The 57,671-nt window shown below is 40.7% G+C and carries 48 protein-coding genes and 1 tRNA gene (1 of these 49 running past the window's edge); 31 read left to right on the forward strand and 18 right to left on the reverse strand.

The annotated features are described in order from the left end of the window. Positions 1-231 precede the first annotated feature (231 nt). The 8 genes from Q0E08_RS07775 to trpS all read left to right on the forward strand — a co-directional run bounded on the left by Q0E08_RS07775 (position 232) and on the right by trpS (position 10,679). Positions 232-1,521 (forward strand): LCP family protein, encoded by a 1,290-nt coding sequence (locus tag Q0E08_RS07775; RefSeq protein ID WP_294778559.1) that lies wholly within the window; start codon positions 232-234, stop codon positions 1,519-1,521. Positions 1,522-1,883: 362 nt separating this feature from the next. Continuing rightward, positions 1,884-3,482, forward strand: coding sequence for a beta-N-acetylhexosaminidase (locus tag Q0E08_RS07780; protein WP_294778560.1), 1,599 nt, complete (start codon positions 1,884-1,886; stop codon positions 3,480-3,482). A gap of 1 nt (position 3,483) precedes the next feature. Continuing rightward, entirely contained in the window at positions 3,484-4,779 is a 1,296-nt protein-coding gene (locus tag Q0E08_RS07785; RefSeq protein ID WP_294778561.1) for a M28 family metallopeptidase, read from the forward strand. Positions 4,780-4,893: 114 nt separating this feature from the next. Continuing rightward, positions 4,894-6,147, forward strand: coding sequence for a serine hydroxymethyltransferase (gene glyA / locus Q0E08_RS07790; RefSeq protein ID WP_294778562.1), 1,254 nt, complete (start codon positions 4,894-4,896; stop codon positions 6,145-6,147). Between the two features lie 12 nt (positions 6,148-6,159). Beyond that, positions 6,160-7,347 (forward strand): CDP-glycerol glycerophosphotransferase family protein, encoded by a 1,188-nt coding sequence (locus Q0E08_RS07795; RefSeq protein WP_294778563.1) that lies wholly within the window; start codon positions 6,160-6,162, stop codon positions 7,345-7,347. Between the two features lies 1 nt (position 7,348). Further along, positions 7,349-8,467: a CDP-glycerol glycerophosphotransferase family protein gene (locus Q0E08_RS07800; protein ID WP_294778564.1), complete on the forward strand. Its 1,119-nt coding sequence runs from the start codon at positions 7,349-7,351 to the stop codon at positions 8,465-8,467. Position 8,468: 1 nt separating this feature from the next. Beyond that, positions 8,469-9,647 carry a PLP-dependent aminotransferase family protein gene (locus tag Q0E08_RS07805; RefSeq protein ID WP_294778565.1) on the forward strand — a complete coding sequence of 393 codons (1,179 nt, stop codon included), beginning with the start codon at positions 8,469-8,471 and terminating at the stop codon, positions 9,645-9,647. A gap of 18 nt (positions 9,648-9,665) precedes the next feature. Continuing rightward, entirely contained in the window at positions 9,666-10,679 is a 1,014-nt protein-coding gene (gene trpS, locus Q0E08_RS07810) for a tryptophan--tRNA ligase (protein WP_294778566.1), read from the forward strand. Between the two features lie 54 nt (positions 10,680-10,733). Here the strand turns inward: trpS and alr are convergent, their stop codons facing one another. From alr to feoB, 3 genes are all read right to left on the reverse strand, one after another. After that, on the reverse strand, positions 10,734-11,807 hold the full coding sequence (gene alr / locus Q0E08_RS07815) for an alanine racemase (RefSeq protein ID WP_294778567.1): 1,074 nt from the start codon (positions 11,805-11,807) through the stop codon (positions 10,734-10,736). Then, a complete protein-coding gene (locus tag Q0E08_RS07820) occupies positions 11,804-12,844 on the reverse strand; it encodes a peptidoglycan bridge formation glycyltransferase FemA/FemB family protein (protein ID WP_294778568.1) in 1,041 nt (346 codons plus the stop codon). Before Q0E08_RS07820 ends, alr begins: the two co-directional genes overlap by 4 nt. Before the next feature lie 173 nt (positions 12,845-13,017). Continuing rightward, positions 13,018-15,363: a ferrous iron transport protein B gene (gene feoB, locus Q0E08_RS07825; protein WP_294778569.1), complete on the reverse strand. Its 2,346-nt coding sequence runs from the start codon at positions 15,361-15,363 to the stop codon at positions 13,018-13,020. 233 nt (positions 15,364-15,596) lie between these two features. Here feoB and Q0E08_RS07830 point away from each other — a divergent pair, with 233 nt between their 5' ends. The 4 genes from Q0E08_RS07830 to Q0E08_RS07845 are packed head-to-tail and all read left to right on the forward strand — an operon-like array spanning position 15,597 to position 20,132. Then, entirely contained in the window at positions 15,597-17,534 is a 1,938-nt protein-coding gene (locus tag Q0E08_RS07830) for an aconitate hydratase (RefSeq protein ID WP_294778570.1), read from the forward strand. A 30-nt stretch (positions 17,535-17,564) separates the two neighbouring features. Then, positions 17,565-18,743 (forward strand): isocitrate/isopropylmalate family dehydrogenase, encoded by a 1,179-nt coding sequence (locus tag Q0E08_RS07835; RefSeq protein ID WP_290911919.1) that lies wholly within the window; start codon positions 17,565-17,567, stop codon positions 18,741-18,743. A gap of 27 nt (positions 18,744-18,770) precedes the next feature. Then, the gene (locus Q0E08_RS07840) at positions 18,771-19,430 is read left to right on the forward strand and encodes a redox-sensing transcriptional repressor Rex (protein WP_177665425.1); all 660 of its coding nucleotides are present in this window, start codon (positions 18,771-18,773) and stop codon (positions 19,428-19,430) included. Between the two features lie 21 nt (positions 19,431-19,451). Next, complete coding sequence (locus Q0E08_RS07845) at positions 19,452-20,132, forward strand: hypothetical protein (RefSeq protein WP_294778571.1); 681 nt, start codon at positions 19,452-19,454, stop codon at positions 20,130-20,132. Between the two features lie 47 nt (positions 20,133-20,179). Here the strand turns inward: Q0E08_RS07845 and Q0E08_RS07850 are convergent, their stop codons facing one another. From Q0E08_RS07850 to Q0E08_RS07890, 9 genes are all read right to left on the reverse strand, one after another. Next, positions 20,180-21,514 carry an MATE family efflux transporter gene (locus Q0E08_RS07850; protein WP_294778572.1) on the reverse strand — a complete coding sequence of 445 codons (1,335 nt, stop codon included), beginning with the start codon at positions 21,512-21,514 and terminating at the stop codon, positions 20,180-20,182. 123 nt (positions 21,515-21,637) lie between these two features. Then, positions 21,638-22,813 carry a glycosyltransferase 87 family protein gene (locus Q0E08_RS07855; protein WP_294778573.1) on the reverse strand — a complete coding sequence of 392 codons (1,176 nt, stop codon included), beginning with the start codon at positions 22,811-22,813 and terminating at the stop codon, positions 21,638-21,640. Between the two features lie 49 nt (positions 22,814-22,862). Further along, on the reverse strand, positions 22,863-24,194 hold the full coding sequence (locus Q0E08_RS07860) for an MATE family efflux transporter (protein ID WP_294778605.1): 1,332 nt from the start codon (positions 24,192-24,194) through the stop codon (positions 22,863-22,865). A gap of 150 nt (positions 24,195-24,344) precedes the next feature. Continuing rightward, entirely contained in the window at positions 24,345-26,279 is a 1,935-nt protein-coding gene (locus Q0E08_RS07865) for a DUF5054 domain-containing protein (RefSeq protein WP_294778574.1), read from the reverse strand. 61 nt (positions 26,280-26,340) lie between these two features. Next, complete coding sequence (locus tag Q0E08_RS07870) at positions 26,341-27,786, reverse strand: MFS transporter (protein WP_294778575.1); 1,446 nt, start codon at positions 27,784-27,786, stop codon at positions 26,341-26,343. Between the two features lie 31 nt (positions 27,787-27,817). After that, on the reverse strand, positions 27,818-29,131 hold the full coding sequence (locus Q0E08_RS07875) for a metallophosphoesterase (RefSeq protein ID WP_294778576.1): 1,314 nt from the start codon (positions 29,129-29,131) through the stop codon (positions 27,818-27,820). 207 nt (positions 29,132-29,338) lie between these two features. Beyond that, positions 29,339-29,424, reverse strand: a tRNA-Leu gene (locus Q0E08_RS07880). A 29-nt stretch (positions 29,425-29,453) separates the two neighbouring features. Next, positions 29,454-29,720 (reverse strand): PqqD family protein, encoded by a 267-nt coding sequence (locus Q0E08_RS07885; protein WP_294778577.1) that lies wholly within the window; start codon positions 29,718-29,720, stop codon positions 29,454-29,456. A gap of 9 nt (positions 29,721-29,729) precedes the next feature. Then, positions 29,730-31,040, reverse strand: coding sequence for a Gfo/Idh/MocA family protein (locus Q0E08_RS07890; protein WP_294778578.1), 1,311 nt, complete (start codon positions 31,038-31,040; stop codon positions 29,730-29,732). 154 nt (positions 31,041-31,194) lie between these two features. On the opposite strand from Q0E08_RS07890, the gene Q0E08_RS07895 reads away from it, so the two are divergent. From Q0E08_RS07895 to Q0E08_RS07915, 5 genes are all read left to right on the forward strand, one after another. Beyond that, a complete protein-coding gene (locus Q0E08_RS07895; protein WP_294778579.1) occupies positions 31,195-32,922 on the forward strand; it encodes an ABC transporter ATP-binding protein in 1,728 nt (575 codons plus the stop codon). A gap of 49 nt (positions 32,923-32,971) precedes the next feature. Then, the gene (locus Q0E08_RS07900; protein WP_294778606.1) at positions 32,972-34,666 is read left to right on the forward strand and encodes an ABC transporter ATP-binding protein; all 1,695 of its coding nucleotides are present in this window, start codon (positions 32,972-32,974) and stop codon (positions 34,664-34,666) included. Between the two features lie 18 nt (positions 34,667-34,684). After that, complete coding sequence (locus Q0E08_RS07905; RefSeq protein ID WP_294778580.1) at positions 34,685-36,121, forward strand: glycoside hydrolase family 18 protein; 1,437 nt, start codon at positions 34,685-34,687, stop codon at positions 36,119-36,121. A 165-nt stretch (positions 36,122-36,286) separates the two neighbouring features. After that, entirely contained in the window at positions 36,287-37,621 is a 1,335-nt protein-coding gene (locus Q0E08_RS07910) for a fucose isomerase (RefSeq protein ID WP_294778581.1), read from the forward strand. Positions 37,622-37,657: 36 nt separating this feature from the next. After that, positions 37,658-39,073 carry an MFS transporter gene (locus Q0E08_RS07915; protein WP_294778582.1) on the forward strand — a complete coding sequence of 472 codons (1,416 nt, stop codon included), beginning with the start codon at positions 37,658-37,660 and terminating at the stop codon, positions 39,071-39,073. A 60-nt stretch (positions 39,074-39,133) separates the two neighbouring features. Here the strand turns inward: Q0E08_RS07915 and Q0E08_RS07920 are convergent, their stop codons facing one another. Further along, on the reverse strand, positions 39,134-41,092 hold the full coding sequence (locus tag Q0E08_RS07920; RefSeq protein ID WP_294778583.1) for an NAD(+) synthase: 1,959 nt from the start codon (positions 41,090-41,092) through the stop codon (positions 39,134-39,136). Positions 41,093-41,105: 13 nt separating this feature from the next. After that, positions 41,106-41,981 (reverse strand): aldose 1-epimerase family protein, encoded by an 876-nt coding sequence (locus tag Q0E08_RS07925; protein WP_294778584.1) that lies wholly within the window; start codon positions 41,979-41,981, stop codon positions 41,106-41,108. Positions 41,982-42,112: 131 nt separating this feature from the next. On the opposite strand from Q0E08_RS07925, the gene Q0E08_RS07930 reads away from it, so the two are divergent. Further along, positions 42,113-42,688 (forward strand): hypothetical protein, encoded by a 576-nt coding sequence (locus Q0E08_RS07930; RefSeq protein ID WP_294778585.1) that lies wholly within the window; start codon positions 42,113-42,115, stop codon positions 42,686-42,688. Between the two features lie 60 nt (positions 42,689-42,748). Here the strand turns inward: Q0E08_RS07930 and Q0E08_RS07935 are convergent, their stop codons facing one another. Then, complete coding sequence (locus tag Q0E08_RS07935) at positions 42,749-42,961, reverse strand: helix-turn-helix domain-containing protein (protein WP_294778586.1); 213 nt, start codon at positions 42,959-42,961, stop codon at positions 42,749-42,751. A 103-nt stretch (positions 42,962-43,064) separates the two neighbouring features. On the opposite strand from Q0E08_RS07935, the gene Q0E08_RS07940 reads away from it, so the two are divergent. From Q0E08_RS07940 to Q0E08_RS07975, 8 genes are all read left to right on the forward strand, one after another. Beyond that, positions 43,065-43,742, forward strand: a complete 678-nt coding sequence (locus Q0E08_RS07940) for a hypothetical protein (protein ID WP_294778587.1) — start codon at positions 43,065-43,067, stop codon at positions 43,740-43,742. A 3-nt stretch (positions 43,743-43,745) separates the two neighbouring features. After that, complete coding sequence (locus Q0E08_RS07945) at positions 43,746-44,162, forward strand: hypothetical protein (RefSeq protein WP_294778588.1); 417 nt, start codon at positions 43,746-43,748, stop codon at positions 44,160-44,162. A gap of 247 nt (positions 44,163-44,409) precedes the next feature. After that, positions 44,410-44,628 (forward strand): putative Se/S carrier-like protein, encoded by a 219-nt coding sequence (locus tag Q0E08_RS07950; RefSeq protein WP_294778589.1) that lies wholly within the window; start codon positions 44,410-44,412, stop codon positions 44,626-44,628. Beyond that, complete coding sequence (locus Q0E08_RS07955) at positions 44,625-45,755, forward strand: aminotransferase class V-fold PLP-dependent enzyme (protein WP_294778590.1); 1,131 nt, start codon at positions 44,625-44,627, stop codon at positions 45,753-45,755. The genes Q0E08_RS07950 and Q0E08_RS07955 overlap by 4 nt, the downstream gene beginning before the upstream one ends. Positions 45,756-45,832: 77 nt before the next feature. Continuing rightward, positions 45,833-46,753 (forward strand): diadenylate cyclase CdaA, encoded by a 921-nt coding sequence (gene cdaA, locus Q0E08_RS07960; protein ID WP_294778591.1) that lies wholly within the window; start codon positions 45,833-45,835, stop codon positions 46,751-46,753. Beyond that, a complete protein-coding gene (locus Q0E08_RS07965) occupies positions 46,753-48,030 on the forward strand; it encodes a YbbR-like domain-containing protein (protein ID WP_294778592.1) in 1,278 nt (425 codons plus the stop codon). The genes cdaA and Q0E08_RS07965 overlap by 1 nt, the downstream gene beginning before the upstream one ends. 83 nt (positions 48,031-48,113) lie before the next feature. Beyond that, positions 48,114-49,022 (forward strand): glycoside hydrolase family 43 protein, encoded by a 909-nt coding sequence (locus Q0E08_RS07970; RefSeq protein WP_294778593.1) that lies wholly within the window; start codon positions 48,114-48,116, stop codon positions 49,020-49,022. Between the two features lie 9 nt (positions 49,023-49,031). Beyond that, on the forward strand, positions 49,032-50,522 hold the full coding sequence (locus Q0E08_RS07975; RefSeq protein ID WP_294778594.1) for an alpha-N-arabinofuranosidase: 1,491 nt from the start codon (positions 49,032-49,034) through the stop codon (positions 50,520-50,522). A gap of 281 nt (positions 50,523-50,803) precedes the next feature. Here the strand turns inward: Q0E08_RS07975 and Q0E08_RS07980 are convergent, their stop codons facing one another. Beyond that, entirely contained in the window at positions 50,804-51,145 is a 342-nt protein-coding gene (locus Q0E08_RS07980; RefSeq protein WP_177665383.1) for a type II toxin-antitoxin system PemK/MazF family toxin, read from the reverse strand. Positions 51,146-51,268: 123 nt separating this feature from the next. On the opposite strand from Q0E08_RS07980, the gene Q0E08_RS07985 reads away from it, so the two are divergent. Continuing rightward, positions 51,269-52,480: a hypothetical protein gene (locus tag Q0E08_RS07985; protein ID WP_294778595.1), complete on the forward strand. Its 1,212-nt coding sequence runs from the start codon at positions 51,269-51,271 to the stop codon at positions 52,478-52,480. Positions 52,481-52,522: 42 nt separating this feature from the next. Here the strand turns inward: Q0E08_RS07985 and Q0E08_RS07990 are convergent, their stop codons facing one another. Beyond that, on the reverse strand, positions 52,523-52,951 hold the full coding sequence (locus tag Q0E08_RS07990) for a GNAT family N-acetyltransferase (RefSeq protein WP_294778596.1): 429 nt from the start codon (positions 52,949-52,951) through the stop codon (positions 52,523-52,525). Further along, positions 52,944-54,338, reverse strand: coding sequence for a UDP-N-acetylmuramate--L-alanine ligase (gene murC, locus Q0E08_RS07995; RefSeq protein ID WP_294778597.1), 1,395 nt, complete (start codon positions 54,336-54,338; stop codon positions 52,944-52,946). The genes Q0E08_RS07990 and murC overlap by 8 nt, the downstream gene beginning before the upstream one ends. A gap of 110 nt (positions 54,339-54,448) precedes the next feature. Between murC and Q0E08_RS08000 the strand changes: the two genes are divergently transcribed. The 4 genes from Q0E08_RS08000 to Q0E08_RS08015 all read left to right on the forward strand — a co-directional run. Further along, positions 54,449-55,162, forward strand: a complete 714-nt coding sequence (locus Q0E08_RS08000; protein ID WP_294778598.1) for an NAD(P)-dependent oxidoreductase — start codon at positions 54,449-54,451, stop codon at positions 55,160-55,162. Then, positions 55,159-55,719, forward strand: a complete 561-nt coding sequence (locus tag Q0E08_RS08005) for a dipicolinate synthase subunit B (RefSeq protein WP_294778599.1) — start codon at positions 55,159-55,161, stop codon at positions 55,717-55,719. The genes Q0E08_RS08000 and Q0E08_RS08005 overlap by 4 nt, the downstream gene beginning before the upstream one ends. 191 nt (positions 55,720-55,910) lie before the next feature. Next, a complete protein-coding gene (locus Q0E08_RS08010) occupies positions 55,911-57,050 on the forward strand; it encodes an ABC transporter ATP-binding protein (RefSeq protein ID WP_294778600.1) in 1,140 nt (379 codons plus the stop codon). Next, positions 57,037-57,671, forward strand: partial view of an ABC transporter permease gene (locus tag Q0E08_RS08015; RefSeq protein ID WP_294778601.1) — the 5' portion only. It continues 193 nt past the right edge of the window; 635 of the gene's 828 nt are visible here — the first part of the coding sequence; the start codon lies at positions 57,037-57,039; its stop codon lies off the right edge, out of view. Before Q0E08_RS08010 ends, Q0E08_RS08015 begins: the two co-directional genes overlap by 14 nt.

The raw sequence follows: 57,671 nt of genomic DNA on the forward strand, positions 1-57,671 counted from the left end.
TGTTGCACTTTCCCTAAGGTCACCCTCGGCGGCCGTTAGCCGTTATCCTGCTCTGTGCTGCTCGGACTTTCCTCATAATCAAAGATTACGCAACCGTCTGGACAACTCTATCTTATATAATAAATTATTCCGCTTCAAATTGCAATATTAAATAAAAAAAGTTGAAAATAAATTCCATATGGTGTAAACTTACTTTGGTATATGATTTTAAAATAAAGGAAAGGTGTTATTATGCCTCGTTTTGACGAAGAGGGCTTTAACCCTAAAAAGAGAATAGACAATGACAGCAGGGACAGAAGCGTTCCCGTTGACGAAGATTACTTTAACCAAAATGATTTTAACAGCGATGATGTTATAGATAATCAAAATACCTCGGATATTGACCTTGATGCGTTTATGAAAGAGTTTGACGAGCCGAAACGCTCAGCCCGTCAAAGTGCAAATGATTTTGTGCCGCAGGTTTATGTTGACCGTGACGCCGAAAAACGCCGAGAAAACGAAGAGCGTGCACGCAAAAGGAGAGAATCATCGCCTCCGCCTCGCCGCAAAAGAAAAAAGAATTCCGCAGCGAACAAGGCAAAAAATATTTTCAGAGCGGTTATTGCCGTTATCCTTGTTGCGGTTATCGGAGCAGGCTGTTTTGTAGGCAACGCAATGGGCAAGGTGACCTATGACGATAAGCGTAAAAATCAATATGTCAGCAGGTCGGATTTGGCTCATTCGTCAAGCGTAACCAATATTTTGCTTTTGGGTGTAGACGCCCGTAATCCAAAAGACGATACCGCTTCACGCTCCGACTCTATGATGCTTATATCTATTGATAAGGCACATAATTGTGTCAAGATGGTGTCGTTTTTGCGTGACACTTGGGTTTATATTCCTTGCGTTGATAAAAAGCAGCGACTCAATGCCGCATGTCAGTATGACGGATATAACGGCGTTGTTGATACAATAGAATATAATTTCGGCATAGATATTGACGGATATGTTGTTGCCGATTTTGAGATGTTCAAGGTTCTTGTTGACAGTATCGGCGGCGTAGAGGTTGAAGTAAGTGAAAAGGAAGCAAAAGAAGTAACTTCGCATAAAGGCAGATACGGCAATGTTAAACTTGATGCAGGTAAGTACAAATTAACAGGCGAACAGGCACTTGCTTATTGCAGAATCAGAAAGATAGACACCGACTTTATGCGTGCGTACCGTCAAAGAACCGTTATGCAGGCTATTCTTAAAAGCGTAAAATCGGCAAATCCGATTAAGCTTGTTTCAATGGCAAGCAAAGCCGCCCCGTATATCGAAACAAATCTTTCAAAGGCAAAAATTATTTCCTCCGGCTTAAAGGCTCTCCCTTGTATCGGTGATATGGCAGAAGTCCGTGTTCCGTTTGACGGTACATGGCAGTATGCAACAATCGGCGGTGCAAGCGTTATCACAATAGATGTTGATAAGAATAAAGAACAGCTCAAAGATTTGATTTATAACAAAACCGCCGCAGAGATAAAGGCAGAACAAAATAAATAAATTTTCAGACTGTCGATAAAGTTCCTGAACCACGCCAAAATTATTTCAGCGTGATTTTGTAGGGAATAGGCTTGCCTATCCCGAAACATTATTGTTTCAATAATACTATTTAAAGAAAAGTGCCGCAAACATCGAGTTTGCACCACTTTTGGCGTTTTTCGTTTTTTGCTCAGTCGAGGTACCATTGTACATCTTCCTTCGCAAGAAAACGAAATTCAGAAACTTTCTCAACAGCCTACAGCGTGTTTTAGGAACTGTATATACAGCCTGAATTGTTCATAGTTTGTAAATTGACTTTATATATTCGGTTTGGTATAATAGTATAAGTCGTTTTGTGCGGCAATAATAAGTGGAGAAAAAATATGTTATCAGTTATTCCTGCCCCTAAAAAGGCGAAAGAACTTGGCGGAATTTTTGTCCTGCCCGAAAAAGTAAAAGTAAAATCCGATTTTGAACTTCCGCTTTTGGAGGGTAAAGTTGAATTTTGTGACAATGAAGAGGAAGCAACCGTCATTGTCGTAAAAGATGGCAAAATTGCCGAAGAGGGCTATACTCTCGGCGTAACAAGAGAGCATATTGTCATTTTGGCAAGCAAAAAAATCGGCGTTTATTACGCACTTCAAACCGTTCGCCAACTTGCACATCTCGATACAGGCGGCAGGGAAGTACCTTGCTGTGACATTGAAGATGAGCCTCGTTTTGATTTCAGAGGCCTTTCCCTTGATGTTTCCCGCCATTTTTATGATGTTGATTATGTAAAAAAATATCTCGATTGGATGTTTATGCAAAAACTCAATGTTTTTCATTGGCACTTGACCGATGATGCGGGATGGCGAGTTGAAATTAAAAAGTATCCTCTTTTGACTGAAATCGGCTCAACGCGTACTTGTACACAACTTGACGGTTGGCAGTCAATTAAGATGGAACAAAAGCCGTATTCGGGTTATTATACGCAGGAACAGATTAAGGAAATAGTTGCTTATGCAAAAGAGCGTGGCATTACCGTTATCCCGGAAGTAGACTTTCCGGCTCATTGTGCTGCTGTTTTTGCGGCATACAGTGACCTTGCGTGCCGTGATTTGAAGCGAGATGTTCCCGGCTATTTCGGCGGCAAAATTCCTACAAAGATTTACAATCAAAAGGATTGGAACAGAACGCTTTGTATGGGCAAAGAAAAGAGTTTGCAGTTCGTTTATGATGTCCTTGACGAAATCTGTGATATGTTCGATTCACCGTATGTTCACGTAGGCGGTGACGAAGCCCCTAAAGACGAGTGGAAAAAATGCCCTAATTGCCAAAGAGTGATTAAAGAGAATAATCTCAAAAATGAAGAAGCACTTCAAGGCTGGTTTGAAAATAAGCTTTCGCAGTATCTCAAGTCTAAAGGCAGACAGATGATAGGCTGGAACGAAGTCCTTGAAGGTAAAAATATTGATACAAGTGACAAAAATATCGTTGTACAGTATTGGACACCGAAACGCGATAAAAATGCGGAAGCGTATGTCAACAGCGGCGGAAAGATGATTATGAGTAATCATCAATCGTTTTATTTTGATATGCCTTACGCTCAATATTCGCTTAAAAAAACATATGAGTATAAGCCTGAAAACTTTGGTGTAACCAAGGATAATATAAAAAATGTTCTCGGTGTAGAGGGCGAAGTATGGACAGAATGGATTAGAGGCAGAGAAAGACTCGAAATGCTTGTTTTCCCGCGTATGCAGGCACTTTCAGAGGTTGCATGGTCACCTGAAGAAAAGCGTAATTTTGCGGACTTCAAGGTAAGACTTGATGATTTCAAGCCTACTTTTTACGCTATGGGTATTAACTATGCGGTTGATAAAATTTCTATGCCTACAAATCTGTTTAAGCGTTCAAAGATTTTGAAAAAGTTTGCAAATGGAAATACCGAACTTGAAAATCAGTTGAATGCACAATATAAAACTAAAGGAGAACGATAAAATGAAATTTAAAGATTTTCCGCAGGCGGTTATTGATGAAAATGTTGATTATACCGTTCACGAGATAACCAATGTTATCAAAAGATACGGACCTCGTGAGTCCGGCAACAAAAACTGCCTTGCAACACAAAAGCACATTGATAAAGAGATGAAGCCGTTTTGCGACGAAACAGGATTTGAATCTTACAAAATGGCACCAAAGGCATTCTTGCACTTTACCAAGACGGTTTCCGCCGCAATTATTTTGGCTGTGGTTGTTTGTCTCGGATTGGTTTATACAGGCGTCATCAGCGGTATAGGCGGTTCGGATTTCTTCCTCCCGCAGTGTATCGTAGGTGGTGTTATTGCAATAGGTCTTTTCATCACGGTTATGGAATTCCTTATGTACAAGCAATTCTGCGATGTGTTCTATAAGAAAATCGAAGGACATAATTATTATGCCGTTCGTAAGCCGCAGGGCGAGGTTAAGAGAAGAATTATAATCTCCGGTCACTGCGACGCCGCTTATCAATGGCGTCATCTTTACTATGCAAATGGCAAATTCCCGCTTATGACCATTTGTATGGGCGGAACCATCGGCGGTGCGGTTATTTCTGTTATAATTGCAATTATCGCAATTATTGCTAACTTTGTTGATATGGGTGCATTCGGAGATTTTATGGTAAATTACAGCTTCTATTTCCATATTCTTACCGCACTCTTTATGGTAACTCTTTATCTCTTTGTTGACTTTGACACTATTTCACCGGGTGCAAATGATAATCTTACAGGTACTTATTCTGCCGTATGTGCACTTCGTATGCTCGATATGGCAGGTGTTGAATTTGAAAATACCGAGGTTGTTGCAATGATTACCGACGGTGAAGAAGCAGGCCTCAGAGGCTGTAAAGATTGGGCAAAGAAGCATAAGGACGAATACACAAATTCAGGTGTAGAAACCGCTGTTCTTTGCGTTGACACTCTTACCGACCTTGAATACCTTAATGTTTATTCCCGTGATATGACAGGCACAGTAAAACACTCACAGCCTTTCAGTCAGCTTGTTATGGATTCCGCCAAGGAATCCGGTCACAATGATTTGAAGTTTGCAAATGTGTTCTTCGGTTCATCGGATGCCGCTGCATTTACTCAAGAGGGAATTACAGCTACCTGTCTTGCCGCTATGGACCCGGCTCCTGCCGATTACTACCACAATGTTCGTGACAGCTATGACCGACTTGTTCCGGAAGCCATCAAAACAGGCTATGAGGTTATCCTTTCAACTATCTTTAACTTTGATGAAAAAGGACTTAACTAACATATAATTATTAAAGAAATCCTGCTTTTAACGGGATTTCTTTTATTTTATATTGTATCTTATTGTATTTTATGGTAGAATGGTTACATATATTAAATCATCGGAGGAATAAATATGTACAACGATTATTACGATTCAATCGCAAAGGTTGCCGAAACCGACAGCGAGGTAGCAGACGCAATGGCACTTGAACTTAAGCGTCAGAGAGAAAACATTGAACTTATCGCATCGGAGAACCTTGTATCTCCTCAGGTTATGGCTGCTATGGGCTCCGTGCTTACAAATAAGTACGCAGAGGGCTTGCCGTCAAAGAGATATTACGGCGGTTGTCAGTATGTTGATATTGTGGAAGAAATAGCTATCAAGCGTGCTTGCGAACTTTTCGGTTGCAAGTTTGCCAATGTTCAGCCGCATTCGGGTGCACAGGCAAACACAGCGGTTTATCTTGCACTTCTTAAACCGGGCGACACCGTTATGGGTATGAGCCTTGATAACGGCGGACACCTCACTCACGGCTCTCCTGCAAACATTTCGGGCAAGTATTTCAACTTTATTCCTTACGGTGTAAATGAGGAGGGATATATCGACCTTGCCGCTTTTGCAAAGCAGGTAAATAAGGTTAAGCCAAAGCTTATTGTAGCAGGTGCTTCCGCTTATCCGAGAGAAATTGACTTTGCAACAATGGCAGACATTGCTCATGCAAACGGTGCAATGTTTATGGTTGATATGGCTCATATTGCAGGCCTTGTTGCCGCAGGACTTCATCAGTCACCGATTCCGTATGCAGATGTTGTTACAACAACCACACATAAAACACTTCGCGGTCCTCGCGGCGGTCTTATCCTTTGCAACAATCCTTATCTTGCAAAGAAACTTAATTCCGCTGTGTTCCCGGGTACACAGGGCGGTCCTTTGATGCATGTTATCGCAGGTAAGGCAGTATGCTTCGGCGAAGCTCTCAAACCTGAATTTAAGGAATATCAACAGCGTGTAATCGACAATGCACAGGCTCTTGCCAACGGACTTATTTCAAGAGGTCAAAACCTTGTTTCGGGCGGTACCGATAACCACCTTTGCCTCCTTGATTTGAGAGGTACCGGCGTAACCGGTAAGGAACTTGAAGCAAGACTTGACGAAGTTCATATCACACTTAATAAGAATACCGTTCCAAACGAACCGCTTTCACCGTTTGTTACTTCAGGTGTTCGTATCGGTACTCCTGCCGCTACAACCCGTGGACTCAATGCAGATGATTTTGACAAAATCGCAGAGTATATCGCTCTTGCCGTTACAGATTATGACGCAAAGAAGCAGTACATCCTTGACGGCGTTGCTCAAATCTGTGCAAAATATCCTCTTTACGAGTAAAAAATTCGTATTATGATTAACTTGCTTGGCAGAATATTCGGAGTTCTTATGAACTTCGTTTATTCGTTCTTTAAGCTTAATAAAACAAAAAATCAAGTTGCTTTTATTTCTCGTCAAAGCGAAACTCCTTCACTTGATTTTCGCTATTTGATTGATGAAATACAAAACAATTACCCGCAGTATGAGGTTGTTGTATTATGCAAGATGATACCTGCCTCACTGAGCGGAAAAATCAAATACTTGGCCGAAATTTTTAAGCAGATGAAAGCACTTTCACAATCAAAAGTTGTTGTACTTGACGGCTATTGCATTTTGGCTTCAATTCTTAATCATAAAAAAGATTTGAAGATTATACAAATTTGGCACGCACTCGGAGCGTTCAAACGCTTTGGCAAATCTGTTCTTGATATGCCGGGCGGCAAATCTTCCGCAACTGCCAATGCTTTCAAAATGCACAGAAATTATGATTTGATTGCCGCATCGGGCGACAAATGCGTTCCGTTTTTTGCCGAGGCATTCGGTCAGCCCGAAGAAAAGTTTATTCCAATCGGAATTCCCCGTATGGATTATCTTACCGACAGCGGCAAAACCGCCGAGGTAAAAAACAATGTTTATTCCGTATATTCAGAACTTGACAACGGCAAAAAAACAATCCTTTATGTTCCTACTTTCAGGGACAGACCCGAGGATATAGAAGCACTTCATTTTGCAACTGCAGACCTTGTTTCAAAGGTTGATTATTCAAAATATAACCTTGTTGTAAAGCACCATGTTGTTGATACAAACCTTGAAGAAATTTATGTCAATTCGGCTGAAAATCCTGTTTGCGGCGAGCATTTTTCGGGTATGGATTTTATGTGCGTTTCCGATTTTGTCGTGACGGATTACAGCTCCGTTATTTATGAAGCCGTGCTTAAAAATTTGCCTATATATATCTATTGCTTTGACAGTGAAAAGTATCTTGACGAGCGTGGGTTTTACATTGATTTTTGGCATGATATTCCTGCCGTGTACGGTAAAACAAGCGAGGATATTTTGGCTTCAATCAATGATAACAAAACAGTTGAAAATGAAAAAATCGAACGCTTTAAAACCGATTATGTAAATAAAAAGTTTGACAGTATCACGCATATTTACGGCGAAATTATCGATTTGCTTATGCGTGACAAATACAATAATAAATATAATTACAAGGCATAGTATGGGAAAAATTAAATCCGCACTTTATCCTCATCTTCAAAAAATGAGATATAAAAACTTAATATCCGCCTTTGAAAAAGGGAAGAAGTGCAAAATGGTTGATAATCAAATTCTTATGCTTTGCACATCAAAAGGCAAACTCGGCGGCAATCTTGCGGCTGTTAAAAGTTATATTGAACAAAACGGACTTGATTATAACATCAATACCGTAACTTCAAAAGAGCAGATGACGCTCGACGAACTCGGCAAAACCATGGCTCAAAGTAAGTATATTATGGTTGATGATTTTGAGCCGATGGTGTATGTTCTCACTCTTCGTGACGGTCAGCATCTTGTTCAGCTTTGGCACGCAATGGGTGCGTTCAAACGATTTGGCTATTGTCGAGGCACTGCGGAATCAGGCTCGCTCACCCATAAAAATTACACCGAGGCTATTGTTTCGTCACCCGAACTTTGCCAAATATATGCCGAGTCGTTCGGCATATCGGTTGACAAAATTAAGCCTGTCGGCACTCCGAGAACCGATTTGTTCTTCAATTCCGATTATGTTGCTTCGGCAAAGAAACGGCTTTATGACCGTGCACCGAGCCTTGTCGGTAAAAAGATTTGCCTTTTTGCTCCGACCTTTAGAGGTCAAAATGTAAACGATGCTTATTATCCCGAAGATTTCATCGACCTTCAGGGTCTGTCAAATTCTCTCGGTGATGATTGGGCGATTATCGTCAAACTTCACCCGTTTGTTAAGGGTAAGTTTAATATCCCCGATTGCGAAAGAATTTTTGATTTCAGCGATGAAAGGGAAATTAACGACATTCTTTTTATTACGAATGTCCTTGTCACGGATTATTCGTCCGTGATATTTGAAAATGCCATTATCGGCAATTCGGCTGTTCTGTATGCTCCCGATTATGAGGAGTATAACAGCAACCGTGGCTTCTATTTTGATTATAAGGATTATTCTTGCGGTAGTATTGTATCCAATCAAAACAAACTTGCCGATGCCATAAAATCTATAACAAACAATAATGATGATTACATTGCGTTCAAAAAACGATTTGTGTCCCTTTGTGACGGTCATTCGTGCGAACGCTTTGTTAAAGAAATATTGGAGGAAGGTTAAAATGTTACAGTTGTCAAACAAGTACAAAAATATGAAACCTTCGGCTACAAGAGAAATATTAAAAGCTACCTCCGACCCGTCCGTCATCGCATTTGCAGGCGGTTCACCGGCTGTTGAGGCTTTCCCTTGCGAAGAAGTTAAAAAAATCAGTGCAGAGATTTTGGAAGAAAATCCTGTTTCTGCTCTTGTTTACGGCGTTTCCGAAGGTTATGACCCGCTTCGTGATACCGTTAAGGCTTGGCTTAAAAAGAGAAATAATATCGGCACTGATGACGACACCGTTATTATCACTGCCGGCGGAACGCAGGTTATGGATATTACCACAAGAATTCTCACTTCCGAGGGTGACACTATTATTTGCGAAGAACCGTCATTTATCGGTTCGCTCAACGCATTTCGTTCTCACGGTTGCAAACTTGTCGGCGTTCCTATCGACAGCGACGGTATGAATATTGAAGCACTTGAAAAAGCAATTAAGCAAAATCCGAACGCTAAGTTTATTTATACAATTCCAAACTTCCAAAATCCCGGCGGCACAACCCTTTCTTGGGAAAAGCGAAAAGCGATGTATGCACTTGCAAAGAAGTACGGCATTGCTATTTTGGAGGATGACCCTTACGGCAATCTTCGCACAGAGGGCGAGGATGTTCCGGCAATCAAAACCCTTGACGAGGACGGAATTGTAATATATGCCGGTTCATTTTCAAAGATTTTGGCACCCGGTATTCGTGTTGCCTATACCGTTGTACCTAATTCTGTTGCCGGTGCATTCACAATCGGCAAGCAGGTGTCCGATGTGCACACAGGCGTGCTCAATCAAATGATTGTTTACCGCTGGTTTAAGGAATATGATGTTGATGCTCATATTGACGAAATAAGAAAGATTTATCGCAAAAAAATCAACCTTATGTGTGAAAAACTCGATGAGTATTGCCCTCAAATCGAATATGTCAGACCGCAGGGCGGCTTGTTCCTGTGGGCAAAGCTCCCCGACAATGTGGATATGCTTGATTATTGCAAACGCCTTGTAGAACGCAAAGTTGCCGTTGTTCCGGGCAATGCTTTCATTGTAGACGAGTCAAAACCTTGTAACTATATCCGCCTTAATTTTTCCACTCCGAGTGACGAAAATATCATTAAGGGTGTTAAGATTATGGGCGAAGTTTTTAAAGAATATTAACAGAAAAGAGATAATATTATGTCAGAAGAAGTAAAAGTTGAAAGAAAGAAAAGATCATTATCACTCATTCAGCCGACCTCGGTTCCGACCCTCGGCAACTACCTCGGTGCTATGAAAGGCTGGGCGTCGTTTCAGGATGATTTTGACACTATTTTCGGTATTGCGGATTTGCATTCTATCACCGTTCGTCAGGACCCTGCAAAGCTTCGTGCACAAACAACGCAGCTTTATGCAATGCTTATGGCTGTCGGACTTGACCCGCAAAAGAGTATCCTTTTTGTGCAGTCACATGTTCCGCAACACAGTCAGCTCGGTTGGATTTTAAACTGCTACACACAGTTCGGCGAACTTAACAGAATGACTCAATTTAAGGATAAATCCGCACAGCACGCAGACAATGTCAACGCAGGTCTTTTCACATATCCTTGCCTTATGGCTGCCGATATTCTTTTGTATCAGGCAGATGTCGTTCCTGTCGGTGCGGACCAAAAACAGCACCTCGAAATCACTCGTGACATTGCAGAACGCTTCAACGGTGTTTACGGCAATGTGTTCACAGTTCCGGAGCCTTACATTCCAAAGGCAGGCGCAAGGGTTATGTCGCTCCAAAATCCTACTTCAAAGATGTCAAAGTCCGACCCTAATCCAAAGGGAACGGTTCATCTCACGGATGAACCGAATGTGATTATGAAGAAGTTTAAATCCGCTATTACAGACAGCGAAATGTCGGTTCACTATGCAGACGGCAAGGACGGAATAAACAACCTTATGACAATTTATTCCGCAGTTACGGGTGATAGCTTCGAAACTATCGAGCACGACTTTTCGGGCAAAGGTTACGGCGACTTCAAAAAGGCAGTCGGCGAAGCAGTTGTTGCAGAACTTGAGCCTGTTCAAAAGAGATATAACGAACTTTTGCAGGATAAAAAGTATCTCCAAGAGTGCTGGACACAGGGTGCAGATACCGCATCTCGTCTTGCAAACAGAACTCTCACCAAGGTTATGAAAAAAGTCGGCTTCCTTGCAAAATAAATATTGTAAACAAAAAAGACGCATTGATTTGCGTCTTTTTTTATGTCTGTATTCTTATTTATATACTCTTTCAATCCTCGGATTTACCATAAGCGGTGAGATGTCAACGCTTGCCAAATCGCCCGGTTTGACATCGCTTCCTGTAATGTCAACCGCTGTGTGGCTGAGCCCGATTCCACCGATTACATGGTACATTCTGCCGTTGATTTTGACATACATCTGCTTCTTTTTGAGAAAACTTTTGAATACGGAAAGAACATATCTGAAAGTTATAATTTCTTTTTCTTTTGTAAGGCCAAAGCCGTCATAGTGACCGATTGGCACAATGGCAATCTTTGTTTCACGCTTTGTTTGGTATGTTGCGTTGTAGCCGACAAAATATCCTTTTGGTACGGTTTTAACATCAACAACTTCGGCTTCCAACGAACCGAGTCTGTGCAAACCGCTTTTGCTCTTTGTAATAACTCTGCCTGTAAATGCCGAGCCGATTCGCACGGTGTCAAGGCAAACATCCTCAACATTGAGCAGAGCAGGGGAGTTGCTTGCGTGCAATATGCCGACTTTTCCAACTTTTTCCTTGATTTTTGCCATAGTGTCCTTGAACATTTCAAGCTGTACTTTGGTTAAATCGTGGTTTCTGAAAGCCGATGAAAAATGCGTGTACGCTCCCGTAAATTCAAGATTCGGCAGTGAATAGCATTTGATTGCGTCCTCAATTTCGCTCGGCATAAAACCGTATCTGCCCATTCCCGTGTCGATTTTGAGGTGGCATTTTACGGTAACACCCATTTCGGTCGCAACTTCGCTCATTGCTTGTCCTGCTTGCAAAGAACCGATTGTTGCTGTTGCTCCGTATTTTGCAATTTCTCTGCATTCGTCTTTTATGCAGGTTGAACGCATAACAAGGATGTCCTCGTCGGTTAAAACCTCACGCAGTATCGGCAGGTCTGTAACCTCCGTTACGGCAAAAGTCTTGATTCCGTGTTCAACTAAAATTTTTGTTATTTCTTTTATTCCAAAGCCGTAGCCGTTGCCCTTAACAACTCCGATAAGCGGCACTCCGGCTTTTTGCTTGACAATCTCAATGTTTTCGTCAAGCAATTTTTTGTCTATTACATATCTGCTCATTTTCTGATTTTCTTCAATACCTTTGTTCCGATGTTGTAAAGATTGTATACAGGCTTGTTGATTACATAGTCAAATTCGCCCACAAATTCTTTCATATATCCGCCGAAGCCGTGCTTAAATCTCCAAAGTCCGTAGTGTGGGTTGTCAGGATTTTGGCAGTCACCGCTGATTCCGCCAAAGTCGTAAACCTTGCAGTTGCATTCCATACCCCACTTAATCATTGCCCATTGAAGTGCATAGTTAGGGTAAACATTTCTGTGAGCGTTTGATGAAGCACCGTATTGGTATTTCATAACATTTTCGCCCCACTTGATTGCAAGAGTTCCCGCAATCGGTTTGCCCTCGTAGTACGCCATATAAAGCCTTGCGTCATCTGTCATACAATCAAGGATTTTTTCAAAATACCATTTCGGTCTTGTCGAAAATCCGTCACGCTCGCCCGTTTCCGCCATAATGGCAACAAAGTCGTCAAGTGCTTCTTTGCCGCAGATTTTAACTTCAACGCCCTTTTTAGGAGCTTTTCTTATGCGGTTGCGATAGTCCGATTTAAAGGTGAGCATAAGCTCGTCCTCGCTCAAACCGTTGTAATCAAAGCAGTATACAAATCTCGGCTGTACATTTTCAAAATCCATACATCCCGGGTTTAGTTCAACAAATCCTTTTTTGATGAGATGCTCTTTGTACGCCTTGTTCTCAACAACGATTTCAGGGTCGATTTTTAGGCAATATGCCTTGTATTCCTTGCCGACTTCAAGAATTGCGTCAAATAATTTGTCAAAAGTGTCAAAATCATCTTCGTCACACACAAAGCCTCTGCATGCGTACATAAGTGAATTTTTGATAACGGGAATGCTTCTTATAAGCACATCGGCAGAACCGATAATTTCGCCGTTGTCATCTTTGAGCATAACAGCCTCCCACTTCCAAGCGGATTTTACCTTTGCCCACTTTGAGGAGTGCTGAAAAAGTCCCTTAGGATGTTTTTTTATAAAAGCCTCGTATTCGGCTAAATTGTCTTTGTTAACTCTCTCTATCATATCTGTCACCTTGTTTATTTTGTTTAATAATTATATCATAATACATTTTTAATGTAAATATAAAAATACTTCTTACCGTAAATGTAAATCCTTTTATGTCTCCCTTGTGTAAAGGGAGGTGGGTGCGATTTATCGCACTCGGAGGGATTGTAATAAACAGTAAGAAGTGTTTTTTATTTTACAATTAATGACCCGATTACATATACAATGCCTGAGCAAAGCCAAGCAACCGAGCATTGAAGCAAAATTGTGATTCCTGCCCATTTTCTGCCAAGTTCTCTCTTGATTGAAGCAACCGCCGCAACGCAAGGAGTGTAAAGCAAGCAGAATGTGAGGAAACTTGCCGCACTTACGGGAGTCAGTATGCTTGTAACTCCTGCCGAGCCTGTTAATACACTCAATGTAGAAACAACGCTTTCTTTTGCGATGAAGCCTGTTATCAATGAGGTTGACATTCTCCAATCACCAAAGCCGAGAGGCGCAAATATCGGTGCAATAACACCTGCAATTCCTGCAAGTATGCTGTCTTTTGAATCCTCAACAACTCCGAGATGGAAGTTGAATGTCTTTAAAAACCAAATAACGATTGTTGCAATAAAAATTACCGTAAATGCTCTTGTCAAAAAGTCCTTTGCTTTTTCCCATAAAAGATGCAATGTTGTTTTGGCACTCGGAAGTCGGTAGTTAGGCAGTTCCATAACAAACGGCACGGCTTCGCCTTTGAATACAGTTCCTTTTGAAATAAATGCCGTCAGTATGCCTACGGCTATTCCGCCAAAGTACAGCAAAATCATTACAAGCGGTGCTTTGTCAGGGAAGAATGCCGCTGTGAAAAATGAGTATATCGGAAGTTTTGCCGTACAGCTCATAAACGGTATAAGCGTGATTGTCATCTTTCTGTCACGCTCCGACGGCAGAGTTCTGCTTGCCATAACCGCAGGTACGGAACAGCCGAATCCTATTAACATAGGTACAATGCTTCGTCCCGAAAGCCCGATTTTACGCAATAATTTGTCCATTACAAACGCAACTCTTGCCATATATCCCGTGTCTTCAAGCAACGACAGGAAGAAGAATAATGTTACGATTATCGGCAAGAAACTTAATACACTGCCTACGCCCTCAAAAATTCCGTCAATTATCAGCGAATGTAACACCTTGTCTACATTCCAATTTGTAAGTCCTGTATCAACAAGGGTGGTCAACTGACCGATTAAATATTCCAAAAGTTGTTGGAGTTGCAGTCCGATAACATTAAAGGTCAGCCAAAAAATCACTGCCATTATAACAATAAAGCTCGGAATAGCTGTGTACTTTCCTGTTAAAATCTTGTCTATCTTTCGGCTTCTTATACTCTCCTTGCTCTCTTTCGGTTTAACAACGCATTTGTCAACAAGCTTTGTGATGAACGAAAAACGCATATCGGCAATAGCCGCTGCTCTGTCCATTCCTCGTTCTTCTTCCATTTGCTTGATGATTGCTTCAACAAATTCTTTTTCGTTGCTGTCAAGGTTAAGTGACTTTTCTATTCTTTCGTCGCCTTCAACAAGTTTTGTCGCCGCAAATCTGATAGGTATTCCTGCCGATTCGGCGTGGTCTTTTATGAGGTGCATTATTCCGTGGAGTGCTCTGTGCACTGCTCCCGAGTGCTCGCTTTCGTCACAAAAGTCGGTTCTGCCCGGCTTTTCCTGATACTTGGCAATGTGCACAGCATGTTGAATCAGCTCGTCTATGCCCTCGTTTTTAGCCGCAGAAATAGGTACAACAGGAATTCCGAGCATATCCTCGGTTTCGTTGATGAGCACACATCCGCCGTTGCCCTTGACCTCGTCCATCATATTCAGAGCAAGCACAATCGGAATTTCAAGCTCCATGAGTTGCATTGTGAGATATAGGTTTCTCTCAATGTTTGTTGCGTCAACGATATTGATGATACCTGTCGGCTTTTCGTCAAGTATGTATTGCCTTGAAACAATCTCTTCACTTGTGTATGGTGAAAGAGAATATATTCCCGGCAGGTCAACAACCTCTGTGTTCGGGTAGCCTTTTATGACACCCGATTTCCTGTCAACGGTAACGCCCGGGAAGTTGCCGACATGCTGATTAGAGCCTGTTAACTGGTTAAAAAGAGTTGTCTTTCCGCAGTTTTGGTTGCCCGCAAGAGCAAAAGACAAAACAGTTCCCGACGGCAAAGGGTTTTCACTTGATTTTACATGATATTTGCCGTTTTCGCCAAGTCCCGGATGCTCAATTCTGTCCGTGCATCTCTTTTCCTGTTCGGCTTGAACCGTCTTTTTTATCGGTTTTATTTCAATTTTTTTTGCGTCATCCACACGCAAGGTTAGCTCGTAGCCGTGTATTCTGAATTCAATCGGGTCGCCCATCGGTGCAAATTTTACAAGAGTAATTTCCGCACCCGGAATCAGCCCCATATCAAGAAAATGTTGGCGTAAAGCTCCGTCACCGCCTACGGTTTGCACCACAGCGGTTTGACCTTGTTTTAGTTTATTCAATTCCATAGTAATCTTCCAAATCACTTTTTTATATTGTATCATTTTTTGATGTGGTATACAATCATATAATTATACAAATTTATATTTTATTTTATTACTTAAATGTGTATTTTTTATTACAATTATGTAATTACTTATACTTATTATATTGACAATTTTCTATCATTGTTTTATTATAAGATTGTTAATTTGTTTAATAACTTTGTTAATGAATATGTAAAGTTTAGGAGGACTTGCTAATGGGACTTACTTTAGCACAAAAACTTATTAAATCTCATCTTGTAGAGGGCGAAATGAAAGTCGGCACGGAAATCGGACTTCGTATCGACCAAACTCTTACACAGGATGCAACAGGTACTATGGCGTATCTTGAATTTGAAGCTATGGGCGTAGACAGGGTAAAAACAGAGCGTTCTGTTGCTTATATCGACCACAACACACTTCAAACAGGATTTGAAAATGCGGACGACCATAGATTTATCCAAACGGTAACCAAAAAGCACGGCATTTATTTTTCAAGACCGGGCAACGGAATTTGCCACCAAGTACACCTTGAACGCTTCGGTATTCCGGGCAAGACTCTTATCGGTTCAGACAGCCATACTCCGACAGGCGGCGGTATCGGTATGCTTGCAATGGGTGCAGGCGGACTTGATGTTGCCGTAGCCATGGGCGGCGGTACATACTATATCCCTATGCCTAAAATGACAAGAATTAATCTTACAGGCTATCTCAAACCTTGGGTATCGGCAAAGGATGTTATCCTTGAAGTTCTCCGTATTATGAGCGTAAAAGGCGGCGTTGGCAAGATTATCGAATACGGCGGAGAGGGCGTAAAAACTCTTTCTGTTCCTGAGCGTGCAACTATTACAAATATGGGTGCGGAGCTTGGCGCAACAACATCAATTTTCCCGTCTGATGAAATCACCCTCGCTTTCCTTAAAGCACAGGGCAGAGAAAACGATTGGGTAGAGCTTCTTCCTGATGATGACGCTGTTTATGATGAAGTTATCAATATCGACCTTTGCTCACTTACTCCTATGGCGGCTTGTCCTCATATGCCTGATAATGTAAAAACAACTGACGAAATCGGCAAGATTAAGGTTGACCAGGTTGCTATCGGTTCTTGCACAAACTCATCATATGTTGATATGATGAAGGTTGCATCAATCCTCAAAGGCAAAACAATCGACCCATCGGTTTCACTTTGTATTGCTCCGGGTTCAAAGCAGGTTCTTAATATGCTTGCTCTCAACGGTGCACTTTCCGATATGATCAGTGCAGGTGCAAGAATTCTTGAAAGTGCTTGCGGTCCTTGTATCGGTATGGGTCAAAGCCCTAACAGCGGCGGTGTTTCGCTCCGTACTTTCAACCGTAACTTTGAGGGTCGTTCAGGCACAAAGGACGGCAAGATTTATCTTGTTTCTCCTGAAGTTGCCGCTGCTTCCGCTCTTACAGGCTATCTTACAGACCCGAGAGAACTCGGCGACGCTCCGCAGATTTCTATGCCTGAGCACTTTATTGTTAATGATAATATGATTGTTCCTCCTGCTTCACCTGAGGAGGCAAAGGATGTTGAGGTTCTTCGCGGACCAAATATCAAGCCGTTCCCAAAGACAGAGCCGCTTCCGGCAGACATTACTGCAAAGGCTGTGCTTAAGGTTGGCGACAATATCACAACAGACCATATTATGCCGGCAGGTGCAAAGATTTTGCCTTACCGTTCAAACATTCCTCATCTTTCACAGTATTGCTTCGGCGTATGCGACGAAACATTCCCTGAAAGAATTAAGGCAGAGGGCAAAGGCTTTATCATCGGCGGTGCAAACTACGGTCAGGGTTCATCTCGTGAACATGCCGCTCTTGTACCTCTTTACCTCGGCGTAAAGGCTGTTATCACAAAGAGTTTTGCCCGTATCCATGTTGCAAACCTTGTAAACGCAGGTATTTTGCCGTTTACATTCAGCGATGAGGCTGACTACGACAGAATAGACCAAATGGACGAACTTGAACTTGTTAATATTCGTGACTGCATCGAAAACAATAAGCCTGTTGTACTCAAGAACATCACAAAGGGCGAGGAATACAATCTTGATTCTTCACACCTTTCCGACAGACAAAGAGCAATGCTTCTTTGCGGCGGACTTCTTGATTACACCCGTGAAATGAATAAATAATAAAATAATCCCAAAAAGGAGTTACATACTATGCAAGCAGAAGAAAAAAAGGCTCTTGATGCGGCTTGTGACCAATTCAGAGCACTTATGGAAAAACAGCTTGAAAGAGCAAAAAAGATAAAAGAAGATAAGGACTTTACAGATTATCAGTCACTTGACAAAATCGTTATCGGTATTTGCGGCGGTGACGGTATCGGCCCTATCATCACAAAGGAATCCCAAAGAGTTATTGAGTTCTTGCTCAAGGACGAGGTTGAAAAGGGTAAGATTGAGTTTAAGGTAATCGACGGCTTGACTATCGAAAATCGTGCCGCTCACAATCAGGCAATTCCCGATGATGTTCTTGCAGAGCTTAAGCAATGCCATGTTATTCTTAAAGGCCCTACAACAACTCCTCGTCAGGGCGACCCATGGCCGAATGTAGAAAGTGCCAATGTTGCAATGCGTAAGGAACTTGACCTCTTTGCAAATATGCGTCCCGTTAAAGTTCCGGAAGAGGGAATTGACTGGACATTCTTCAGAGAAAACACCGAGGGCGGCTATGCAGTCGGCTCATACGGTGTAAATATTACCGACGATTTGGCTGTTGACTTCACCGTTGCCACTCAAGAAGGCTGTGACAGAATTGCAAAGCTTGCTTACGATTATGCAGAGCGTAACCACAAGGGCAAGGTTTCAATCATCACAAAGGCTAATATCATCAAAACAACCGACGGTAAGTTCCTCAACACAGCAAAGAAAATCGGCGAGCAGTATCCTGATATCGTAACCGATGATTGGTATGTTGACATCACCACCGCTAAACTTATCGACCCACAGAGAAGAAAAGACTTTAAGGTATTTGTTCTTCCAAACCTTTACGGTGATATTATCACCGATGAGGCTGCCGAATTCCAGGGCGGCGTAGGTACGGCAGGTTCTGCAAACATCGGCAAGAAGTATGCAATGTTTGAGGCTATTCACGGCTCGGCTCCTCGTATGATTACAGAGGGCAGAGGTCAATATGCCGATCCTTGCTCAATGCTTCGTGCAACAGTTATGCTTCTTTCTCACATCGGCTACCAAAAGCAGGCAGACGCTCTTGAAGCGGCTCTTGACAAGTGTATGTTTGAGGAAAAGAAGCTTGTTATTACCGGCAGAGATACAGGTTGCACCTGTGATGAGTTTGGCGATTATGTAATGGAAACCATTACAAATATGACCGAGTAATCGGTTTGTCAAAGAGAGGTTTATATTATGGCACAGGAAATTTCAATTTCTGTTATTAAGCGATTACCTCGCTATTATAGATTTTTGGAAAATTTAAAGGATAACGGCATTGTTCGTATCAGTTCAAAAGAACTTGCCGAGCGTATGGGACTTACAGCTTCGCAAATTCGCCATGATTTTAACTGCTTCGGCGGCTTTGGTCAGCAGGGCTACGGCTATAATGTGCCTGAACTTTATGCCAAAATCGGCAAAATCCTTTGCGTAGACGCAGGGGTTAAGACAATATTGATTGGTGCAGGTAACCTCGGCAAGGCTGTCGCTTCAAAGATTTTCACCAGACAGTCCGGCTTTAAACTTGTAGGCATATTTGATAAAAACGAGGCAATTTCAGGCAAAATAATTCAGGGTATTCCGGTTCGTCATATCAATTATTTGGAAAATTTTTGTATAGACAATCAGCCTGTTTGTGCCGTTGTTTGTATTCCGTCAAATGATATGAAGGAACTTACGGACACACTTTGTCGCCTTGGCATCAAGAGCTTTTGGAATTTCAGCAATTACGATATTGCTATGGCTCATCCCGAAGTGCTCGTTGAGAATGTTCATCTCACCGACAGCCTTATGACTTTGAGCTTTCTCACAAGCTCAAGTAAGGAAGAACTTGAAAAGATTTCTTCTGCCGAATAATAAAGATTGGATTGACTGATTTTGATTAAAATAAGTAACAGAGAAATTATAGATGTTCTTAAATTTTCGGATGATAAGGTCATTTTGGTAGAAAAAAAGCCAAACCTTAATTCGGTCGGCTACGGAGTTAATTATTTTATTCTCAATTTTTCTACAGGTGAAAAGGAAATTATCACCAAGGACGCTTATCTTCTTAAAAAATACGGAACAAACAGAAAAATTATTGCAGACAAACTCGGCAATTTTGTAACCCCGAGTGCGGCTGTTATGCCCGACAGGTCGGTGCTTGTTATCTATCCTACGGGCGAAACCGGACTTTTTGATTCAAACGGTGAACTTGTAAAGGACGGAGTGCTTGATTACAACGGTTCACCCGTTTCCGGCATTGCACTCGACGGCGAATATTTTTGGTCTGTATGCCAAAAGGAAAACTGTGTTATTCGATATTTTACCGACGGTGTCAAGGTTGACATCAGGGTTGGCACGGCAGAGCAAAATACATTTCCAAATCCGCATTTTGTTTCATCGGATGATGATTATGTTTATGTGTGCTGTGAACACCGCAGAGTCAGAAAAATCGATAAAAACGATTTTACCGTGTCGGATGTCAGCAAAACATATTCTAACCTTTTGGGTTACTACCGTTTCGGCAAGTATGCAATCGTCATCAAGCCCGACGGTGCATATTGCGATAAAGACTAAAACATAAAACAAAAACCTTTCGGATTTCGTAACCCGAAAGGTTTTTATTATTTCAGCTTTACTGATTTTTTGTATACAACAAATGATATAACCGCTGTCAGTGCTTCCGTTATCCAAAATGCGTTCCACACGCCGTTTGCACCGATTATCTTGCTCAGCACAAATGCACACGGCACTATGATTACAAGATATCTGCACAGAGATATAACAAGCGATTCCTTACCCTTGTTGAGTGCTTCCAGTGCACCGCAGGAGGTAACCGATACCGATGATACTATAAATCCTCCGCTGATGATGCGAAGTGCCGTTTCGCCTATCTTGATTGTTTCGGCGTTGCTTGTAAAGAGCGATATTATGTTGCTCGGTATAACAAGGCACAGCACTGTTCCGACTGCCATAATTATAGCAATCATAATGAGAACATAGTTGTAGATTTTTTTAACTCTTTTGTATTCTTTTGCACCGTAATTGTAAGCGATTATCGGTCGCATACCCTGGACAATTCCGTTTGCCGTGAGGTAAAGAAATGTTTGCAATTTGTAGTAAACTCCGAGAACAAGTACATAAACCTGCGAAAATGCAGCCAAAATCGCATTGAGCGAAGATATAAGAAGCGACGGCAACGCAAGATTGAGTATAGCCGGGATGCCTATTGAATAAAGTGACTTGATTGTTTTACCCGTCAGTTTTAAGTATGCCTTGTCAACCTTTACGCTTGTAGGCTTTGCAAGGTAATATATTATGTAAATTACAAATGTTACAAGCTGACCGATACCTGTTGCAAGTGCCGCACCTTTTATCCCCATTTTGGGCATAAAACCCAAGCCGAAAATCATAATGGGGTCAAGCACAATGTTTGTTACGCAACCGACTCCAAGCCCAATCATTGTGATTTTCATATTGCCGAATGATTGAAACAGCTTTTCAAAGTAAAGGTTCAGGCTGTTTATTGTAGTAAACAAAAAAACAATACTGCAATATTCAATGCCTAATTTTATTATGCCGTCACTTGATGTAAAGGTTTTTAAAAACGGATGAATAACTGCTATGCCGCCGATTGTAAGTACAATACCGTGGATGAGCGAGAGGATAAAGCCTTGGTTTGCAATATCATTTGCATTCGGTATATCTTTTGCACCGAGGTAAAAGGCTATCAGTGCGTTTATCCCAACGCCAAAACCGATTACAACAGCATTGATGAAGTTTTGAACAGGGAAGATAAGCGACAGAGCCGTCATTGCGTCCTCACTGATTTTTGCAACAAAGTAGCTGTCAACAATATTGTAAAGCGAGTTTACGCACATTGAAATTACCATCGGCAACGACATTGATATTATCAGCGGAAACACCGCTTTTTCTTTCATAAAGGTTTCGTTTTTCATATATTCTCCTTTTGTTTAGACATAAAATAAACCACACAGCGTATTTGCTGTGTGGCGAAAAGGTGATATTACTCATCAGGAAAAATCCACTACATGTTTTCGTGAAGATATTATATCATAAATTTATTGATTGTCAATTGCTTTTTTCGCTTTGCTTTTTTTAAGAAAAATAATTTCATCAATAATTACAGTAAAAAGCAACAGCATTGCAATTACAAATACTTTTTGTGAGGAAAATTTGAATGTAAAGCAAGAACTTGTAAATAAAAATGAATAAAGCAATATGTAAAAAAAGTCAAACTTGCTTTTGATGTATTCTGTTTTGCTAATCAAATATAAAAAAGGAATAACGAAAAATGCGGGAGTATATGCTCCGCTCCACATCGGGCACATAACCATAATAAAGCTAAGCATAAACAGCCTTTTGTGATTGTCCCTGAATACGAAAAATAAAACGAATGATATTGCACCGAAAATGTAAATCATTGCCTTTGACAGATTTTTGCCGCAACCGAGAGTAAGAAAGTTTGTATATATTCCGTTAGGGCTCAATTCGCCCCAGACTTCCTGCACCCTGATTTGATTGTTCAAAAATTCGTTAAATCCGTCAATCCCGCCGGTAAATGCAAACGGAACGGCAAAAAACAAAATTCCGTATATAATAAGTCTTAATGCTTCTTTATATTTCTTTTCGGCTATGTACAACAGACCGAAAACGGCAGGATAAATCTTTATCGCAGCGGCAATTGCAATTAATATCATTGCAAGTTCCTGCTTGATTTTGCTGTTTGATTCTTTAAAGTCAATCGCAAGCAGAAGCAGTATAACCACAAAAAATGCAATGTTTGCACATTGAATTACTCCGAATGCAAAGCAACTCGAAAGTGTCAGCAATATTACTGCAAGGAGCATTTTTTTGTCGCTTTGCTTTTTTAAAAATCTTTTTACAACAAAGGCAAATATTAAAAATTCAACAATCAGGTATATTGCACATAAATCGTACATTGCGTTGAAGTTGATATCTTTTCCGACCTGCGGCGGCATCATTAGGTTGAGTGCGTGATAAAAAAGATAAATAAGCGGCGGAAAGCATACATGTATTGATTTTGTATATACCATGCTTAAATCTTTTGAATAATACAGATGAAAAACAAAATCGTTAAACAATTTTTCAAATCCGTCTGTTGCACTTACGGCAGTAAATGTGTCTTTGCCAAAAATAAAAGTAAAAAACGATATGATAACCGATATTGCCGAAATAATTATAAATATATTTATCGGATTGATTTTCTTTTTCATATTTCTCCACTCCTAAATATATTTATATTACAGTATTATCAAAATTTTGTCAATTTTGCTTATTTATGTTTTTAGGCATCCATTTGCCGAATTTTGTGTAAATTATCATCAGTATCATACCTACAAGCCACGAGATAGGGTAGAGGATGAACACGCCGTCTATCGTTGAATAAAACGGCAATGCAATCTTTATCCACAATATTCTGAATATGCACATTGAAAACAGGAGAATAAGCATCGGAGGAACGCCTTTGCCCGCACCTCTGACCGTGCCTGCAAGTATGTTGAGTATGCCGAGTAAAAAGTAAAACGGGCAAAAATATTTCATTGCAAGCTGACCGTATGTTATTACCTCATTGTCCTTTGTGAATAAGCCAAGTACGGTATGGGAGGTAAGCAAAAGTACAACGCCGATAATTATTGTGTAGATAACACCCATTATCAATGCGTTCCACATACCTTTTTTTACTCTGTCCGGCTTTTTTGCACCTACATTTTGACCCGTAAATGTTGTAACCGCCATGCTTATGCTGAGTACCGGCAAAATGTTGAAGCCGTCAATTTTTAGGTATGCCGCATATCCTGCCATGGCCGTTGCACCGTAGGAGTTGACGCTTGACTGAACCAATACATTTGAAAATGAAATAACCATATTCTGTATTGCCGTAGGCAGTCCGACTCTTATGATTTGCTTTGCCGTGTTGCCGTGGATTTTCAGTTCTTTTATAATCAATTTGTAATCGGAATTAACACGCAGCAAATATCCCACCGCAAGAACACACGATAACGCCTGACTGATGTCGGTTGCTATTGCCGCTCCCTTTACACCCCACTTGAGTTCTTTTATGAACACAAGGTCAAGTATGATGTTTGTAACAGATGCAATCGCAAGATAAATAAGCGGTCGTTTTGAGTTGCCGGCGGCATTGAGTATACCCGTAGCCATATTGTATATTACATTGAATATAAGTCCGCCGCAGTAGATTTGAAGATAAAGTACCGAATCTTTCAGCACACTTTTCGGCGTTTTCATCCAAATGAGTAAATCACGGCTGAATATAACGCCGATTGCCGACAGAATTACACCGAGAATAATTGCAATGCACATCGCCGTATGTACTGCAAGTTTTGTTTTTTGTTTATCTCTTGCACCAAGACTTTGCGAAACTATAACGCCGGCACCGACTGCCGCACCTTGACTGAATGCGATAATAAGGTTGATGAGTGCCGTGCCCGAGCCTACTGCCGCAAGTCCGTTGCTTCCTACAAAGTTGCCTACTATAATCGAGTCTGCCGTGTTGTACATCTGTTGCAGCAGATTACCGAGTATCAACGGAATGGAAAACACTATCAGCAACTTCCAAATATTTCCCTCTGTCATCAAGAGGGTGTTTGATGAATGAATTTTGTTTTCTTTCTTTGCTTCCTGCAAAAAATCGCTTTCTTTCGTTACTTATTATTTCAACTGTATTATAGTAACCTTGTGCTTTAGTGTCAATAAGAATAATGTAATTTTAGCAAAGAAGTTTGCTTAACATATCTTAAATTTAAAATAAGCGTTGTCGCTGTACCAAAGAGGGAAGTTTGTCCCCCAAATATTGTCATAAAGAATATATGTCAAGCCGTCTGAAAGATTGCCGTATTTGTTGTCAAAATGCAAAATTTTTCCTTTTCCCACAGTAACAAGAGGGGAGTGGTAATTGACAAATTTTGCACCGTCAATTTTAACATTTTCAACTGCCGATAAATTTCGGCTTCCGTTTTCGACAATATCAAACGGATTAATCTGCTCACTGATTTTTGTGTATGTGATGTTTTCTCCTTTAGGGTAAAAGTGCAGCATAATGCTCTCCGGCAGACGATTTGCACTTTTGCCCTGCCAAATAACTTCAATATCGATTTTGCTTTCGGTAAGCGTGTATTTTATTCTAAAAGTTTCGGGAGCACCCAAATCGGTGCAAAGGTACTCGTCAATTTTTAAATCCGATATTAAGATGATTGCGTTGTCGGATTTGTTGACGGACAGCCTGTTAAGCGTGTAATCAAATCTGCCTTGTCTGTATTTGTTCTTGATTTTGTCAATGTTCGGTTTGCCGAAATCGGGAATTGCCCAATCAGCAACCTCTTTTAAGTTTCTGCTGTAATGCTCAAACCAATAATCATAATCTTCACTGCCGTACGAATTATATGTAACGCAAGGCTCGTGATTGTCACGGATTATCTCTTTTCCGTTAATGGTCAAATGTTTTATTCCGCCAAAGGAATTAATCGCAACCGAGCTGTTTTTCAGTTTGTATTCTTCTTCTGCATTGCCCGGTTCGTTAAACATAGCAAACAATTCATTACCGTGTAATTTTTTTAGCAAGGCTTCCGCTTCTTTTTTGTGAGCGTCCGATAAGAGAGAAACTGCTTTTGTTATGTATTCACGCTGTTCTGCCCAGCTTTTTTCGATTTTTTTGTAATTTTCGCCGTGTCTTGCATTTTCAAAATCAAGTTTCAGGTAATTACTGTATTCGCCGAGTGCAATTTTTACATCCATTCCGCAGGTGTGTTCTGCAAGGCATAAGATATTTTCGGCAAGATTTTTGTATTCCGCATCGTTACGGCTGAGGCTTCCGTCAGCAAGCCATTTGTTTTTCAGTCCGATAAGCGTGCGTAGTGCTCCCGATTTGTACGGGTCTGCCGAGCTGCCGTGAATCCAAGTGTCGCCGATTTCCGATGTTATAACAGGCAGTTTGTTTCGCACTTTCCATATTTTTTCTGCATAGTCATCAAGTGAGCCTGCAATAACTTCGTATTCGGGATATTTCATCTGTTTTTTTTTGATGTTTGCAAGTACTGCATTATTTCCGCCGGAACCGTGATTGTCAAGTGTGTGGTCAAAATATAAGATGTCGTCAACATATTCGTTTTTATATGCTCCGCCGTATTCACCCGAATAAATAACAACGATTTCACTTTCACCCTGCTTCCACAAAAAACATTCGGGTACTTTCGGCATTGCCGACGCACCGTTAACTCCGATGTGGAGCAGTTTAATTCCTCTTTTTGCAAGAAGCGGAATGAGTGCTTTTGTGTGACCCGGTACATCCGTCATTTTTGCCGATATTGTTTTTTTGCCTCGTATTTCGTCTATTGTGTCAATCAGCGCCAGCCCGTATTCAAGACTGTCTTTGTCGAGCAGTTCGGTATGCAAAGTAAAGGGGAGGGCGTGTGCAACAATGTCACCGCTTTTTAGTGCCTTTGTAAGTGCCGCCGCATTTTCTTTTGTGCCGTTTTTCAGCTCTTCACAAAGCAACCACGAGCCGGTTGTCCATACAAATTTTTTGCCTTTGGTATTTACACTTTCGGCTGTTTTAATGGCATTAGGTATAAATTCGTCAAGATATTTTTTGCGTATATTTTCCGCAAAGTCGGTAAATCCCAAATCAAGATGTGTTTTTGAAACTACAATAACCTTTTTCATATTTTCTCCCATACGACAAATATCTCCCATCAATCGTTTGATAATGAGAGATATTGTGTCTTTAATTTTCTTCTGTGTTATATTGCTTTCTCTTTTCAATAAGTGCTTCGTGTATGTCTTCCTTTGTTTTACCCGTCAGCTTGTAGAAGAAGAACGGAACACCTGCAAGGAACATCATTATTCCGTGGAAAATCGTGTAGAAGAACAGCATCCAAATCTTCGTTTTGAGTGATTGCATTGTGCCGTCCTCAACGCCTTGAATATATCCGCAAATTGAGTTGTCACCGTAGAGAATCAGCGGTGATAACGCACCTGCTATTGTGCCGCTTATCATTGTGAATATGCCGATAACAAACGGAAGCGATGAATCAAGACGCTTGCCGGTTTTAAGTTCAATGTCCTCAAGCACATCTGCTTGGAACATACTCGGCAAAAGGTTTGACGCACCAAACTGTAAGCCGATTAAGAATAAAAATACAATAAATACTATTTGAAGCGGACCGCCGCTCTTTTCCTGCTTGAAATATGTATATCCGATAAAGAAGGCACAGGTGTTTGCAATAATCGAATAAATACCGCTTGCAATGTAAAGTGTGCGTGAATCAAATTTTTTAAGCAAGAAGTTGATTAACAGCATACCTACAGCCGTGCCTATACCCGTAGGCAAACCGAAAAGTAGGAATTTGCTTGACGAACCGAGAAGAGCCGCCGCAAGAAAAACGCCCATATAGTTTGCAATGCTTCTGAAGCTTTTTAAAAATTCGGATATGATAATTGTCCAAGCGTACTTGTTCTTCAGCACATCGCCAAAACCTTCAAGCGGATTTTTCTTTTCGTTATCATATGTGATACGCTCTCTTGTCATTTTCATACCGAGGAGCATGGTTATTATGCCGATTGCTCCGCTGAGTGCCGCACAGGTAATGAACTGAAGTGCCTGATTGTCTTTCCAAATAAGATTCAGCACAACTATTATTACAAGCGAAGCCGAGTTGCCTACTGCCGATACAATGCCTCTGAACGAGATAACCGTATCACGCTCTTTAAGGTTCGGAGTCATAACAACAGCAACATTGTTGATTGTGCCGCCGAATGTATTTATAACACTCCACAATATTGCAACCGTGATGATATAAATCATCAAAAGCGCACCGGTAAGTCCCTTAGGTACCCAAAAACTTAAAAACAGCAAAATGCCCATCGGTACAGCCGCCAGCATAACAAGCGGTCTGAATTTTCCGTTTTTGCCTATTCTTCTGCCGTCTATGTACATAACTATAAAAAAGTTGAGTATATACGGTACAATACTTGTTATTACGCTGAAAAGTGAAGATTGCTTATTTGTGATTTGAACAACATCTACAAGAAAAGCATTTCGGTATTGTCCCACAAAGCCCGTCATATTTGTGTAGAAGAATACGGCAATCAAATACCATATAAATTCCGATGTTTTTACATTCTTTTTGTCGGTACTGTAATTTATCGTACCGATTTGTGCTTCAGACATAATTATTTACCCCTTTTTAAATATTATATCATTAATAATTATTTTTGTTTATTTTCAGCACGGCGTTGCTGTCTCTTTGGTTTTCGTCACCTATCATAGAAAGAATAAATGTGTCAAGGTCGGCTAAAATCGGATTTTTATCTTTCATTTTTTTCTCTATGATGTGTGTTATCGGATGAAGTCGCTTCAGCATTTTGCTCATCGTTTCGTACATCGGCGTGCCTTTTGTATAAGGCTCGTCACCCATAAATATGTTGCGTACCAATTCAATGCCCACATCTTTTGCAAGCCTGTTTTCAACGCTTTTGTCAGGCTTGAACCACAGCAATCTGCCGATTTTTTTAACCGTTAGTTTGTCAATCGCTTTCATTGCGGGCTTTGGTAAAATTTCGTGCATCTTTACTTCAATCATTCTGTCAAATCGCCATTTAAAGTATTCCTGTGCGGTTCTGCCGCCTTTGTCATAGTCAAAATCGTTTATGGTGTACGATTTGATGTCAACGGTGTTTTTATCTTCAAATGTAATTTTTCTGTACGCACACGGACAACCCACAAAACATCCCGTTTGCACATCCGTTATTGTGTTGCCGTTTTCGGTTTTGTATTCCGTAACGGACTGAGCGTGCATATGCCCCGTAAAAATCAGGTCAACTCCTGCATCGGCAAGTGCCGTTGCAACCTTTTTCCAATCTGTTAAATGGGCGTCACCGACTAAATTCATAATCGGCGAAAACGGCAAAAGAGGAAAGTGCGTCATTGCAAATATGTAGTTGCCGCTGTCGTGGGCATTTTTAACTTCATTCAGTGCCCATTCAAGCTGGTCGTCAAATATTCCTTTAAAGTCTTTTAAATCTCCGTCACAGTTCAGTGCAAGCAATCTTATTCCGTCCGTAAGCTGAATAACATACGACATGGTTTCTTTGTGCTCGGATATTGCTTCGTCAAAACCGAAATCTTTGTAGAATTCTCTCAGTTCTTCTCTCGGCATACCTTTAACGGGTATCATTTTGTCGCCCTCAAATTCAAAGGAATCACCGCTGTCATAGTCGTGCCTTGCAGTGATTAAATATATTCGCTTTCCTTGTTCTTTCAGCTTGTAAAGTCGTTCTCTAAAACCCACATGGCTTTGGTATTCTCCTCTGTATATGAGGTCACCCGGTATCAAAATAACATCGGTTTCTTTGTCCTTTGCAAGTTGTGCAAACCCTGCGTCTATAATCGCCGGAGTTTCGGCAACGCATTTTTGGTCTGTTCTGCTTCGTCTTTCGTATGCCTCACCGCTTCGTTTGTACGAGTTGTCAAAGTAGTGTGTATCGGTTACAAGGTAAAAACTGAATTTATCCATTTTATCATTCCTAATATAAAATATCACATTTTCAACTGATTTTTATTGGTATATATCATTTTATATTTACAAATGTGTGATAAATTTAAAATATCATATTTTTAATATAATTTCAATGTTTAATGGCTTTTGCAAAGAACAATCAAAATTTCAGGTTCAAGTCCAACAATAAAAGAGAGCAACAGCCTAAAGGCTATTACTCTCTTTTGGTGCAGGAGATGGGACTTGAACCCACATGAACTTGCATTCACCAGAACCTGAATCTGGCGCGTCTGCCATTCCGCCACTCCTGCGTATTCTGCCCTGCAAAGCAGGGCGTTTTTTATTTTTCCAAAAAGCCGTTTTTGTCAAGTTCGGTAATGAATTTGTCAATTTCCGCCATTGCGTCGGTCTTGCTTATATCATACTCTTTTATGATTTTGTTTGCAATACTTTCTTTGTCGGTTTCTTTTTCAAGGCACTTCCAGATGAGGTGACCCGTTTCGTTGAGCGTAATCATTCCGTCAAAATCTTTTGTGTGCTCGCCGACAGTTATTGCAATGATTTTGTCACCGATTTTTCTTGTAACAAATCCGTCTTTGATTTTCATATTTTCACCTTAAAGCTTAACTTCCTGCGGCATACCGCCGTTTTCTCTGCTTTCGTCTGCAAGGTAAACGCTGAGGTGTCCCGCAACGCTGTCAAAGATTGATGTGCAGGCAAGACTCGGCTTTTCACCTCTGATAAATTTAACAAAGTCTGCGGCAAGTCGCTCGTCGCCGCCGCCGTGACCGCCGTAAGCGCCTACCATATCGCCCGTTACCTTGAGGTCAACTTCTTCAACATCACATTCTTCGTTGTGTGCATCGGGTGACGGATTAATCTTTAAAACAGTAAACTTGCTTTCCTCAAAGTTACCGAAGATTTCACCCTTTGTGCCGATGATGTGAATATCTCTTCTCGGCTCGGCAGAACCGCCTACCATATTGTGCGTGCCTGTTGCACCGCTTGCAAAGTTAACAAGAACCGATTGATGGTCTACAACATTGTTGTCGCACTTGTAGATACATCTTGCATACGGATTGTCCGATTCCATAAGTGCAATTTTGTCCTCGATAGTAGGATTTTCAATATTTTCAAGTGCGTCCCAAACATAAAATGCCCATCTGTCCGGATGGTCTATGTAAAGTCGCTTTGTTGAATAAACGCAGGTGTCAACCAAAGGGCAGTCTTTCATGCAGATTGTGCCTGCACCTTTCGGAGCATTTTCAGGCTTAAATTGGAATTTGCCGCCGAATGAACTGATTTGAGTTGGCTTTGTTTCGCTCATCATCCACATCATAATGTCGAGGTCGTGGCAACATTTTGCAAGGAGCATTGTTGTGTGACACTTGTCCTTGTTTGCCCATTTGCCTCTTACATATGAAGTTGAAAGGTGGTGGTACGAAACATGCTCGGTTGTTTGTATATTGATAATATCGCCGATTTCGCCGTTTACTATTCTCTCCTTAATTCCGTAATAAAACGGAGTATATCTGAGAACATGGCAAATCATAACCTTAGAATTGTTTTTCTTTGCACAGTCAACTATTTGACGCATTTCATCTTCGTTTGGTGCAAAAGGCTTTTCAAGGAGCATATCATAGCCGGCATTGAGGAGCGGAACTGCCGTTTCAAGATGCTGTTCGTCCATTGTGCCGTTGATGACTGTATCTGCGAGTTTGCCGTGCTTTGCGAGTTCTTCGGCATTTTCAAAGCACATATCTTCTGAAAATCCGAATTCTTCCATAGCCTTTTTTCTTCTTATCGGGTTAGGATCGGCAACACCGACAATCTTTAGCATTTCAGGATTCGTTTTTGCAAGCTTGCTGTACACAAATGCTCTGTGTCCCGCACCTACAATAATTGCTGTAATTGGTTTTTGTTCCATAGTAACACCTTCTCAGATAAATATCGCTATCAATTATACCACTTTTTATATATAATTCAATATGTTTTTTGCTTTTTTATGATATTTTTCTCATTGACATAAATTAATTATGTTATATAATATTATTATCTTTATGCGGTTTTTGGGAGGGAAAATGAAACAGCTTTTACCATTTTTGAAAAACTATAAAATTCAGTCGTTTTTGGCTCCGCTTTTTAAAATGCTTGAGGCGATATTTGAGCTCATCGTGCCTCTTGTAGTGGCTTCAATTATAAATGACGGTATCCGAGAGGGAAACCTTAAATTGGTTGTGTCAAAGGCACTTTTGCTTGTGGTTCTTGCAGTTGTGGGTATGGTTGCGGCTATTACCGCACAGTATTTTGCGGCAAAGGCGGCAACAGGCTTCGCAACGGAAGTCAGACACGCTTTGTTTAAAAGAATTCAAACATTTTCATTTAACGAAATTGATTCAATAGGCACATCAACTCTTATCACTCGAATGACAAATGATGTCAATCAGGCACAAAGCACGGTTAATATGGTACTTCGCCTGTTTTTGCGTTCACCGTTTATCGTTGCCGGTGCTTTTGTTATGGCATTTACCATTGATGCAAAAATCAGCCTTATTTTTTTGCTTGTAATTGTACTTCTCAGTATTGTCGTTTCGGTTATTATGAAATGCACTGTTCCTATGTATAAAAATGTGCAAAATACACTTGACTCCGTAACACTTATGACAAGAGAAAATCTCACAGGTGCAAGGGTTATCCGTGCGTTCACAGAGGAAGATGACGAGTATAACAAATTTAAGGAAAGAAATAATCTCCTTGCACATTTTCAAAGAAGCGTAGGCAGAATTTCCGCTTTGATGAATCCGATTACCTATATAATCATCAATCTTGGCATTGTGCTTCTTATTTACAGCGGTGCATTAAAGGTAGAATCGGGAACTCTCAATCAAGGTCAGGTTGTTGCTCTTTATAATTATATGAGCCAAATCCTTGTTGAACTTGTCAAATTCGCTTCTCTTATTGTAACAATTACAAAGGGCTTTGCTTCGGGTGGAAGAATTGCAAATGTTTTAAATGTTCAAAACACTCTTGAGCATACCGATGACAACAAAGTATATGATAATCACGCAGTTTGCTTTGACAATGTTTCGCTCACATATCAGGGAGCAGGTGAAGAAAGCCTTACAGATATCAGTTTCTTTGCCGACAAAGGTCAAACAGTCGGTGTTATCGGCTCAACGGGCAGCGGTAAATCAAGCCTTGTAAACCTTATTCCGCATTATTACGATGCAACAAAGGGCAGAGTAACCGTTAACGGCAGGGATGTCAAATCTGTTGATAAAGAAGAACTCCGCTCAAATATCGGCTTCGTTATGCAAAAAGCGGTGCTCTTTGCCGGCACTGTCCGTGACAATATCAAATGGGGCAAAAAGGACGCAACGGATGAGGAAATCAACGAAGCACTCCGCATTGCTCAGGTTTATGATAATGTGTATGCAAAGGAAGGACTTGATACGGTTATCGAGCAAAACGGTGCAAACCTTTCGGGCGGTCAAAAGCAAAGGCTGTCTATTGCAAGAGCTATTGTATCCAAGCCTGAAATCATAGTGCTTGACGACAGTGCGTCGGCTCTCGACTTTGCAACGGAAAAGGCACTTCGAGAGGCAATATTGTCACTTGATTATAAGCCGACCTTGTTCATCGTGTCAGAACGAACTTCCTCAATTTTGTCTGCCGATAAAATCATCGTTCTTGAAGACGGACAGATTGTTGATGTCGGCACAAATGAACAACTCCTTAAATCCTGCGAGGTTTACAGAGAAATCTATTTCTCGCAGTTTAGCGAAGAGGAGGTGGCTGTCGGTGACTAATAAACAGATATTAAAGCGTGTGCTTGCATATGTCAGCAGATATAAAGCGATGCTTGTTGCATCAATGCTTCTTGCACTTGTCAGCGTTGCCGGCTCACTTTACATTCCTGTTCGTATCGGTAATGTAATCGACTTTATAATTGATAAGGGACTTGTTCGGTTTGACAAGATTATTCCTATTCTTATTGAAATTTGCGTTGTAATCGGTGTTGTGGCACTTTCTCAATGGGTGATGAATGTGCTCAATAACAAAATCACCTTTGGCGTTGTTCGTGATATGAGGGACAAGGCTTTTGCAAAAATTGAAAAACTTCCTATTTCTTATCTTGATTCTCACCCAAGCGGTGAAATTGTGTCGAGGGTAATAGCCGATGTTGACCAATTTGCAGACGGACTTTTGATGGGCTTCACCCAGTTTTTTACAGGTGTTGTAACAATTCTCGGTACTCTCATATTTATGTTCAAAATTAATTGGTGGATTACAATCGTTGTGGTTGTTGTCACTCCGCTTTCGTTTATAATTGCTTCGTTCATTGCAAAAAACACTCACAAGATGTTTAAGCTTCAGTCCGAAACAAGGGGAGAGCAAACTTCGTTTATTGACGAAATGATAGGCAATGCAAAAACCGTTGACGCATATTCTCACGCAGATGAAAATATGCAAAAGTTTGACGAAATCAACGGCAGACTTCAGGATTATTCGCTCAAGGCTGTGTTCTTCTCGTCAATCACCAATCCGGCTACAAGATTTGTCAATTCAATCGTTTATGCCGCAGTTGCAATGTTCGGTGCAATCCTTGCCGTCAAATCAAATCAAGAGGCAATCACGGTCGGTGTTTTGACCTGCTTCTTGTCTTATGCAAATCAGTACACAAAGCCGTTTAACGAAATCAGCGGTGTTGTTACCGAACTTCAAAACGCTTTTGCCTGTGCAGGCAGACTTTTTGAACTTCTTGCCGAGGACGAAGTTCCTGCCGATGCTGAAAATGCAGTTGAACTCAAATCTGTTGACGGCAAAATGCAACTTACAAATGTTAATTTTTCTTATGTTGAAAATAAGAAACTTATCGAAAATTTCAATTTGTCTGTTCAACCCGGACAGAGAGTTGCAATTGTAGGTCCTACAGGTTGCGGCAAAACAACTCTTATCAATCTTCTTATGAGATTTTACGATGTAAACAGCGGCTCAATTTTGCTTGATAATAAGGATTATAATGATATAACCCGCAAGTCGCTCAGAGAAAATTTCGGTATGGTTCTTCAGGATACATGGCTCAAAGCAGGCACTATCAAGGATAACATTAAACTCGGTGCCGAAAATGCTACTGATGAAGAGGTTGTAGAAGCCGCCAAAAAAGCACATTCTCATTCGTTTATCAAGCGACTTCCAAACGGTTACGATACCGTTATCGGTGAATCGGGCGGTTCGCTCTCGCAGGGTCAAAAACAGCTTCTTTGCATTACACGCTTAATGCTTTGCAAACCGCCTATGCTTATTCTTGATGAGGCAACCTCGTCAATCGATACGAGAACGGAAATTCGTATCCAAAAAGCTTTTGCTCATCTTATGGAGGGCAGAACAACATTTATAGTTGCTCACCGTCTTGCAACAATTAAAGAGGCGGATATAATTCTTGTTATGCGGGACGGCAACATTGTTGAACAGGGCACGCATAAAGAATTGCTTGCTAAAAAAAGTTTTTATTATGAACTGTATAATTCGCAGTTCCCATCGGTTAAGTGATAACCAAAAGGAGAAATTATGAAAAAATTACAAAAAACATTATCAATCGTACTTGTTGCAGTTCTTGTCTGCCTTACATTTTGCTCGTGCTCAAATACGGGCAAAAGTATAATGACAGCTACATATTCAAATTCTGCCAACGATTCCGACGGTTTAAATCTTGCTTCCTCCGCAACATACATTACACAGGACGGCAAAACAAAAAAGAGCTTTTCTCTCAAGGGAAAGGCAGAAGAAAACAAGTATGTAACCGTTGATTTTGGAGACAGCGTCGATTTCAACACCGTTGTCCTCGGCGAGTCGGGTAAAAAAGTTACCTTGTTTGAAATTTACGGTTCAAACGAGCAGGATGCAAACTATAAGTTCCTTTATCAAAGCGATTGTATCGAGGGCGGACACACCTGCTTTTTGGGTGATGTAAAATACAGATACCTTCGCATTTTTGTAAATCAGGCTTCGGGCAAGTTCAATGTCAACAACTTTGAAGCTTATTATCTTAAAAATGAAAATGCAAAAAATCTCCGTGTAAACTCTTATTTAATTGCCGAGGATATTAAAGAAGATGCGGATTATTCCAATCTTGACGCACTCACCGATGTCATTGTTTTCGGTACTGCAAAATTTGATGGTCAGGGAAATATCAAGTTTTACGATAATGATTCAAATGAGGTCGATGAAAAGTACTATGCCGATAAAGTTAATCTTTTAAAATCAAAAATCGGCGAAAGAAAGATTAATATTATTACAGACATTGCAATGCCTTACGGTGATGACAATGCCGATATCATATCAATGCTCAGCGATGAACATGTTGACAATCTTGTTGCAAATATTGTTGATTTTGTAAATAAATATGGCTTTGACGGCTATGATATGGACTATGAGTTCCCTAACAGCAAAAACGAGTGGAAACTCTTTAACAACTTCCTGCGTAAGCTTGACAAGGCTATGCCCGATAAAATCATTTCGCTTGCAATAGCACCTTGGGATTTGCAGTTTGATGACGATGTGCTTAAAATTATCGACAGGGCAGAGGTTATGCTTTATGATATGTTTACAGCCCACGGCTATCATTCAATTTTTTCAACCACCGTTAACGGAGTTAACAAGGCTCTGAAGGGCGGCTTCACCGCAGAGCAGATAGACCTCGGCGTTCCGTTTTATTCAAGACCTACAAACCGCCTTGGCTATTGGGGCAATTACAATCAGTTCGGCGATAAAATCGATAAGTACACCAATCTCATTTACTTTAACGATTTTGACCACGACGGCAATCCTATGACCGCTCCGCAGTATATCAATTCTTATCAAATGATTGCTGATAAAACAGCGTTTGCCATTGATGCGGGCCTCGGCGGAATTATGATTTGGCATTATAGCTGTGATTTGCCGAGTGATAACAAACTTTCACTTTTCGGTGCAATCAGAGATACAATGACCGCAAAACAAAAATAAAAACATACTTAAAAATATGTACTTAAATAAAAGGCTTCTTTCACAAGAAGTCTTTTATTAATTTTGTATAAAAAATCGCACGAAATTAATTGATTTTATGTTACCTTTGCTGTATAATTAAAACATTAAAATAAAGCTGTGAAAAATGTTGAGGAGAAATTTATTATGAATTTTCAAACAATATATTTGCCGATAGGCGTGCCGTCATATGATTTGGACGAAGCTCGTATGAAATATAACGATTCTATCGGTATGCTTAAATTGGTGGATAAAAATATAGTCGCACCCAACGGACCTATTGTGTCCGTTAAAGAACTTTGTGAATTTTTAAAGGATAAAAATCCGACTTTTGCCATTGTGCAGAATCTGACCTTTGCCACCGGCGTTTTTATTACCGAAATTTTGAGAAGCGTTGACTGTCCTATTTTGCTTTGGACAATTCCGGAACCGGTTATTGACGGTCAAAGGTTACGCCTTAATTCGCTTACAGGTGCGTATTCGGCGGCAAATGTTATGGAAAATCTCGGAAAAAATTTTTGCTATGTAATCGGCTCAACCTTTGCCGATGAAACCGTTGATGAAATTAAGGCGGCACTTATTGCGGCAAAACTTAAATATTCGCTTACAAAGCTCAATCTTCTTCAGGTCGGCAACGCTCCGGCAGGTTACGGCTTCGGCAAGGGAATAGAAACCGAACTTATGCGTGCATTCGGCGTTAATCTTGTGTCGGTTGAAGCAAGACAGCTTATGGAAGCGGCAAATTCGTATGACGAGGACGATGTAAGACATTTTATTTTTGATGTGCAGAATATCGTGCCTAATTTGTTTAATATAGACAGAGAAAATCTTTTTGCCGCAGGCAGACTTTTTAAGGCTTATTTTGATTATTGCAATCAAAACGATATAGGTGCTGTGTCGTCTTGCTGTATGCACGATTTTATCAATGTATACGGCACTCCGATTTGTGCCGTGCTTTCGTTCCTTAACGACCTCGGCTTTCCTGCTGCGTGTGAGGCGGACGCATACGGTGCTCTGTCAATTTATATTTGCCAGTATCTTTCAAAAATGCCTGCGTATTTCGGTGACCCAGTTTCTATGGATGAGGAATACAATGCAATTACATTTTGGAATTGCGGTATGGCTCCGCCGTCTATCGCCCGTGAGGATTCAAGGGCACAGGTCGGCACTCACTACATCAGCGGTGTAGGTCCTGTTATGGATTTCGGCTGTCGCTCGGTAGACCATGCCACCGTGTTCAGAGTTGGCAAAAAAGCCGACGGCACATTCCGCTTTTTTATTGCAAAAGGCAAATCTCTTGACCGTTTCAAGCAGTTCTCGGGCACTACTATTGTGATTGAAACCGAAAATAATGTCAGGGATATTATAGAAAAATCCGTTAAAAACGGATGGGAGCCGCACTATGCTGTTGCAATGACCGATATTTCAAAAGAACTTCGGGCGCTTGCCGATATGCTCGGTATAGAAGTTGTTAATTTTTAGTATAAACGATATTTTATCGTGAAAGGAATATAGCTTATGGCGGATAATTTAACTCACGGCATAAAATTTAAGGATAAGCTCGGTTATGCACTCGGCGATATGGGCGGAATATTTACTTTTTCGCTTGTCGGTGCTTTTCAAAATAAGTTTTACACCGATGTTCTCAATATCGACCCGGCAAAAATTGTTGTGCTTATCTTGGTTGCAAGATTGTGGGATGCAATTAACGACCCTATTTGGGGTGCATTTATTGATTCCCGCAAGCCCACAAAGCAGGGCAAGTTCAGACCGTATATCTTTTGGTTTTCAATTCCGCTTGCGGTTGCATGTGTGCTGATGTTTACGGTTATACCAAATTTAACTCCGGCTAAATATCTTTTGTATGCGTATATTACATATATATTTTACGGTATGATGTACACCGCTGTTAACATTCCTTACGGCTCACTTGCTTCCGTTGTTACCGATGATGAAAAAGAACGCTCCTCGCTTTCTATGTGGCGTTCGATAGGTGCGGGCGTAGGCGGACTTCCCGGTACTGTACTTCTTCCTATGATAGTTTATACCACCACGGGAACCTATGCCAACGGCACAAAAATTCAAGCCCTTGACGGTAATAAACTTACCCTTTGTGCCGCCGTTTTGGCTGTGCTTTCTGTTGTGATTTTCTTCTTTCATTACAAGATGACCAAGGAGAGAATCAAGCCGCTTGCTAAGGAAAAAGGCGATTACAAGGTTACCCAAAGCATCAAGGATTTGTTTTCAAACCGTGCTTTTGTTATGCTTTCGATAGCCGCAATGTTCCTTATGGCTTTTCAGTTCTACTATCAGTCAACCTACACTTATCTTTTTACGGATTATTATCACAAGCCGGGACTTTATTCGCTGGTTGCCGTTTGCTCGTATCTGCCGATGGCTGTATTTATTCCGATTATGAACAAACTTATTGATAAGTTCGGCAAAAAGGAACTTTGCTCATACGGTATGTTCTTTGCCGCAGCTGTAACTTTTGTGCTGTTCTTTATTAAAACAAGCAATCCGTATGTGTTCCTTTTCTTCGTATTTCTTTCGGGCCTCGGTCAAACCTTCCTTGTGCTTGAATTATGGGCACTCGTTATGGATGTTATCGATTATCACGAACTTCGCACTCGCAGAAGGGAAGAGGGCACGGCTTATGCACTTATTTCGTTTATGCGTAAACTCGGTCAAACCCTTGCCGGCGTCGGTCTTAATGCTCTTTTGGCATTTATCAATTACAATTCCGATGCTTCTAAGCAGGGCAAGGCACTTGCAGATGATGTTCTTGCAAAATTGTATGACATTTCAACCCTTGTTCCGGCAATTTTCTTCCTGATTATGGCTCTTGTTCTTTTCTTCGGCTTTGACCTTACCAAAAATAAAGTAACCGAAATGCACAATGCACTTATGAAGCAGAGAGAAGAAACCGATTAAATCTTTAAAATACAAATAACCGATGCGTTTTTGATTTACGCATCGGTTGTTTTTTGTTTATTACATAAAATCGTCAAAACTTGCGTCACTCGGCATTCTCCAATCACCACGAGGGGAGAGCGAAACCGAGCCGACCTTTGGCCCGTCGGGAATACAATTTCTCTTGAACTGACTGATGAAAAATCTTCTCATAAATACATCAAGCCACTTCCTTATTGTTTTTCTGTCATATACTCCGTCAAATGCTTTTTCAGCAAGCTTTTGGAGCTTTTCTTTTGTAAATCCGAATCTCACAAAATTGTAAAGGAAAAAGTCGTGCAATTCGTACGGACCGATGTTGTCCTCCGTCTTTTGAGCAATTTTGCCGTTTTCGTCAGGCGGAAGAAGTTCCGGCGAAACAGGTGTGTCGAGTACATCAAGCAATATAGCCTTTGTTTTTTCGTCACTTTGGCTTGCAACATATTCAACAAGGTATCTCACAAGTGTTTTAGGCACAGAGGCATTCACTCCATACATGCTCATATGGTCGCCGTTGTATGTGCACCAACCCATTGCAAGCTCGGATAAATCACCTGTGCCCACAAGCAAGCAGCCCATTTTGTTTGCCATATCAAAAAGAATTTGCGTTCTCTCTCTTGCCTGTGTGTTTTCGTATGTAATGTCGTGCACATCCTCGCTGTGCTCAATGTCCTTTAAGTGCTGAATACAAGCGTCTTTTATGCTGATTTCCTTGATAGTCACACCGAGCGACTTCATCAATTCAATGGCGTTGTTGTAGGTCCTGTCGGTTGTGCCGAAGCCCGGCATAGTGATGCCGATGATGTCCGTCATAGGCTTGCCGAGAAGTTTCATGCTCTCAACCGCAACAAGAAGTGCCAGCGTGCTGTCAAGTCCGCCGCTGATGCCGATTACACAGCCGTTAGAACGAATGTGTTCAATTCGTTTTGCAAGTCCGCTTGCCTGAATTGCAAATATTTCTTCGCATCTTTCACGCACTTCGTCTTTGTTGCTCGGAACAAACGGGTGAGGGTCAATGTATCTGAACTTTAAATCGTTGTCAGGATTTAATTCGATTTTAGGCTCGTCATCATCGTCATCGTCATCATCATTATCAAAGCAAAAATCACAAGTCAAATCCATAGTTTCAAATTCGCTGATAGAATTGTTGCCAAAGCTTGTGTCCTTTAGGCGAAGCGTGTTGAGCTTTTCGCAGTCGATGTCTGCAATGGTGATTACATTCTCTCGGCTGAAACGCTTGCCCTCGGCAAGAATTGTTCCGTTTTCCGCAATGATTGTTGCACCGCCGAAAACAAGGTCCGATGTACTTTCGTATACGCTTGCACCGGCATAAATATATCCGCAGATACATTTTGCAGATTGCGTTTCAATAAGCTTCTTTCTGTACTGTGCCTTTGAAACATATTCGTCGCTTGCGGAAAGGTTAATTATAATGTTTGCACCCTCGGTCGCAAGTTTGTTTGACGGCGGGTTTGTCACCCACAAGTCCTCGCACAATTCAACTCCGACAGTAATTTCGTTATCAAGTTTAATAAGCTTCTTTGTGGAAATCTCAAAACCGTATTCCTTTTCGTTAATCCATTCGTCGAAGCCTTCGTCCATAGCCTCTGCAAACCATCTTTTTTCGTAAAATTCATTGTAGTTTGGCAGATGCTTTTTTGGCACAGCCATCAAGATTTCACCTTTATAAATTACAAATGCACAGTTGTAAAGTGAGTTTTTTATAGCCCACGGAGCACCCACAACCACAACAATGTTTTTGTCTTTTGTGTATTCAACAATGTCGTAAAGTGCTTCGTTTGATGCTTTGATGAGTGATTTTGTAAAGAACAAATCTCCGCAGGAATATCCTGTTATCGAAAGTTCGGGAGTCACAAGAAGTCGCACACCTTGCTTTTCTGCATCGTATATTGCTTTTTTGATTTCAACCTTGTTGTAGCTCGGGTTTGCCACTTTCAATTTGAGGCTTGCCGAAGCTACTCTAAACATTCCGTAATTCATTTTTTACCCTCGGTTATATCATTGTAATTTTGTACTTGAATCCTGCCTGTTCGTTCGGTTCAAGTATTGTCATTCCACGCTTTTTTTCAATCTCGCTTGTTTCGTCGGAGCAGTTGGAAATTCCTGTCCACGGCTCAAGTGCAACAAAGTCGGCATTGCCGCACGCAGACCAAATAAGCAGGTTTGTCATATCCTGATATTCGATTTTTACACCCTTGCCTCTCGGTCCGATAAGCGTTGCCGATTTTGGTGCGATGTTGTCAAATATCATAGCGTCTTTTTCTTCAAACAAGTCGTGTCGCATTGCAATTTCAGACTTGCTGCCAAAATCATCAAATCTGTTTTCAATGTCTATCAGTCCGCTGTGATGGTCGGGACGGAGATATCCGCCCTCAAGTGCTTTGTCAAACACTACCTTGTAATCTTCAAACTTTTCGTTTTCGCCAAGCGGACAGTTAAACGCCGGGTGACCGCCGATAACAAACGGCATCTTTTTCTTGCCTGTATTCTTAACAAGATATTCAACGCTTACCGTTGAACCTATAAGCGTGTATTTTACTTCAAGTTCGTAGTCAAACGGAAAAGCCGCCTTGGTTGCTTCACTTGATTTTTGTATGAATGTGATTGAATTTTTGCATTGCTCTTTGAGTTCAAACGGATTTATTCTTGCAACGCCGTGGCGTTTCATTACGCACTTTTCTCCAAATGCCGTGCCCTCGTTGTTCGGCAACATTCCAACAATAGGGAAGCAGATCGGCGCCTGACCGCTCCAATGCTCTTCGTCGCCCTGCCAAAGATATTCCGTGCCGTTTTTGAGCAGAGAAGTAAGCATTGCCCCTTTTGGCAAAACACAAACCTCGGCTTCGTTGCTTGTAATTTTGTATTTCATAATTTCACCTTAAATCTAAAATGTATACATAATTAAATTATAACTTAAAATAATCTATAATGCAATATTGAAATAAAATACAATATGATATACAATACATTTATAAATCATTGTGATGTTAGGAGAAAATTATGGATTTGAATTCATTTATACACGAGGCGGTTTTTGAAGAAAAGGACAAGTACACCCGTCTTTATGAGCTTATATGGTCTGAATTTGAACAGGACGGCTTTGTAATTACCGATGAGCCGGGCCACGAGATAGACGCACTTTTTAAGGCAACCGCAATCCAAAATCTTATCGGTGAGTTTGAATACCGTCTTTATGATGAGGTTAACGAAACGGGCTTTGAAGATGTCGTTGATTACCTTGCACAAATAGGAGTGTCGCAAGATGATATTGTCGCATATTGCGAGGCTGATGAAAATATAGACACTTTTGATGATGACGAAGAGCTTAAAATTAAAAACGGCCTTGATTATATGACCGAGATTGTTGCCGATAAACTTCTTGAATGTTTTTCACCCGATGATTTGTTTGATTACTTCTTCACGGCAACCTACGATTTTGTGCAGGATTTTACCTTTGATTTTGAAGATGTAGATGAATTTATGGCTTTTGTCGATTCCAATACCGAAAAGCTTGATGAATACAAAGAAGAGTACTCGTCCGTTATGTCTTGGATGGAATCGGGTATGATAGTATAAAAAAGTTATATGTTAAAACAGTACAGTTAACGCAGAAATCGTTGCATTAACTGTACTGTTTTATTTGTTTATTATGGGATTGTCTGTTATTTCAAGAATGTAATCCACCGATACATTATAATGTTTTGAAAGCTTAATTAATATTTCGGTGGGAATATCTACATCTCCACGCTCGTAATTGCTGTATATTCTTTGCGAACAATTTAGAATTTCTGCAAGTTCACGCTGTTTTAAATCGTTATCTTCACGCAAATTTCGTATTCTTTTGTACATGATTATCACCGATATCAATTATAGTATAGCGAGATATTCGCTATTGACTTTTAGCGAAAAATTCGCTATAATTAGTTTGTATTTTGAATTGAGGAGAATTTTTATGGAAAAAAATAATAAAAAATTTATAGTTTTTACTTTGATAGCTATTGCTGTTATTTTGATTGCCTTGAGCGGACTGGCATATATGTCTTACACTTTTCCTAAAGAAGACGGTTCTCAAGTAAAATCTTCGGGTAGTTCAGGCTTTAATTTGTTTTCTGTTCCTGCCGATGAACTTGGATTTGAACATCTTTCACAAATGGACAATTCGTTGATACGAATTAAAGGTTACAGAATAACGGGTGATGATGACGATTATGTTTATTTTACAGGTGGTACAAAAATAGATTTTGATAAAAAGAATTGTATAGTAAGTTATTTTGATAAATCTTCTTATGATTTTGTTAACAGTTCTGCCGGCACATATGAAGTTATTTCAAATGATTTGGTTAATTCCGATGCACTTGATTTAGGTAAGATTGTCATCAATGATCGTAAAACAAGTGTTTATAGAGATAATTTTGTTTGTTTTGAATTTAGTGAGATGAGGGGTGCAGAATGGTATGTTCCGTATTCTTTAATAGATTGGTCAAGGTCGCCTGAACATAAAGAAATTGTTATTGATAACGATACCGAGGTTTGCCCTGCACCTTTTGCTAACCATGTTCATGTTGTCGGCACACCTGAAGAAGACGATGAAGTTGAAACGGTAGAAGCTTATGTTTTGTATCTCAAATAATTTATGAAAATCAAAAAAGAAATATTTCAAAAAATTGTTTATTCTTTGCCTAAATCGCCATATGAAACAGGTGGCTTTTTAGGCGGTTGGGGAAATTCTGTATGTTATTGTGTTTGTGATAAAGAAAAATCATTTTACGGGAGTTATGAACCGAATATTGAATTACTTAATCGCACAATAAAGGAATGGTATGATAATAATATTGATTTTTTAGGTATTTATCATACGCATTATCCATCTAATATATATTTGTCAAAATCCGATGAATTATATATAAGAGATATTATGAGCAGTGTAGAAAATATAACGGATACTCTGTATTTTCCGATAATTATCGCTCAAAAAAACATGTATGTTTACAAAGCTCGTATTTACAAACATAATATTGTGATTGAAAAGGATAAATTGATAATCGAATAATACACTTGTGTGTTATTAATATTATTTTTTATGGAGTACAATAAAATTTATAATTTGCCTTGTTAAAAGAAAGTAACAAGGATGAAAAGGCACAATGGGATTAATTCCTTTTTGTGTCTTTTTGTTTTTTATTTTGTTATAGCAAAGATATCGAAGGAAATAAACATATTGTAAATATCCTGATGCAAAAACCTCCTTCTGTGCATACTATGTAATGTATGTATACACTTGTAAACGAGGTGATTTTGTGAATTGTGAAATTAAGGTGGGCTCTGTTACAAACGCACAGCGAGGGGCAAAGTTGCTTCGGCGTTACGGTATCAAACCTGCCGTGTCAAGAATAGAAAATCCCACTCCCGGTGACGGCTGCGGTTTTGTTATAACGGTGGATTACAATGATTGTGATGCCGCTAAAAGTTTGCTGTACAAAAACGGAATAAGAATTCTCGGGGTGACCGAGCGATGATTTATTTTGACAATGCGGCAACCACTTATCCAAAACCCTCGTCGGTGCTTGCTTCCGCTGTTTTGGCAATGAAAAAATATTCGTTCAACAGCGGCAGAGGAGGGTATAAGGAGAGTATTAAAGCCGGTGAAATGATTTATTCCGTGCGTGAAAAGGTTGCTTCAATGTTCGGTTTTGAGCCGCAAAATGTTGCCTTTACCAAAAACTGTACCGAGGCACTCAATATGGCAATCAAGGGCAGCGTTAAGTCGGGCGATCACATTATTATTTCGTCGCTTGAGCATAATTCCGTCAGCCGTGTTGCCGAAAAATTGTTTGATGACGGTATAATCGATTACGATATTGCAAAGTATTCCTATAACGATGACGAAACGGTTGCGAATTTTGAAAATTTGATAAAGCCAAATACAACGCTGGTTGTGTGTATGCACTCAAGCAACGCTTTCGGCGTGACATTTCCTGTTGCGAAAATAGGCAAAATGTGCAAGTTACACGGTATCAGGTTTGTTGTTGACGGTGCACAGGGGGCAGGCGTTGCCGATATAAATGCCAAAAGGGATAATATAGATATTCTGTGTGCCCCGGGGCATAAATGCCTTTTGGGTGCTATGGGTACGGGCTTTATTGCCGTCAGGGACGGTTTGGAACTTTCAACCGTGGAAGAAGGCGGTACGGGAAGTAACTCAATGTCGCTTAAACAACCCGATTTTTTGCCCGACAGATTGGAAGCCGGTACGCTTAACAATTCGGGTATTGTTTCGCTTGGTAAAGGCATTGATTATATAAATTCCTACGGCACCGATGCAATATATAGTCACGAGTTTTCGCTTATGCAGCACACTTATAAAGCACTTGAAAATATAAATGATGTTGTTCTTTATACACCGTTTCCCGAACAAGGCAAAACAATGCCGATTATTTCTTTCAATTTCGGCGATTATTCAAGCGAAAAAACTGCCGCAATTTTGGCGAAAAACGATATTTGCACAAGGGCGGGATTCCATTGCACACCGCTTGCACATAAACATTTCGGAACGACCGACAGAGGCACCGTTCGCATAAGCTTCGGTATGTTCAATACTCATCGTGATTGTGACGCACTTATTAATCTTGTAAAAAAGTTGTGAATTTAGACTTAAATTTACTTTATTTATTCGCCGGGATATGTTATTATATAGATAATTAAATTTTAGGAATGAAAAAAATGCCACTGTTAGATTTAGTGATTCAATTCAAATTCAGATATATTAAAAATCTCGGCAATTCAATTATAGATTTCTTTTCTCAAATCAAAGGGCTTTTTCGCACCTTCGGTATAATTGATGTTGTCGATATAATTTTTGTTGCGGCTTTGATATACCTTGTTGTCAGGGTTATGAGAGAAACAAGGGCAATGCAACTCATAAAAGGCTTTTTGCTGTTGTTTTTGGTTTATCTTATAGTTACCTTCCTCGGCATGGGAGCCTCAAGCTATATTATGAGGATGATATTCAATAATATCCTTATTATTCTTGTTATCCTTTTCGGTCCCGAAATTCGTAAGATTTTGGAGCAAATAGGCAAGGGCAAGGCACAGAATTTGTTAAAAGGGCTTTTCAATTCGGGCGTTGCCATTGATGTTGCCGAAATGAAAAAAACCATTGACGCCACCTGTAAGGCTTGTGCCGAAATGTCGGATGCAAAAATCGGTGCTCTTATAGTATTTGAAAACGATACGCTCCTCGGTGATATCATTGCTTCGGGCACGGTTGTAGACGGTACTCCGTCAAAGGAACTCATCGGCAATATCTTTTATCCAAAGTCACCGCTTCATGACGGTGCGATGGTTATCAGGGGCAACAGCGTTTATGCCGCAGGTTGTATTTTGCCGCTTACAAAAAACAACAACATTTCTTCACAACTCGGCACCCGTCACAGAGCGGCTCTCGGGTTGAGCGAGCAAAGCGACGCAATTGTTTTTGTCGTCAGCGAAGAAAGAGGCGAAATCAGTTGTGCCGTTAACGGTACTCTCAGTCGCAACATTTCAACCGGTGATATGCGTGATATTCTTACTCAGCAGTACATTCCCGACAATATCTCCTCGGATGATAAGATAATATCTAAGCTGAAAAGGAGGTTTAAATAATGGCTGATAATTCTAATAAAAAAGATAAGAAAAAGTTTTCTTTTTCGGACCTCATTTATAATGATAAGTACCTTGTTGTGCTTTCGATTTTTTTGGCTCTTATTGTATGGATAGGCTCATCGCTCAGCGTAGGTACAGATGATACCAAAACTATCAAGGTCACCGCTCCTATCGAACTCAGCGGTAAGCTTTCGGGCATAGGTATGCAGTATTACGCACTCCAAAATTCCGTTGACTTGAGCATAACCCTTTCGGGTCAAAAGTATGTTATCGGTCAGGTAACGGCAGACGACCTTAATATTACATTTGATACCTCCGCCGTTAACAGAACGGGCAATCAGTCAATCCCTATTCGTGTAACCAACAAATCGAAGCGACTTGATTATACCGTTGAATCCGTATATCCAAGTTCAATTGAGGGCTATTTTGATGTAAACACAACAAAAACATTTGATGTTGACTTGAAATATGATTCCGATAGGGTGGCAGACGGTTATGTGTTCGGTTCACCGGTTTTGAGTGAGGACAAAATAGTTGTTTCGGGTCCAAAAACCTATGTTGACAAAATAGATAACGCTTATTGCGAGGTTGATTTCGGTGACAAAACAAAACTTACCGAACCGTATACTCAGGATTGTGATATTAAACTTGACGGTGACGGAGTTGAAACAAGTTATCTCACCGTTACAAGCAGAACCGATACCAACACGCCTATAACATCGCTTTCCGTTACTCTCCCTGTGCTGAAAACGGCTACTTTGCCTGTCACCTCAACATTTGAGGATCAGCCTACGGGGCTTGGCAAAAATGTTGTCAGCGTTTCGTATTCAAAAAGTCAGCTTTACGCCGGTGTTCTTTCAACTGCCGATATAACAAATGCAAATGTCGGCACGATTTATTTCGGCGATTTAACTGTCGGCACACAAGAGTTTGAATTTGATGTCAGCAATTTAAACGGCGTTTCGGTTCTTGACGGAACAAAAAGGATAACCGCCAAGGTAACTGTAAGCAATTCTTATTCCGAGCATAAGGTAAGGATTAATAAGGATGATATTGTTATTGAGGGTGCACAGAAGGAAGAAAAACTTGCTGTCAGCTCAATAGACAGTAAGACCGTAACGATTCTTGCACCGAAAAATGCAAATATCAATTCTTCAAATCTTACTTTGAAGTGTGATGTTTCAAAGAAAACGGATAATAATCAATATCCGATAGAAATTACCGTTTCCAATTCAAAGGCTTGGGCATACGGTAAATACACAGCAACAATAGAATAAACCTATCAAGGCTCCCCTACCTAATTGTTAGGGGAGCTGTCGTTGCTTGTCAACGACTGAGGGGTTAAACAAAGGAATAATATATGAATTACGCAACTCCTGCCTTGTCAAAAGGCGGCAACTATCTTTTTTGTTATTTTCTCGGCAACCGTCCTTATGAAGAACGGGTGTGCTTTGCTCTTTCAAAGGACGGCTATCATTTTACACCGCTAAACGGAAATCAACCGCTGATTACTCAATCACTCGGCACAAAATGTTGCCGTGACCCGTTTATTATCCGAGGCAAGGACTGTTTTTATATCATAGCAACGGATATGAAAAGTGATGACGGTTGGTGCTCAAATCACGGCATTGTCACTTGGAAATCCGATGACCTCGTTCATTGGACAGACGAAACCGCCGTTGATTTTCATATGTTTGATGTTACAAAATCAGCCGATAAAATCTGGGCACCGCAGGCACTTTATGATAAAAATAAGGACTTGTATTTTGTTTATTTTTCGGTTAACAACACCGATGATGACAAGCCGCTTTCCATTTGGTATTCGTATACCGATGATTTTAAGCATTTTACCGAGCCTGAGGAACTCTTTTCACCGTCAAACGGTCTTGATGCAATCGATGCCGACATAGTTGAAAAAGACGGCAAATTTTATATGTGCTATAAAGATGAATGTGTCAAAACCGTTTGCGAGGTCGTGGCAGATAAAATCACAGGCCCGTACCGTGAGTTTGAAAATAATGCCGTCACCTGCACGGACAAGCATGTTGAGGGTAACTGTATGTATAACATCCTAGGCACAAACAGTTTTGTAATGATTATGGACCTTTATGTTGACGGCGGTTATTATATGCAGCAAACAGAAGACATGCTTCATTTTAAACCGGTCAATCCGGATGATTTTTCAATGGATTTTCACCCTCGTCACGGCTCAATGCTTCATATAACAGACGAGGAATACAACCGACTTTTACAGCATTTCGGATTTTAGGAGAACAGTATGAAAGCAAAAATGACTATCGCCAAGGAGTTTAAGGTTGGCAAAATCGACAACAGAATTTACGGTTCGTTTATTGAGCATCTCGGCAGAGCCGTTTACGGCGGTATATATGACCCAACACATCCGCTTGCCGATGAACAGGGTTTCAGAACGGATGTAATTGATTTGGTTAAGGAGTTAAATGTTCCTATAGTTCGTTATCCGGGCGGTAATTTTGTTTCCGGCTATAATTGGGAGGACGGTATCGGACCTGTTCAAAATCGTCCTAAGCGTCTTGACCTTGCGTGGGGAACTACCGAGCCTAATTATGTGGGACTTAACGAATTTATGTCTTGGTGCAAAAAGGCAAATTCCGATTGTATGATGGCTGTCAATCTCGGTACAAGGGGTGCCGAGGAAGCACGCAATATAGTTGAATATACCAATCATAAGGGCGGTACATATTGGTCTGATTTGCGTAAATCTCACGGCGTTGCCGAGCCTTGGAATGTCAAACTTTGGTGCCTCGGCAATGAGATGGACGGCAGATGGCAGATGGGTGCCAAAACCGCTTCCGATTACGGCAAACTTGCCAATGAAGCGTCAAAAATGATGAAATGGACTGATGATACTATCGAAACCGTGCTTTGCGGCTCGTCCTCCCGTCAGTCGCCGACCTTCGGCCAATGGGAGGAAACTGCACTTGATATTGCTTATGACAGCATTGATTATGTGTCACTTCATCAGTATTACGGCAATCAGGCAAATGACACTCCGTCATTCCTTGCAAAAACTCTCGAACTTGAAGAATTCATTTATTCCGTTATTTGCGTTTGTGATTATGTAAAAGCAAAAAAACGCACTAAAAAAACCGTTAATCTTTCGTTTGATGAGTGGAATGTTTGGTATCACAGCAACGATGTGCCTTATGAGCGTTGGAGCTACGCTCCGCCTCGCCTTGAGGATATTTATAATTTTGAGGATGCACTTCTTGTCGGCTCAATGATGATTACGCTTCTCCGTCATTGTGACAGAATAAAAATTGCCTGCCTTGCTCAACTTGTAAATGTTATTGCTCCGATTTTTACCGAGGACGGCGGCAGAGTGTTTAAGCAAACAATTTTTTATCCGTTTGAGCATATGTCAAATTTCGGCAGGGGATATTCACTTAATCCTATCATCGATTGCCCAAAATACGATTGCAGGGAATTCACCGATGTGCCGTATCTTGAAGCAATTGCCACTATGAGCGAGGACGAACAAAGCATTACGATTTTCTGCGTTAATAAATCGCAGGACGAAAGTGCTGTTCTTGATGTAAATCTTATGGATTTTGACGGCTTTAAGCCGATTGAATTTATATCTATGGACGGTTATTCAAAAGATGATGTCAACGGATTTGACGGCGAGGTTGTTTGCCCTCATACCAATCCTCTTCCGACGGTTGACGGTTCAACTCTCACCGCCGAACTCAAACCGTTCTCGTGGAATGTAATTCGCTTATCAAAATAATAAAACGACACACTGTAGGCTGTTGAGAAAGATTCTGAATTTCGTTTTCTTGCGAACTTTGCTGTACGATGGTACCGCTTGTGAGCAAAAAACGAAAAACGCCAAAAGTACCGCAAATTTGATGTTTGCGGTACTTTTCTTTAAATAGTATTATTAAATTAGTAGTATTCCGGGATAGGCAAGCCTATCCCCTACAAAGTTTCGCTGAAACAATTTTGGCGTGGTTCAGGGGCTTTATCGACAGTCTGACAGGTATCCGCATGGATACCTGTCTTTTATTATTATAATCCCATTGATATTGTTATTGCATTGTTTATTTTGGTCATATCGCTTGTAGGCAATGTGCCCATCTTTTCTTTCAGTCGCCTTTTGTCTATGGTGCGTACCTGCTCCAGCAGTACAACGCTGTCTTTTGCAAGTCCGCAATCGTGGGCGTTTACTTCAATGTGTGTCGGCAGGCTTGTTTTGCCTTGTTGGCTTGTTATAGCAGCCGCTATTACCGTGGGCGAAAATTTGTTGCCCACATCGTTTTGAACAATTAATACAGGTCTTACTCCGCCCTGCTCACTTCCTACAACGGGACTTAAATCGGCATAATATATGTCGCCTCGTTTGATGTTCATTTTTGTTCACCCTTTTAAAATTTCTTTATATCATTATGATTAACAGTTATCTTTGTTTTTAAACATCTGTTACATAATATTCAAAAAGTGAATAAAAGTTTTTTGCCGGGGCATATTCTTAATATGAATATTTTTACATCTAAAGAAAGATTGATTACACGCCTTAAATATCCTGTTGCCGTGCTTTCGGTTTATATGACAGCCGTGCATATTTTTGCACTTGTTTTGCCGAAGATAAATTTTGATACCGAAGTTTTTGCTTCGCTGTTGTGGTCAGCCGCTTGCGGTGCTTTTGTTGCATTTTACGAATATAAGGAGTCTGCAAAAAGCTTTGCCGTTTCGCTTTCGATACTGAGCGTTAACGCCGTATTTTATTTGGTGACGGCTCACCCGTTGGGCCTTGTTATGAGCACGGTTTTGACTGTGCTTTTAGTTATGCTCGGCAAAAATCTCGATTTTGAATATTTGGTCATCACCTCGGCACTTTCGGGCGTTGTTGTCGGTCTTGTATTTGGCTTGCTTGATGAGCCGCTTCAAATGTATGTTAAAAGTTTTGCTTATCTAATTAAGGGCAGGGCAGTCCTTTTCGGAATATTAAACGAGGTTTATACTCCGCTTTTCGGCAATCACTTTTCGGATTTGGTTTATAGCACCGATTGCAGTGCGGCAACTCTTGTCGGCGGCAAAATCGTATCGGGAGTGCAAAAGATTTTCCTTGCCGATATTAAAAATCCGTTGTCATCGGTCTCCGATTACCTTACGGGTAAGTATTTTGTAAATATCTTTCTTGTGCTCGGTACGGCTGTTGCGTTGTTCAAAAAAACAAGCAAGCGTTATTTCTTTTCATTTTTGCTTCCGTGTGTTTTGTCTGTGATTTTCGGAGATAATACCTTGCTCCTTGTTTTTCTGCTTTTCTATAATCCGCTGATTTTTGCCGGCTTTGTCTTTGTCGGCGGTGTGGGGTACTTTGTTGCTTCTCTTGTGGATATTCGTATAGGATTCAGCTCCTTTGCTTCTGTTTTCAATCTTTTTAGGTACGGCAGAAGTATCGGATATTTTCTTCTTGTCGGCTTTGTCCTTGCCGTGCTTATGTATTTTGTTGTTCAAATTGTTGTTACCAAGTTTGATATGGATAATCAAAAATACTATCCCAAAGAAGTTCGCCGACTTGTAAAATCTCTCGGCGGAGAGCGAAATATAGAAAATCTCGAAAACGGCGTTTTGACCGTTCGTAACCCCAACCTTATCGATATTCTGAAGGTTGATTGCGAAATTCGCCAAAACACCGTCATTCTCATAGATAATGATTATGATTTATTAAAAGAATATTTTTGATATACAAAAACCGCCAAAACATAAATTTTGACGGTTTTGTTTTTATAATTCTTTTTTCATTGCAATGTGCGGTATGTCCTCTTCCGGATAAACATCGCCGTATGCCTTGTAACCGAGAGCCTCATAAAAGCCCTGAGCCTGTGTTTGTGCAGAAATAAAACTTTTCTTTGCACCGAGCTTTTTCATTTCCTTCTCAGCTTTTTCAAGCACCTTTCTGCCACAGCCTGTTCCACGGTATTCCTTGATTACCGCAATCCTGCCTGCGTGCCAGGTGTCGCCGTGCTCCTTGTAAAATCTTGATGTTGCAATCGGCTTGCCGTCATCATACATTACAATGTGCTTTGCTTCTTTGTTTGTGTCAAAATCATCCAACTCGTGATTTTTAATTACGCCCTGTTCATCGCAAAACACAGTGAATCTGATGAGTTTTGAATCGTCTGTCGCCGTGTCGGTTATCTTAAATTCAAGCATTTTGTTCTTCTCTTTCCTTTAGTTTTTTGCACATCATTCGTGCAACCTTGTACACATCTCCGCAGCCAAGTGTAATTACCAAATCGCCGTCCTCGGCGTGGTCGCATACATAATCGCAAATTTCTTCAAATGTGTCAAGCTGAACCGCCCCTGGAATTTTGCTTGAAAGGTCTGTTGCCTTTATTCCTATCGTGTTCACTTCACGGCTGCCCATAATCGCACTTATCACGCATCTGTCGGCAATTTGCAAAACCTCTGCAAAGTCGTCAAGAAGCAGGGAAGTCCTTGTAAAGGTAAACGGCTGGTGCACTGCCCAAACATGCTTGTATCCCATTTTTTTAGCAGCTTCAAGAGTAACCTTGATTTCGGCAGGGTGGTGTGCGTAGTCGTCTGCAAAGGTCACTCCGCAGTATGTGCCGAGTTTTTCAAATCTTCTTGCCGCACCGCCGAAGTGTTTAAGTCCTTCAAGGATTTTTTCAACCTCTGCTCCGCTTTCGTATGCTGCCGCAAATGCACAAAGCGAGTTCAAAATGTTGTGCTCACCCGGAACGGAAAGTACAACTCTTGCAACAAATTCACCGTTGTGGTATGCGTCGTATTCGCTGTGAAAACCGCCCGGAACATCAACATTCTTTGCCACCCATTCGTTGCCGTCATTTCTGCCGACAGAAACAAGCTTTTTGTCCTCAATGCCCTTGAGCGTGTCAACCGTGTTCGCATCGTCGCCGTTATAAATGATTGTCTTTGTGGTGAGTTCGGCAAATTTTCTGAATGACTTTTTGATGTTGTCAAGGTTGCCGAAAAAGTCAAGGTGGTCCTCATCAATGTTGAGTATAACCGCCATGTCGGGATTCATATGCAAAAATGTATTGTTGAATTCACAGCTTTCGCACACAAAGTTTTGGCTGTGTCCGTATCTGCCGTATGCGTTTATCAATGGTAATTTTCCACCGATAACCGCAGATGGGTCAAGTCCCGCTTCCATAAGAATTTGGGTTATCATTGATGTTGTTGTGGTCTTGCCGTGAGTACCGCAAACGCCTATGCAGTTTGAAAAAATACGGCTTAGTGCACCGAGTGCCTCCGCTCTTTCAAAGCAAGGAAAGTTTGCCTTTGCGTATTCAAGTTCCGCATTGCCGGCAAGGATAGCGTTTGTGTATATAACAAGTTCCGTGTCGTCGGCAATGTTTTCGGGCTTTTGACCCAAAAATACCTTTGCACCCTCTTTTTCAACTCGTCTGAAAGTTTCGGTGTCGTTGTTGTCCGAGCCTGTCAATTTGTATCCGAGGGATAACAAAATCTCTGCAATAGGGCACATTCCTGCACCGCCAATGCCGATAAAATGTATCTTTTTGCTTTCTTTGAGCAATTCATCTATATTTTTCAAGGATATTCCTCCCGATTAATCATATTATCTTTTTTATTATACTACCTAATTTGTAAAAAATAAACACCCTTTTTATATTATTTCATAAAATATAAAAGGTGGTAGTAAATATGACAAATTTTTATATTGCGTCTTTGGATGATAAGAGAGTAGCATATGCGTGTGATTATTTGCAAAAACACGGATTTAGTGCTGTTGATAATCTTTCAAAAGCCGATTTTGTTTTGGCAGGGGTCAATCCCGAAAACCTCGACGCTTACAAAGAATTTCCCGTTTTTGCCGGCAATGTGTCCGGTGATAATATATTCGATTATACAAAGGATGAACGCTTCGCCGCCGAAAATGCTTATTATACGGCTGAAGCGGCTGTGTCAATAGCCACGCAAAACAGTAATATCAGTTTGATAAATTCAAATGTTCTTATTCTCGGCTACGGCAGAATAGCAAAAGTTCTTCATAGATTTTTAACTCCGTATACATCGCACATAACCGTGTGTGCCCGAAACAGTGTTCAGCGTTCAACGGCAAAAATGAACGGTGCAAAGGTTATATCTTTTGATGAACTTGTCAAGCAAAACACTTATGATTTTGTGTTTAATACAGTGCCTCACCCCGTACTTAACGAAAAAGAACTTCGCTCGTTTAAAAAGGATGTGTTGATGATTGATTTGGCATCGTTCCCGGGCGGAATTGATGTGCATTTTGCCGAATCTCTCGGACTTAATTTGATTGTTTCAAGAGGACTTCCCGCAAAGTTTTCGCCTAAATCGGCAGGTATAACCGTTGCCAAAACGGTTATTGAACATATGGGGGTGAGATTGTGAATATAGGTTACTGCTTTACAGGCTCGTTTTGTACATTCAAAAAAAGTATAGAAGCACTTAAAAGTCTTGTTAAAAACGGTCATAATGTCACTCCGATTATGTCCTTTAATGCTTATAATATTGATACCCGTTTTGCAAATGCTAAGGATGTGAGAAACGAGATTGAGGCAATTTGCGGTAAAAAAATCATTGCTTCCATTGAAGAGGCCGAACCGATTGGGCCGAAGCATATGTTTGATGTGCTGTGTGTTGTTCCGTGTACTTCCAACACACTTGCCAAACTTGCAAACGGTGTCAATGATACTCCCGTCACAATGGCGGTAAAGTCGCACCTTCGCAACGACAAGCCGGTTGTTCTCGGTGTTTCAACAAACGATGCTCTCGGCGCTTCGGCAAAAAATATCGGTGTCCTTATGAACAATCGAAACTTCTATTTTGTTCCTATGGCACTCGATAATCCTTGCGAAAAACCTCGCTCTTTGGTTTGCGATTTCTCAAAAGCAGAGGGCACAATCAAGTGTGCTGTTGACGGCTTGCAGTTCAATCCAATGCTTTAAAATTGCTATGGCTCCCTATACTTGTTTACTTGTAAGGGGAGCCGTCTGCATATTTTTTCGACATTATTTTCAAAAAATTATTGACATTATAATATAAAAAATATATATTTGACTTAATGCAATTTTTAATTGTAAATCGTGAGGGGGTTGGTAAGTCTTTCCAACGCCTGCAATAAAGAGGAAGTGCATAATTGAAAAAGATTATTGACTTGAAGAATATCACCGTGAGCTATGGTGATAACACAGTTTTGGAAAATCTGAATTTATACATCAACGAAAAAGAGTTTATAACCCTGTTAGGACCATCAGGATGCGGTAAAACCACAACTCTTCGTGCCATTGCCGGCTTTGTCAAACCGGATAGCGGAGATATTATATTCGAGGGTAAACGCATCAATGACCTGCCTGCACACAAGCGTAGAGTCAATACTATCTTTCAGCGTTATGCTCTTTTTTCTCATTTAAATGTATATGAAAATATAGCATTCGGACCTCAGCTTCAAAAGAAGCCGAAAGAGGAGGTTCGTCAAATCGTTGCAGATATGCTCAAACTTGTTAACCTTAAAGGCTTTGAAAAGCGTCCTATCAACTCGCTTTCGGGCGGTCAGCAACAGCGTGTTGCCATTGCAAGAGCACTTGCAAACAAACCGCATATTCTTCTTTTGGACGAGCCGCTCGGTGCACTTGATTTGAAGCTTCGCAAAGATATGCAACGAGAACTTAAAAACATTCAGCAGGAACTTGGCATAACCTTTATTTATGTTACCCACGACCAAGAGGAAGCACTTTCTATGAGCGACACCGTTGTGGTTATGGATAAGGGTAAAATCCAGCAAATCGGCACTCCGGAGGATATTTACAACGAACCTGTTAACGCTTTTGTTGCCGACTTTATCGGTGAAAGTAATATCGTTGACGCCATTATGATAGAAGATTATCTTGTTACATTCGGCGGAGTTAAGTTTAAGTGTCTTGATAAAGGCTTTGATAAAAATGAATTTGTAGAAGCTGTTGTTCGTCCTGAGGATATTCAAATTACCAAACCGGGTGCACAGGCTTCGCTTACAGGTAAAGTAACTTCCGTAACATTTAAGGGAGTTCATTTTGAAATACTTGTTGATGTCAACGGCTTTATTTGGATGATTCAAACCACAAGGGATGATATTAAGGTTGACGACACTATCGGAATGTATATCGAGCCTGACGCTATTCATATTATGAAACGCAGTGAATATTCGGGCGAGTTCGGCGACTATTCTTCGTTCTCGGATGAAATGGACCATATTTCCGATGCTTCGTATAATTGGGAGGACGAAAATGAAGAAGAATAGTCTTTCCCAAAAAATGCTTGATAAGCCGTATCTTTTGTGGGCGGCTTTGTTTATCATCGTTCCGCTTATTATGGTAGTGTACTATGCTTTCACCGATAAAACAGGTGCGTTCACTTTTTCAAATATAGCACAGATAAAAAATTATTTTCCAACGATTTTGCTGTCGGTGCTTTACGGCTTGGCGGCAACGGCTATTTGCGTGCTTATCGGCTATCCGTTTGCCTATGCTCTTTCAAAGCACACAGAGCATACCCAAAGAACTATGGTGCTTCTTGTTATGCTCCCAATGTGGATGAATTTTCTCATTCGTACCTACAGCCTTATGACCATTTTGGGTGACAGCGGAGTTATCAACAATTTTCTTACTTCAATCGGATTAAAACCCATCCATATGATTAACACGGGCGGTGCAGTCATTTTGGGTATGGTTTATAACTTCTTACCTTATATGATTTTGCCTATTTATTCCGTGCTTTCAAAACTTGATAATTCGCTTGTCGAAGCTGCACACGATTTAGGTTCCGGCAGATTAACAACTTTCAGAAGGGTTATTTTGCCTTTGTCGCTCCCGGGCCTTTTGTCAGGCATTACAATGGTGTTTGTGCCTTGCGTTTCAACATT

It is taken from the genome of uncultured Eubacterium sp. (genome assembly GCF_934561735.1).
Lineage (GTDB): Bacteria > Bacillota > Clostridia > Oscillospirales > Acutalibacteraceae > Eubacterium_R.

Excerpts from the sequence above, each read along its gene's own strand:
- Q0E08_RS07775 (WP_294778559.1), top strand. The coding sequence starts at position 232 with ATGCCTCGTTTTGACGAAGAGGGCTTTAACCCTAAAAAGAGAATAGAC.
- Q0E08_RS07780 (WP_294778560.1), top strand. The coding sequence starts at position 1,884 with ATGTTATCAGTTATTCCTGCCCCTAAAAAGGCGAAAGAACTTGGCGGA.
- Q0E08_RS07785 (WP_294778561.1), top strand. The coding sequence starts at position 3,484 with ATGAAATTTAAAGATTTTCCGCAGGCGGTTATTGATGAAAATGTTGAT.
- glyA (WP_294778562.1), top strand. The coding sequence starts at position 4,894 with ATGTACAACGATTATTACGATTCAATCGCAAAGGTTGCCGAAACCGAC.
- Q0E08_RS07795 (WP_294778563.1), top strand. The coding sequence starts at position 6,160 with ATGATTAACTTGCTTGGCAGAATATTCGGAGTTCTTATGAACTTCGTT.
- Q0E08_RS07800 (WP_294778564.1), top strand. The coding sequence starts at position 7,349 with ATGGGAAAAATTAAATCCGCACTTTATCCTCATCTTCAAAAAATGAGA.
- Q0E08_RS07805 (WP_294778565.1), top strand. The coding sequence starts at position 8,469 with ATGTTACAGTTGTCAAACAAGTACAAAAATATGAAACCTTCGGCTACA.
- trpS (WP_294778566.1), top strand. The coding sequence starts at position 9,666 with ATGTCAGAAGAAGTAAAAGTTGAAAGAAAGAAAAGATCATTATCACTC.
- alr (WP_294778567.1), bottom strand. The coding sequence starts at position 11,807 with ATGAGCAGATATGTAATAGACAAAAAATTGCTTGACGAAAACATTGAG.
- Q0E08_RS07820 (WP_294778568.1), bottom strand. The coding sequence starts at position 12,844 with ATGATAGAGAGAGTTAACAAAGACAATTTAGCCGAATACGAGGCTTTT.
- feoB (WP_294778569.1), bottom strand. The coding sequence starts at position 15,363 with ATGGAATTGAATAAACTAAAACAAGGTCAAACCGCTGTGGTGCAAACC.
- Q0E08_RS07830 (WP_294778570.1), top strand. The coding sequence starts at position 15,597 with ATGGGACTTACTTTAGCACAAAAACTTATTAAATCTCATCTTGTAGAG.
- Q0E08_RS07835 (WP_290911919.1), top strand. The coding sequence starts at position 17,565 with ATGCAAGCAGAAGAAAAAAAGGCTCTTGATGCGGCTTGTGACCAATTC.
- Q0E08_RS07840 (WP_177665425.1), top strand. The coding sequence starts at position 18,771 with ATGGCACAGGAAATTTCAATTTCTGTTATTAAGCGATTACCTCGCTAT.
- Q0E08_RS07850 (WP_294778572.1), bottom strand. The coding sequence starts at position 21,514 with ATGAAAAACGAAACCTTTATGAAAGAAAAAGCGGTGTTTCCGCTGATA.
- Q0E08_RS07855 (WP_294778573.1), bottom strand. The coding sequence starts at position 22,813 with ATGAAAAAGAAAATCAATCCGATAAATATATTTATAATTATTTCGGCA.
- Q0E08_RS07860 (WP_294778605.1), bottom strand. The coding sequence starts at position 24,194 with ATGACAGAGGGAAATATTTGGAAGTTGCTGATAGTGTTTTCCATTCCG.
- Q0E08_RS07865 (WP_294778574.1), bottom strand. The coding sequence starts at position 26,279 with ATGAAAAAGGTTATTGTAGTTTCAAAAACACATCTTGATTTGGGATTT.
- Q0E08_RS07870 (WP_294778575.1), bottom strand. The coding sequence starts at position 27,786 with ATGTCTGAAGCACAAATCGGTACGATAAATTACAGTACCGACAAAAAG.
- Q0E08_RS07875 (WP_294778576.1), bottom strand. The coding sequence starts at position 29,131 with ATGGATAAATTCAGTTTTTACCTTGTAACCGATACACACTACTTTGAC.
- Q0E08_RS07885 (WP_294778577.1), bottom strand. The coding sequence starts at position 29,720 with ATGAAAATCAAAGACGGATTTGTTACAAGAAAAATCGGTGACAAAATC.
- Q0E08_RS07890 (WP_294778578.1), bottom strand. The coding sequence starts at position 31,040 with ATGGAACAAAAACCAATTACAGCAATTATTGTAGGTGCGGGACACAGA.
- Q0E08_RS07895 (WP_294778579.1), top strand. The coding sequence starts at position 31,195 with ATGAAACAGCTTTTACCATTTTTGAAAAACTATAAAATTCAGTCGTTT.
- Q0E08_RS07900 (WP_294778606.1), top strand. The coding sequence starts at position 32,972 with ATGCTTGTTGCATCAATGCTTCTTGCACTTGTCAGCGTTGCCGGCTCA.
- Q0E08_RS07905 (WP_294778580.1), top strand. The coding sequence starts at position 34,685 with ATGAAAAAATTACAAAAAACATTATCAATCGTACTTGTTGCAGTTCTT.
- Q0E08_RS07910 (WP_294778581.1), top strand. The coding sequence starts at position 36,287 with ATGAATTTTCAAACAATATATTTGCCGATAGGCGTGCCGTCATATGAT.
- Q0E08_RS07915 (WP_294778582.1), top strand. The coding sequence starts at position 37,658 with ATGGCGGATAATTTAACTCACGGCATAAAATTTAAGGATAAGCTCGGT.
- Q0E08_RS07920 (WP_294778583.1), bottom strand. The coding sequence starts at position 41,092 with ATGAATTACGGAATGTTTAGAGTAGCTTCGGCAAGCCTCAAATTGAAA.
- Q0E08_RS07925 (WP_294778584.1), bottom strand. The coding sequence starts at position 41,981 with ATGAAATACAAAATTACAAGCAACGAAGCCGAGGTTTGTGTTTTGCCA.
- Q0E08_RS07930 (WP_294778585.1), top strand. The coding sequence starts at position 42,113 with ATGGATTTGAATTCATTTATACACGAGGCGGTTTTTGAAGAAAAGGAC.
- Q0E08_RS07935 (WP_294778586.1), bottom strand. The coding sequence starts at position 42,961 with ATGTACAAAAGAATACGAAATTTGCGTGAAGATAACGATTTAAAACAG.
- Q0E08_RS07940 (WP_294778587.1), top strand. The coding sequence starts at position 43,065 with ATGGAAAAAAATAATAAAAAATTTATAGTTTTTACTTTGATAGCTATT.
- Q0E08_RS07945 (WP_294778588.1), top strand. The coding sequence starts at position 43,746 with ATGAAAATCAAAAAAGAAATATTTCAAAAAATTGTTTATTCTTTGCCT.
- Q0E08_RS07955 (WP_294778590.1), top strand. The coding sequence starts at position 44,625 with ATGATTTATTTTGACAATGCGGCAACCACTTATCCAAAACCCTCGTCG.
- cdaA (WP_294778591.1), top strand. The coding sequence starts at position 45,833 with ATGCCACTGTTAGATTTAGTGATTCAATTCAAATTCAGATATATTAAA.
- Q0E08_RS07965 (WP_294778592.1), top strand. The coding sequence starts at position 46,753 with ATGGCTGATAATTCTAATAAAAAAGATAAGAAAAAGTTTTCTTTTTCG.
- Q0E08_RS07970 (WP_294778593.1), top strand. The coding sequence starts at position 48,114 with ATGAATTACGCAACTCCTGCCTTGTCAAAAGGCGGCAACTATCTTTTT.
- Q0E08_RS07975 (WP_294778594.1), top strand. The coding sequence starts at position 49,032 with ATGAAAGCAAAAATGACTATCGCCAAGGAGTTTAAGGTTGGCAAAATC.
- Q0E08_RS07980 (WP_177665383.1), bottom strand. The coding sequence starts at position 51,145 with ATGAACATCAAACGAGGCGACATATATTATGCCGATTTAAGTCCCGTT.
- Q0E08_RS07985 (WP_294778595.1), top strand. The coding sequence starts at position 51,269 with ATGAATATTTTTACATCTAAAGAAAGATTGATTACACGCCTTAAATAT.
- Q0E08_RS07990 (WP_294778596.1), bottom strand. The coding sequence starts at position 52,951 with ATGCTTGAATTTAAGATAACCGACACGGCGACAGACGATTCAAAACTC.
- Q0E08_RS08000 (WP_294778598.1), top strand. The coding sequence starts at position 54,449 with ATGACAAATTTTTATATTGCGTCTTTGGATGATAAGAGAGTAGCATAT.